Raw genomic sequence first — 46,810 nt, 5'->3', positions numbered from 1 at the left:
AGACTCAGGACAATAAGGCCTTGATGAACACTTTACTTTAACCAAATAGCCTCCTCGATAGTCGGGGCGGTTCAATTCCGTCGCAGATTTGCTGGTGATCGGCAACAAAATCATGATGCCAGATAAAGTCGATACAACCAAACAGCCTGTTGTTATTGTGAACCCGCTTCAGCGAGTGCTGATCGAAAAGACTGGCCACGACAACGGCTTCGAGTATGTACTGCCCGAGGTCAGCAATACCGCGATACTGGCTTCGGCCCGTCATCGAACCCAAGCAACGGTGACACCATTAGCCAGTGGCTTCGAGGTGCGATTCCAATCCCTTTCGTCTGCTTTGGTGCCAGAACTGTTTCGCAGCTTCGAGCCTTGGGCGGAAACCGATGGCGCATTCCGAGTAAGCACGCTGGTCGATCTGGCAGCTCTGCTGCGCCGTGCGGCCAACTTGTCGCAAGCCTTGCCGAATCAGGCTGTTCAGGATTACCAGACGGCCGTCGAGCAGGCATTGGCCGAACTGCCGGCTGGAAGCCGGGATACAGAAATCGAGCGCGTTGTACGACAGCGCGTAGGGCAGGATCGCTATCGCGATGCCCTACTGACCTACTGGGGCGGCGCTTGCGCGGTGACTAGCGTCGCCGTTACCGAGGCGCTACGCGCCAGCCATGCCAAACGCTGGGCTGAATGCGCCAACGATGCCGAACGGCTGGATGCCTTCAACGGCTTTCTGCTGGTGGCCAATCTCGATGCGTTGTTCGACCGTTTTCTGATCAGCTTCGACGACACCGGGCATCTGCTGACCAGCCCCCGCCTGTCCCCGAGCGATCTGTGCGGGCTTGGCATTCAACCCGGCATGAAGCTACGCTGGCTCACCAACGGGCACCGGCGTTATTTGCAATGGCACCGCGAACGTTTTCTACACGGCAGCTGATTGGAGGAAGGAACATGGCCAAAGCCGAAGCAAGCGTTGAAAAGTTGGTATTCATGATCAAGCGTGGCAAGCTACGCTTGCCGGAAATATAGTGCCAGTATACATCCTGACTAGTTGGCTACTTGACTGATAATCCATCTGCCACTAATAAATGCCTTCCATCCCATCGGCAACTCATCGAAGTTCAATCCGTGAGGGTCGGTCTTTCGCGCGAAAAACAGCCGATTGCATCGTTGGCCACGTGGTGCGAGTTGCACGCTCTATGATCTGCTCGATACGCTGCTCAACCCCTTCATCACTTTTGAATCGCAAGATGCAGCATTGACGACCAGCAAGCCAATCCTCGTGGCGCACACGGTTGCATCTCGGCAGTTTTCCCTTGTCATATTGGGCGGCCCACGCCAGGAATGCAGGATTTGCATCGCCGAAGAGGACAATTTCCTGCGCCTCTATCCGCTGAAGCCTCAAGTTCAAAGATAGTGAAAGGAATATCACTAAATCAAACGAATCTTCCAGTTCCACACCCCAACTACAAACCGAGTCGGAAACGACAGTTCCATCGAATTGCTTCAGGTAGACAAGGAGTGTCTACAGGAGAAGGCCGGTGTCGAACTTCTCCTGAAATGGCGGAGTGGTGGGCTTCCAATAGAAGTCATCCGCGTCGGCGAAGACAAAGCCGAGCTGGGTGGCAAGAGCCCGCCCCAAGGTTGTGGTTCCGGAACCAGGAGCACCCACTATATTGATTCGTCGATATGAAAAGCCAGTCATTTTTTGTCCAAGACAGAGGAAGTACAGTCAAAGATACCGTTTACGGACAATAGGCATGAAGATATCAACTGGTCTATGCTCTCTGGTGTACCTCACAAATCATTCATTCATACCAAGCTCATCCTCTGAACCGGGTATCCGACAGATCTGACCAGAAATCCTCCACAATTTTCGCTACGGCTGTTTTGACTTCTGCCAGTGGACGGCTGCCATCCACCACCCGAATTCTTTGCGGGAATTGTCCGGCACGTTGCAGATAAGCTTGCCGTACCCGCTCGAAAAACAGATTGGATTCCATTTCAAAGCGATCGGCAATTCTGGTGGACCGCAGCCGTTCACGGCCCACTATGACCGGCACGTCGAAGTACACTGTCAGATCGGGAGAAAACCCTGCCTGCACCCACTGTTCCAGATTCTCCAGTTTACTTTGTGCTACTCCCCTGCCCCCGCCCTGGTAGGCAAAACTGGCATCCGTAAAACGATCGGAAATCACCCAAGCACCGCGATTCAGTGCGGGTAATATCACTTTGTCCAGATGCTCCCGTCGGGCAGCGAACATCAGTAAAGCCTCGGTTTCAGGATGCATCGCCTGACGATGATCCAACAGCAACTGCCGTAATGCTTCGCCCAGCGTTGTACCACCCGGCTCACGTGTCACGACTACCTCCAGCCCTTTGTCCTGCAGGAAACGCTCCAACCATGCCAGATGCGTACTTTTTCCCGCTCCGTCAATCCCTTCAACAGTAATAAATTTTCCGCGCTGCAAGATAATCGCTCTATTAAAATGGTTTACAAAATTCCCGATCAAAAAATCGGCATCTCATACTGCCATTACCAACCAGGATGTCCATGCTAATCGATGCGGAAGGCCGCCTTGTCCCGGCTCGCTACATACCCTCGCCCAACTGCGACGAGCGGCCAGACCGGAACGACATCAGCCTGCTGGTGATCCATGCCATCAGCCTGCCGCCGGAAGAATTTAGTAGCGATAGTGTCATCGAACTTTTCACCAACCAGCTCGATCCACAAGCACATCCGTATTATCAGGGATTGCAGGATTTGAAAGTCTCCAGTCATTTTTTCATTCGTCGTAATGGAGAAATCATCCAGTTCGTCCCCTGTACTCTGCGTGCCTGGCACGCCGGCATATCCGACTGGCAGGGCCGGCCCTGCTGTAACGATTTCTCGATCGGCATCGAACTGGAAGGCAGCGACAATCAGCCATTCGAGCTCATGCAATATAGCCGGTTGATAGAGCTCACCCTCGCAATCCAGGCAGCTTACCCTGTCAGTGATATCGTTGGCCATGCCGATATTGCGCCACAAAGAAAAACCGATCCTGGCCCTTATTTCAACTGGCAAAGTTATCGCCAGGCACTTGGAAAAATCGATAACAGATGATATGGGACTAAATAACAATCAGTATGAGCGATTCTTTCCTTGATAGTCTGTCAGCAATCCTACTGCGATAATAATAATTCCCATGACAATGTAGAAATTTCGGGCAATAACCTCCTCAGTAAAGCCAAGGATAAAAGGAACGGCAATTAATACAGGCCCAACAACGCGTTCGATCCAACCTTGCAGCGTAAAAGGGATGATCCTGATGGTGCTAACAGGGAATCCGGAAGACAATGTAACCGCAAGATGAACGAAGGCTAATCCATAAGCAAGTATGGCAGGCACTTGGCTTAAATTCAGCAGTACAGGCGCCAGTAAAAATATAATCACTGTCAGAAAATCTAAATATCCATGGGCACGAGGCGAAATTATTTTCATTCGATGACTCCTTGTTGAGTAGTTGATAACACCAGCACTTTATAGGGTGTTATCAACTGAGTCTGTTCGCTGGAAAACATCCGTTGACTCAGGGATAGTTCCAAGCCTATCGGGGATCGATCAACAACAGCGCTGTATCGTTAACACAAATATGTTCCCGGGTATAGTCGAGTATGCCCTGATTTCTGAATTGGTTCATGATAGTACTAACAACAGGGCGACTTGCGCCAACCAGATCTGCCAGTTCTTGTTGAGTAAGAGAAATTTCCAATGCATAACCATGTGTGCACCTTATTCCAAATAATTTAGCAAGCTCCAAAAGCACTACGATGAGCCGTTGTTCAATTGATTGAGTGAGAATGGCACGCAACTTACGTTCTATCAGCTGTTTACGGGTATATACCGACTCAAGAATCTGCCATGATAAATTGGGTTGTGAGGTAATTAATTTTTTGAAGTCGCTGTATTCAAGACGATAAAAATCTACCTTTCCAAGCGCCTGTGCATTTTCTTCCATTACTTGGTTAGTGAAGTCACCTGGTAAATAACCGATGATATCGCCCGTCTTTAACAGGGCCAGCGTTAATTCATTTCCCTGTTTAGTGAGATGGGAAAGTTTAACTATCCCATTTTTTATCCAAAAAAAACTTGAGCAACAATCGCCTTGTCGATAGAGAAAAGCTTTGTCAGGAAGGCTGGCCAGTTGAATAGAAGGGTATTCTTTTTTGCATGTTTCCCGGGTACCGCTGAGAAATAGGTTCATAATTTTTCATATCCTTTTTCAGAAGAAATACTTATTGTTATCCATCTATTGATCCTCCTTCCCTTGCCTAATTTGCCACTGGTATTGGCATTGCTTTCCTCGAACTGATGCTCGTTCAGTCTTATTTGTCTCACAGTGCAAACCAATCTATTAATCGGAGAGATTCTTGTACTCCACGAATACGTCAAACAACCGATCCGGCTACCAACACCATTCCGCCACGCGCAAATCGTGAACGGTGCAGTGACAAGCATCATGAGAATGATAGAATCCGAGACTGTTTTCAGTAAAAGGAACATACATCATAAAATGATCGGCATTCTGATCATCAGTCATGAACAGTTGGGAGCTAGTCTGATTGACTGCATCGTCCATATTCTGGGTGAGCGCCCCCCGCTGCTGATCAATCATATCGTTTCCCCCACTGCAGGCCCGGATAGCGAACCGGTCAAACTACAAGCGACTCTCAAACAACTGGATCAAGGCAATGGTGTTCTAATCCTGACAGATATTTTTGGCGCGACACCGGCCAATATTGCCCGCAAGCTGATCCGGAGCGGGCAAATCGAATGCCTGTCCGGACTGAATCTGCCCATGTTGCTGCGCGCCGTGCAATATCGGCATCAGCCCCTGCCGCAGTTGATCGACAAAGTCCTGGCCGGTAGCCGGGAAAGTATTATCCAGATATTCCCGGAAAACTAATGCAAACTGAATCATTGACCATCCTTAATAAGCTGGGTCTGCATGCACGTGCCTCGGCCAAACTGACACAACTGGCCGGAAAATTTGAAAGTGAGGTCTGGCTTACGCGTAATGGCCGTCGGGTGAATGCTAAAAGTATCATGGGTGTCATGACTCTCGCCGCAAGCATGGGCACAGTTATCGAACTGGAAACTTCCGGCCCCGATGAAGTTCAAGCTATGAAAGCATTGAAAGCCCTGATCAACGATTACTTCGGGGAAGATGAATGAGTTTCATCCTTTATGGCACGGGCGTATCCGACGGCATTGCAATCGGACATGCTCATCTGGCCTCGTCCGCAACATTGAGTGTTCCTCATTATCTGTTGCCGAAAAACCAGATCGACACTGAACTGATACGGTTGCGTAATGCATTTACTATTGTACGGCTGGAGCTGGAAACGCTGAAAACTTCTGCTGCACAGGTATCCGGCCTGGCCGAATTCAATGCTTTCCTGGAACTGCACCAGATGATTCTGGACGATCCAACGCTCTCCCATGCAGCTTTGGAAACGGTTGAACAGGCACAATGCAACGCGGAATGGGCTATTACGCAGCAGATGGAAGTATTGGTCGCTCGCTTCGAAGAAATAGAGGATGCCTACCTGCGCGAGCGTAAAACCGATGTTACGCAGGTAGTCGAGCGAGTATTGAAAGTACTGCTCGGGCATCCAGGATACACTCCACCACCATCAAAACATGACGGCTCCAGTATTCTGGTGGCGTACGACCTGAGCCCGGCCGATGTCATGCAATACAAGCAGCATCAATTTTCTGCCTTTCTGACGGATATGGGCGGGCCAACTTCGCATACTGCCATCGTTGCACGCAGCCTCAACATTCCTTCGGTCGTAGCCATGCAGCACGCCCAGCAACTCATTTACGAAAACGACAATCTGATTGTGGACGGCAACCAGGGTATCGTCATCGTCAATCCGGACAAATACATTCTCGCCGAATACCGCTTGAAGCAAAGCCAGCTCGAACTGGAAAGACGCAAACTCTGGCGTATCCGCTCAGTGAAAGCAGTCACGCTGGATGGCACGGCAGTGGATTTGCTCGCCAACATCGAATTGCCGCAGGAAGTCGAACAGGCACGGGAATGTGGCGCCATGGGAATTGGCCTGTTCCGCAGTGAATTCCTATTTCTCAACCGGGATGATCTGCCAAATGAAGAAGAACAGTTCGAAGCCTATTCCACGGTTGTGAAGGGTATGCACGGGCAGCCGGTCGTGATCCGCACTTTTGATCTGGGTGCGGACAAGAATCTGCGCAGCGCCTACCGCACGGCACCCAATCCGGCTCTCGGATTGCGCGCGATCCGCCTGAGCCTGGCCGAACCGGGCATGTTTCTGGTGCAATTGCGTGCGATTCTGCGCGCTTCTGTTCTGGGCAAAACCCGGATCCTGATCCCGATGTTGTGCAGCAGCCGGGAAGTCGACCAGACGCTGCAAATAATCGAATTTGCCAAGCAGAGCCTGCGCGATGAAAACAAGCCTTTCGACGAAAACGTCAGGATAGGTTGCATGGTAGAAATTCCGGCAACGGCACTGAGCCTTGAATTGTTCATGCGCAAGCTGGATTTTTTATCCATTGGTACCAATGATCTCATCCAGTACACGCTCGCAATCGACCGGACCGACGAGACCGTGGCTCATCTGTTCGATCCGCTGCACCCGGCTATCATCCGTCTGCTGGCTCAGATCATTCAGAATGCAGGGAAAGCCGGTATCCCGGTTTCCATCTGCGGAGAAATGGCGGGAGATTCAGAATATACCCGTCTGCTGCTTGGAATGGGATTACGACAGTTTTCCATGTATCCCGCACAACTACTGACCGTGAAACGTGAAATTCTCGGCAGCCATCTGCCCGAAATATCCCGTCTGATACAGAAAATCCTCAAGGCAGATGAGCCGGAAAAAATCAGCGACCTGATGCAGAAACTCAACAGCTGATTCACCGGCCTCCTGACACATCAGGAATAATGTATTTCAAGTAGTACAATTGGATACAATGCGCATTCATTCTTCACATCGACAGTTGGCTTTACTATTTCCAGATGTCCACACAAGATTCTGACTCGATCGGCATCGTATCGGCACGACGCGCCCATTTCGATACCCCGCTCAGCCTGAGCAGCGGGGCTATACTGGACAGCTACGAGCTCGTCTATGAAACTTACGGGGAGCTGAACGCAGATCGATCCAATGCAGTGCTGGTCTGCCATGCTTTATCCGGCAACCACCATGTTGCCGGTGTCTATGCAGACAATCCCAAAAATACCGGTTGGTGGAACAATATGATTGGTCCAGGCAAACCAATCGATACCCGAAAATTCTTCGTCATCGGCATCAATAACCTCGGTGGCTGCCATGGCTCCACTGGCCCCGTCAGCATTAACGACAAGACTGGTAAACGCTTCGGCCCTGATTTTCCGCTGGTAACAACGGGCGACTGGGCAAAAACCTATGTACGTTTCGCCGATCAGTTTGGCATCGATCATTTCGCCGCGGTCATTGGCGGGAGCCTGGGGGGAATGTCAGCCATGCAACTGGCGCTCGATGCGCCGGAAAGAGTGCGTCATGCCGTAGTGATTGCGGCATCAGCCAAACTGACAGCACAAAACATCGCTTTCAATGATGTTGCGCGTCAGGCGATTCTGACTGACCCTGATTTTCACGATGGCGACTATTATTCCCATGGCACCCACCCGCGCAGAGGTTTACGCCTTGCCCGCATGCTTGGCCATATCACCTACCTTTCGGACGATTCCATGGCCAGCAAATTTGGTCGTGAACTGCGTAATGGCTCGCTTGCATTCAATTACGACGTGGAATTCCAGATTGAATCCTACCTGCACTACCAGGGCGACAAATTTGCTGATCTATTCGATGCAAACACTTATCTGCTGATGACGAAGGCACTGGATTATTTCGACCCGGCCCAAGATTATGATGGCAACCCGAGTGCAGCCTTTGCACGAGCAAAAGCGGACTTTCTAGTAATTTCCTTTACTTCCGACTGGCGCTTCTCTCCGGAACGTTCGCGTGATATTGTCAAGGCACTGCTCGACAACAAACTGAATGTCAGTTACGCGGAGATTCCCTCTTCTTACGGACATGATTCCTTTCTCATGCAGGATGACTACTATCACCAGTTGATACGTGCCTATATGAACAATATTGCTCTTTAGCCGAATACCGGCTGATGGAACCTGAACACATGATGACAACTGAAATCAGCAGATCAGCACTGACATTGCGACCGGACTTTGCCACCATCGCGGCCTGGATCAGGCCGGGCTCCAGTGTACTCGACCTGGGCTGTGGTGATGGCACATTGCTGTACTATCTCAAGGATAAACTCGACATACGCGGCTATGGCGTGGAAATCGATGCCCACAACATACTGGCCTGCATGAAAAACGGTATCAACGTGATCCAGAACGACCTCGAGGCTGGTTTGTCCGGGTTTGAAGATGAATCCTTCGATTACGTCATTCTGTCCCAGACATTGCAGGCCATGAAAAATACGGAATACATCATTCGGGAAATATTACGCGTAGGCAAGGAAGGTATCGTTTCCTTTCCCAATTTCGGTTACTGGAAAAACCGTATACAGGTTGCCAGCGGGCACATGCCCGTCTCACCAACTCTGCCTTACCAGTGGTATGACACCCCGAACGTACACCTCTGCACCCTGCACGATTTTGAGCAGTTATGTCAGCAGCATCGGATCAACATTCTGGAAAGACGGGTAATGAACAATGACAGAAAGGTTACATTCCTCCCCAATCTTTTCGGTATCCTGGCGTTTTATCGCTTCAGCCACACAGCGTAACCGGCAACTCAAATTGATGCGATGGATCAGGCAAGATGAGATGTACGACTTGCCAGCCATTTCTTAAGGGATATTTGACTTTCGCCCGAAGGCCTGCCCGCTAATAATCCCTCTACGCTAATATCTTCGTCCAGATCTTCCCAGTGTATTCCATATCCTTTCCCAATCAAACGCCAATTGTTTTGTTCTGATTGAGACGCATAAATCAGTCGGGGATACCACGCCAGCGGGACAGAGATCGTTCGCCCATCTCTCAAGTCAACACTCAAGGTATCCTCAGTGATCATAACGTTTTCAGCTATTGGGACTTCAATTTCAATCGTGGAAGTATGCATTCCAGGCCTCTCTTAACCGTGTTTGATATTCGCCCACAACTTTCTGAATACGGATAATCTCTTTTCGAGAAAAACCACCACTGCTCTGCAAGCGCACCGGATCAAGCCAAAATTTAGCCACTTTGTCTTCTCGTTCGATATGGGTATGTGGCGGCTCATCCCGATCACTGGCAAAAAAGAAAAAGCGATAAGGTCCGACTCGTAAAACAGTTGGCATTTATTTCTTACGTGCATTGTAAAAATATCCTGACACACAGGGATACCAAGTCTGATCAACAACCAGTTACGCGTTCCAGTTCAGCAAAGCGCAAAATACGCGGCCAATCCTAGCCGTAATAGATATCGTATCACCGCTCACAATGAGGAGTACTCAGCACGGTATTCCTATATTAACAATACAGCACGTTCACGAACTCAGAGGAAAATTTATTTGATTTGCCCACGGTTCTATTTTCTCAAATTAAAACCTTTAAAAAATCCGCAGCAATTCAGATGGCAGGAAAATGTGGCTTTGGGGCAATCTGTCACAATGATTTATTGAACATCCTTAGAAATGGGTTGCGTTTAATCAGGCCTCTAAAAATAGAAAAACATCTCTTCCAGACAACCAATGCTGCTCCCTGAAGCAAATAATATTGTTCAGAAAGCAGCTTAGTTTGCTTATTGCAAGCAACTGTTTCTATCGCTAATACTTGAATAGATCAGAAATCAGGCAGCCCGGCGACGCACGGCACCCATCCCAACCAGCGCCAAACCTATCAGCGCCAGTGATGCAGGTTCCGGTACTTCAAGCGGATTACCGGTAATTGAAGTGTAATAACCTACTGTATGATTATCCGATTCATAACCACCGCCAGTTGGATTCTCGGAAAATACTATTTTGTCGAATCCCAAACCGCTCTGATCGTAAAAATTCAGGAATACATAAGGCTCATTCTTATTCTCCCCAGTAACAGGGTTACCGCAATAAGGGTTGGCTGCATTTGGACAACCGCCAGTAATTGTCAGCACATCTGTTGGATTAAAGCTGAACACCTCAATTTCATTCCTATAAAATTTTACCTGATTGCCCTGATCCAGCGCAGACAGCCAATAGCCGAAATAAGTGACTGGCACCGAATTATCATCTTCATCTTTTGCCGAAAGGTTCAGCGTGTAGCCATTCGTGGTAAAAGTTACCGCGTAGTTACCCGTATTGCCCGCCCCACCCCATAGATCAGCCTTATAAATATCCACCCCTGCATAACTACCCGTTATCGTTATCGGATCACTGGCTGTCCCAAAATCAGTTCCAAAACTTTGATTATTAGCAGCAGTACGTAAATCAAAGTTTTCCACACCTTTGTAATCAAAAGAAGTTGTTGTATTGACTACACCAGGTGCTTCGTAAGTAACAAGAAAAGCAGCATGTGCCGAACCCGCAATCATGGCGGACGCAACGGCAGACAAAACGGTCTTACGCAATGAAAACATCAGAATCTCCCTGATAAAAAAAGGATAGTTACGCCCCATCCCTGAAATTGTAAAAACATGTCCCCCACAGGATGTCAGAAGAACCTGGAATAACCGTTTCTCTACTTCAATCCGATCAACAGGTAGGGTCGCAGTATCACGACACCTGATCGTGACAAGGATATACAGGCAATATATATGCCACACATTTTTTAATTTAAAATCAGAGAGATGCAATAAGAAATTTTACGATCTTTATAGATCGTAAAATCCGCCGACAATCTTTCTCTTATCCAAAAAAGCGGGATTCAGGAAAACTGCTTTGATAATGAATATCGAGCTAAAACAAGCTCAACAAAAGGCAACAGCAAAATCCCCTCTCTCATTGCTTGACACGGATATGGGCGCCGATGAAGTCAGGAAAGTTCTGGCACAAAAGGACAGCACTGGAACAGTGCCGGTGTACCCGCAATCTATGCGGGTCTCTCACTGGAAATTGCTGCTATGGAGAAGCTGGTACATACAAGTTCGATTCTTCCACTGAACCTTGTGGTCGTCAGTCAGAATGACCTTGCCTGATGACAATAATCTCTACGAAATTCCGCTACTTGATGCTTTACCAGATGACTGGAGCACCCTTCCAGGATCACCAACTGCAGTAGCGTATGGCAATTCCTTCATACACAAGGGAAAACATCTTGGCCTGATCGTGCCCTCGGCAATAATTCCAGAAGCCAGGATTTGACGGCCGATACTTTTGACAGCGTTCGCTTACTGATAAAACATAACTTGGCTACCAAAAAACTTGAAATTCACAACGAGCAGCTGACTACACGAAACTAATAGACTTGACGTTCTGGATGTGGGAAGCATTACTTTACCACCCTCCCCTTTCTTAAGAATCAGGAAAACAACCCGATAACAAATTTTGTTAGCAATTTTTTATAAAAGATATACACCGTTTTCGGTGTCTACTTTGCGTTAGCCGTTATGAATAAACCTGACGAGACTCTGTACCAAACTATTGCCAAACAGTCCGAGCAACTCGACTACCGGAACAAGCTCCGCTTGGCGCAGCTTCTGATTCAATCGGCCCGAAAAGAAGAGGAAGAGACCTATCCGCAGGAGCGCGTTGATACTCCTACAAAAAAGCCAACCGACCCGGAGACCATCGGATATGTAGCAGAGCGCATTGTCAAGCTGCGCCCTGGCCGTAAATCAGGCGTACTCAATGCAATCAGCGCTATGTTCCAATTTCAGGGCGGGGTCTCAGACCAAGACAAGGAGACCATCATCAAAGAACTTACCCGGCGCAAGGTATTCGCCATTGACGCAAACAGCCGTGTCACATACACATAAAGGTTAACAATTCATTCAAACCGACGCCGCCGAACAAAACTGACTTATGGAGGGATATATGGGTGATGATGCGGAGTACTACATGGAACAGCAAGAGCTTGAGGAGCGCGAGCGAGAGATGCAGCGCCAAGCCCGCATAGACGAGGATGCTCGCCGGAACCGTAAGTGGGAGAAGGCTGCTGCCGGCGCGACGAGGATTCCACCTAAGCCGAAAAAGCGCTGACCCTCGCTAGTGCAACCAACAATTCATTCAAGCCGACGCCGCTTCGCGGCTTAATTCAGGTAGATTCTTTCCCAAAACGCGTCATTAAAAGTTACTGATCACGCTGTTTCTTACTTTCTCTACAAATCATTTTTTACTGATCCAGCAAGGTCAATTCGCCCTACTCTCCACACTAACAGCAATACCGGTACGCCCAATAAAGCGGTGCCAGTAAAGAATGCGGCGTAGCCGTAGGCATCAACAAATTCTCCACTGAAGCCGGCAATAAATTTTGGCAGTAGCAGCATGATAGAACTGAACAACGCGTACTGGGTGGCAGAATAAGCAGCGTGCGTTAATCCTGAAAGGTAGGCAACAAAGGCAGAGGAAGCAATGCCCGCTGCCAGGTTATCGGCTGAAATCGTAAAGACCAGCCCGCCGACATCATGCCCTCTGCCCGCCAGCCATACAAACAGCAGATTGGTCGCGGCTGATAATACTGCTCCCAGAAACAAGGTACGGATGACGCCGATGCGGGCAACCAGCACACCGCCCATGGCTGCGCCCAGTATGGTCATGATCACACCATACACTTTGGAGATGGTGGCTACTTCATCTTTGGTGTAACCCATGTCCACATAAAACGGATTGCTCATGATGCCCATGACGACATCTGAAATCCGGTATATGGCAATCAATGCCAAAATCAGCAGGGCGTGATAACCGTAGCGCATGATGAAATCACGAAATGGCGCGATCACTGCACTATCCAGCCAGGCAAGCAATCGGGCTGATGCTGTCGCTTCTCGTGATCCACTGTTAACCGTCAATTGTGCAACGGGCACTTCGGGTTCACGAATAATCAACGTGGTCATCATCCCGATCAGCATACAGCCCGCCATGATGATATAGGCTATCTCCCAGGAAGCAGCACTGTATTCATCAGGTGATGCATCCAGTGCAGCGGCAATCCACAATACCCCTGCCGAAGCCAGAATCATCGCCAGCCGGTAACCCGCCTGATAGGTTGCGGCCATTGCCCCTTGCAGCCGCAAGGCAACCGCTTCGATCCGGTAAGCATCCAGTGCGATATCCTGCGTGGCGGAAGCAAATGCCACGATGAGTGCGAACACTGTCATGCGCACCAGATCTTCCGCTGGATCAGTACGGGCCATGCCGATCAATGCCATGCTAATGGCCAGTTGTGACAGCAATAGCCAGGCACGGCGGCGCCCCAGCCAGCGGGTCAGCAGTGGCAATGGCATCCGATCAACCAATGGCGCCCATGCCCATTTGAAACCATAGGCCAGGCCCACCCAGCTCAGATGGCCGATGGTTGCCCGGTCGATACCCGCTTCACGCAGCCAGAATGATAAAGTACCGAGTACCAGCAGCATGGGCAGCCCAGCAGAAAACCCCAGCAGCAGCATGCCCAGCACTCTCGGATGGGTATAGATACGCAGTGCATGTAGCCAGCCGACGCATGCGTCTGATTTCATAGAGTGAAATCGTAGTCGATGGTCAGTGGAGCATGATCGGAAAAGCGCTCAGCCTTGTAAATCGAGACACCGCTTACTGTATCTGCCAACCCTGGTGTTGCAATCTGGTAATCGATCCGCCAGCCTACGTTCTTCGCCCATGCCTGGCCACGATTGGACCACCAGGTATATTGATCCGGTTCCAGGTTGATCTTGCGAAACACATCTACCAGCTTCAATTCATCGAACACAACAGACAGCCAGGCGCGCTCTTCCGGCAGGAACCCTGAATTTTTCTGATTGGAACGCCAGTTCTTGAGGTCGATTTCCTTATGCGCGATATTCCAGTCTCCGCACAACAGCACCTCGCGACCACACTCTGCCAGTGACTGCAACAGCGGAAAAAAATGTTCCATGAAGAAAAATTTTGCCGCCTGGCGATGTTCTCCGCTCGAACCGGAAGGAAGGTAAATTGAAATGATAGTCAAATTGCCGAAATCCGCTCTCAGGAAACGCCCTTCCATATCTATTTCAGGAATGCCGGTCCCCTCTATGATCTGATCAGGAGGATGGCGAGTATAGAGCCCAACTCCGCTGTAGCCTTTTTTTTCCGCACAGTGGAAATAACTGCTGTAGCCAGCCGGGCATATCACACCATTGATATCACACTGTTGTGCCTTCAATTCCTGCACACAGATCACATCCGCCTCCTGTCGAGGCAGCCAGTCGAAAAGCCCTTTGCCGGCTGCCGAACGCAGACCGTTCACATTCAAAGTGATAATTCTCATACAAATCGTAATTAGTGCGCGCCTAATGCAGGAAGACCAGGCTTGCAATAGACGCGCCCCGGGTAGCCTGGTACACGGCGTGTGTTCGGAATGACATCACCACTGCGGATACACTGTATGGTTGCTTTATCCAGATTAGCGAAATATTCATTTTCTCCCGGCTGGAATGATGCAGGAAGAACCGCCTCACGGATGACGCGGCAGGTTTCCGGCTCATTCTCAGGAATCGGATCATCCGTATGGGGTGGCAGCCGGCAAAGCTGGCAGGGATTACCCGGGCAAAAACAACCTTTGCACTTCGCTGCCGCTACATTATTAGTACCAGTTGGCTGATTGGCTGATGATGTCACGGGCAAAGCCATCAGCATTAGAAACATTGAACATACCATCCATTTCAACCACATCCGTTCATCTCCTTTAAATCAACAAACAAATCCAAATCTTCCAAAATTCAGGCAACGGCAAAAACGACCTTTCAGCGTTGGGGGGATTGCTTCAATGTCATCTCGCGCAAACAGTATTTTCGTCACCGCAGACAACTCATACCGTTTATCCCGGTATTTCCGGAATAATCTGCCGCAGCAACTGAAACAAAGCACGAAAACTATGGGGAGGTTTACCGGCCAGTTTTTCTTTTTCGATATTACGCAACAAGGTACGTAACTGGCGCACATCCGTGTGCGGATAGGTTTGCACGAATTCAGTCACTGCTGTTTCATCACTGATGAGGTGATCGCGCCACCGCTCCAGTTGATGCAGCCACGCGGTATGACGCAGACCGGTATGCTGCCATGCATCCAGCTTTTCCTGAACAGGTAGCGGATCAACTGTACGCATCAATTTACCGATGAATTGCAGTTGCCGTCGGCGTGCACCATGGCTGGTTATTTTACGGGCTTCCAGCAATGCTTCTGCCAGTTTCTCGGGCAAATCCAGTTCTGCGATGCGGGCAGGTTCAAGTTCCACCAGCCGCTCACCCAATGCCTGCAAGGCATGCATTTCCTGCTTGAGGCGGGTTTTGCTGGGCCGGGATTCAGATTCGGGATCAGACTGAGAAACAGTTTGCGGATGATCGGACACAGTCACTCGTATCGGGAACAGTCAATAAACTGTTATCATAACCTGCTTTGCAAAACAGGGCGTGCTGAACAACATAATCGTGCTGCAGGATTGGTTTCACGGCCTCCCTCTGCCACTCGACAGCCCGAACTTGCAAGCAACCGCTCCTGTTTAATTTCGCTTTTGGCTGAATCAGCACCAGGCTCACGTCGATCTGAAAGGAAAGCGGAATCTGTTTCGATGCACTGATAAACCATCTCCTCCCCAATTTATATGGACAACTCGAATCCTCACCCCGAACAACCGCAATCCTTTTCCTATTCCGTTGAGACTCTGCAACAAATCGCAGACGATGTATTAGCGCTCGCCCGCAAAGGAGGGGCTGATGCCTGTGAGATGAATGTCTCGGAAGGATCCGGCCAGAACATCACTGTACGCCAGAAAGAAATCGAAACCATCGAATACACACGCGACAAGGGATTATCCGTTACCGTCCATATCGGACACAAGCGAGGGAATGCCAGCAGTTCGGATTTTTCTCCACAGGCGATACGCGAAACCGTTGCTGCCGCACTATCGATTGCCCGATACACGGCAGATGATATTTACGCCGGGCTGGCTGACCAGGATTTACTGGCGGCTTCCTTCCCGGATCTCGATCTTTACCACCCGTGGTCGCTGCCTGTCGAAGAAGCCATCGAACTGGCACGCCAGTGTGAGGCCGCTGCCCTGGCGACTGACAAACGTATCACCAATTCCGAAGGCGCCAGCGTATCGGTCGGTGCCTCACACTTCGTTTACGCCAATTCGCTCGGATTCCGCGCCGGTTATCCACTGTCACGCCACAGCATCAGTTGCGCGATCATCGCCGGCGAGCAGAACAATATGCAACGTGATTACTGGTACAGCGTTGCACGCGCAGCGGATGATCTCGAAGCCATCGAAGAAATCGGCAGAAAAGCCGGTATGCGCAGCCTGGCGCGCCTTGATGCCAGTAAAATCGCAACCTGTGAAGTGCCGGTACTGTTCGAATCGACCATCGCCTCCAGCCTGATCGGCTATTTCGTCCAGGCAATCAGTGGCGGCAGCCTTTACCGAAAATCTTCCTTCCTGCTGGACAGTATTGGCAAACAGGTATTTCCGGCAACCATTCAGATCAGTGAGTTACCGCATCTGCAAAAAGGTCTGGCAAGTTGTGCGTTTGATGATGAAGGTGTCGCGACTCATCCGCGCAAAGTGGTGGAAAACGGTGTCGTACAGGGCTATTTTCTGGGCAGTTACACGGCGCGCAAACTCGGTATGCGTTCCACCGGCAATGCTGGCGGCAACCATAACCTGATCGTAGAAAATGATGTTTCGTTATCTTTCGATGTTCTGTTGAAAAAAATGAACAAAGGCTTGCTGGTTACCGAACTGCTGGGTCATGGCGTCAACCTCGTCACTGGAGATTATTCCCAGGGAGCAGCCGGGTTCTGGGTGGAAAATGGTGAAATCACCCACCCTGTGGAAGAAATCACTATCGCCGGCAACCTGAAAGATATGTTGTCCGGTATCGTTGCCGTCGGCAATGATGTCATCGTACGTGGCTCACGCCAATGTGGTTCATTACTGATCGAACGCATGACCATCGCCGGCCATTGATCCGGGCACACCGACGAAGCAGATCATTCCTCATTTGATCACCAGCCTGTAACGCTTACCCGGTCAAACAAGGTTTTCATGACAAATACGCGCAACGAAAATCTCGGCTATGTGTACGGGCTGATCGCCGTTACTGCATTTGCCCTCACACTCCCGGCCATGCGGGCGGCACTGAGTGCGCTCGATCCCGTTTTCGTGGCGCTTGGCCGGGGAGCGGGTGCTGCCGTGCTGGCAGCCGTTTTTCTATGGTTCACCCGCCAGCGTTTACCGACACGTGAAGAAGCCAAAGGCTTGATCATTGTTGCAGCAGGGGCCGTGATCGGTTTTCCGCTGCTGGCTGCCTGGGCAATGCTGTATGTGGATGCTTCGCACGGCGGTGTCGTCCTCGGTATTCTTCCATTGGCTACTGCGGTGGCAGCAGCCCTGTTTTCCAGTGAACGTCCCTCCATGAAATTCTGGCTGTTTGCGCTGATAGGTGCAGGGCTGGTCGTCGGCTATTCGCTCAGTCGGGCGGGTGGAACACTCCACCCGGCTGATCTTGCGCTGTTCGGTTCCATTGTGTGTGCCGGTGTCAGTTATGCAGAAGGAGCAAGGCTGTCCAGATCACTGGGCGGGCCTCAGGTCATTTCGTGGGCGTTGATTTTTTCTTTTCCCGTCCTGATCGTTCCCGCCATTCATTACGCACCGACATCGCTGAATCTGCCGCTCGAATCCTGGCTGGGATTCATTTATCTCACGGTCATCAGCCAGTACCTCGGCTTCTTTCCGTGGTATCACGGACTTGCTCTCGGCGGTATCGCAAAGGTAGGGCAAACCCAGTTGCTGCAACCGTTTCTGACCATCATTGCCTCCGTATTGCTACTGGGAGAACACGCAGATCTCATGACCTGGCTGGTGGCCACTCTCGTGGTTGTAGTCGTTGCCGTCGGCAAGCATGCTCAGGTGAAACACAATGATCCCGAGTCAACCATGGCAGATACCAGCCCCCACAGCTGACGACTTCCTCCATCATTTTCTGCGCTTGAATCTTTGCTTCTGATCGGGCTGCTGATTACGGGATCAGCCCGGCCACACGACTCAGGTTTCAGGTTTTATTTTTTCTCTTTCGCTCGTGCCAGTGCAAGGGCCAGCGCACCGGCAGGTTCAGATTTCCCTGTTCTGGACGTAGTCTGTGGTGAACGGGAACCTCGCCGAGATTGTCGGTCATCCGGTCTGGCTTTTCGTGTTTCCGGCTGGCTGATTGTTTCAGGAATGTCGTCGATTCGCATAGTCAGGCTGATACGTTGGCGTACCGCATCCACCGTCAGTACCCTGACCTTGACGACTTGCCCCGGTTTGACGATCTGATGGGGATCTTTGATGAATTTGTTCGCCAGTGCAGAAACATGCACCAGACCATCCTGATGCACGCCAATATCGATAAATGCACCGAAAGCGGCTACATTGGTCACGACACCTTCGAGAATCATCCCGGGTTGCAAATCGGTGATTGATTCGATCCCTTCCTGAAAAACGGCTGTTTTGAATTCCGGACGCGGATCACGGCCAGGTTTTTCCAGCTCGGTCAGAATATCGCGCACGGTTGGCAAACCAAAGGTTTCATCGGTAAATTCTTCGGCAGAAAGCCCTTTGAGTGTGCCCGGCTGGCCCATCACCTGCCCGATTCCCTTCTTCAGGCGCGCCAGGATACGTTCGACCACCGGATAGGCTTCCGGGTGAACGGCGGAACGATCCAGTGGGTTATCACCATCGTTGATGCGCAGGAAACCGGCAGCCTGTTCGAATGTTTTTTCACCCACACGTGGCACCTTGAGTAGCCTTTGCCGGTTTGAAAACGGGCCATGGGTATCACGATAGCTGACGATGTTCTGCGCAAGTACACGATTGAGACCCGAAACCTGAGCCAGCAGCGGAGCGGATGCAGTGTTGACATCCACACCGACCGCATTGACGCAGTCTTCCACCGTGGCATCGAGTGATCGTGCCAGAGTACGCTGATTCACATCATGCTGATACTGGCCGACGCCAATCGATTTGGGTTCGATCTTGACCAGTTCTGCCAGGGGATCCTGCAAGCGTCTGGCAATGGAAACAGCACCGCGCAGACTCACATCCAGATCTGAAAATTCTGCCGCAGCCAATGCAGATGCTGAATAGACCGAGGCACCTGCCTCGCTGACAACGATTTTGGTCAGCTTCGATTCGGGGGACTGTTCCGCAACCAGCCGGACAACTTCGGTAGCCAGTTTGTCGGTTTCCCGGCTTGCTGTCCCGTTGCCAATCGAAATCAGTTCAACGCCATGCCGGCGCACCAGTTGTACGATGATTGCCAGCGAACCCTGCCAGTCATTCCGTGGTTGATGCGGGTAAATCGTCGCAGTTTCCAGCAATTTTCCGGTAGCATCGACTACAGCCACTTTGCAGCCGGTACGGTAACCCGGATCGAGCCCGAGCACGGCCTTGGAGCCTGCCGGAGCTGCCAGCAGCAATTCACGCAGATTCCGGCTGAAAATCCTGATCGCCTCCGCTTCTGCCGCTTCACGCACCTGCAACAACAGTTCGGTCATGAGATGCAGATGTACTTTGACACGCCAGGCCCACTGGCAGACATCCCCAAGCCATTTGTCCGCTTTCCGATCACAGTTTTCAATCCCGAAATGTGTTGCAATCATGGCGACGCAGGGATGTGGAATACTTTCCCGGGCTGTTTCGTCCAGATCCAGATCGATTCTGAGCACGCCCAGCGCACGGCCGCGAAACAATGCCAGTGCACGGTGTGATGGAATCAACCGTACCGGCTCGGTATAAGCGTAATAGTCACGGAATTTTTCTTCCTCTGCCTTTTCCTGACCGGCAACGACTATCGAAGTCACCACCCCTTCCTGCCAGAGCTTGCTACGCAGTACAGCGAGCAAATCCGCTGTCTCCGCAAAGCGTTCCGCCAGAATATCGCGTGCACCTTCAAGCGCTGTTTTCGTATCGAGAACATTGATCGCTTCCACCCCCTCAGCAGCCGGCACTACCTTGATATATTTTGCAGCTTCCTGCTCAGGATCGAATGTCGGATCTGCCAGAAGCGCATCCGCCAGCGGTTCCAGTCCGGCTTCACGTGCGATTTGTGCTCGGGTGCGGCGCTTCGGCCTGTAAGGCAAATAAATATCTTCCAGAAGCTGCCTGGTAGCAGCCTGATCGATGGCATGACGCAGTTCATCGGTGAGTTTACCCTGCTCCTCGATCGAAGCCAAAATAACTTGCCGCCGTGCTTCCAGTTCACGCAGATAAGCCAATCGCTCTTCCAGCAAACGCAGTTGTGTATCGTCCAGGTTACCGGTCGCTTCTTTACGATATCGTGCAATAAAGGGTACGGTTGCACCTTCATCTAGCAGCGTTACCGCCGCGCTGATCTGCCGCGGTGCGACACCAAGTTCTTCGGCGATGGTGGCGATGATTTTTTTCTGCGTTGGCTCTGAAACAGCAGATGGGGCTGTAGAAGTCATGAAGTTCGTGAAAAAGAGAAAATCGAGAGAAAGAACCAGATATCAATGAGAAAATTCTGAGATTTCTTACACCTTAGTCAATCTGGTGTAGTTGTGCCCAGATCTTCAGATGAATATACCGCCATAAATGAATCGCAATATATCGTGTCTGCCCGCAAATTTCATCATCCGGGCAAAGGCGCATATTCTAATTAATATATTATCCGAATGGCAGGAAAGTAAGCCCGTAATCCGGCATTTCCCTGCATTTTCCCGGTAAATATAAACAGATATTTCATTCCAATTCTAAATCAAAACTTACTTTGTCGGCTTCCCCTTGCCGTATTATTCATACTATCTGCGGCTCGCCTTCTCGTCATTTTTGATTTGGAAATAGAATCAGCAGCCTGTTGATGGAGGAAAACAACCTGACAGTCATAATCGACAAAGTCTTGTCAGATCAGGATGACAGTTTCATCAGGACCAGACCGCTGATGATCAGGGCGGCTGCCAGAAGCCGCAAGGGAGTCACTGATTCTCCCAACACAAAGATGCCTACCATAAATGCGCCTATTGCTCCAATCCCGGTCCAGATCGTATAGGCTGTGCCGAGCGGAAGTATTTTCATCGAGAGTGAAAGCAGCACAAAACTGGCAATTACACCCGCAATGGTAATGATGGAATAGACCGGGTTGGTGAAGCCATTCGAGAGTTTCATCGTGAAAGCCCAGCCCACTTCAAGCAAGCCCGCAAAAATCAGCATCATCCAAGCCATATCGTCCTCATTGAAAGATATCAGGTCGTCCCGATATATATTGTCCCGAAGATGAGGTCGTCCTCAACCATGGAATGAATGAAGTACCAGCAGCAGGCACAGCATCCTCATGAATATAGCATAGAGAATGACCTTTCTCGACTATAAACCCAACTGCTGCACTACGTGTGCGAAGAACAACATATCCAACGATGCCGAGGCCGTGCGCTTCGCAAATGCGACGTTGGCCTCCTATTTTCAACTTCTTTTCTACACGGATGTGCCCGTTTCACAGCGTACACGTTGATATACGGGCATAGGCACTTGTATTGACACACTTCCCGATTCTCCATACATCCAAGCTGTACCATTTCACTCGATATACCGTCAATTTGGCTGAAATACCCGGTAATCTGGCAGCAAATGAGGTCGTTTCGTAATTGCCGCTTCCACAGCGTTACGGTGTAATAACTCCACAACGGTGCAATCAAATTGAATCCCTTTCAGAGCTTCCAAGTTAGCCAACCGTTGTAAATACACTTCGCTCAACCTAAGGAAACGGAGGTCAAAATGAAATCCTATGAATATCGCGCTGCTGCCGTACAGACACTTGCAGAAGTAGGTAATGTCGATGCGAATCTCGAAATATGTGCGCACTATGTCAAGCAAGCCGCACTGCAGGATGTTCGTGTAATTGTTTTTCCCGAGTGTATGAATGCGGGTTATCTATACGATTCCATTCCACATGCGCGTCAAGTAGCCGAGTCGGTCGCCGGAAAATTTGTCAGCGGCCTCGCGAAGCTGGCACGCAAGTACGATGTTTACATCGCCAGCGGCATGATCGAATGGGATCCAAAAGCAGAAAAAGTCTTCAATACCGGTATTCTCCTCGATCGAAAGGGTGAACTGGTTGTCCATTATCACAAGCAGTTCTTGACTACTCATGATCAAAACTGGTTCAAATTTGGTGAACGCGGCTTTCCGGTAGTCGATACTGAACTCGGCCATGTCGGCCTCATGATTTGTTTCGATGGCCGTATTCCTGAGATTCCACGGTGTACTGCGCTGGGTGGAGCGCAAGTCATCCTGGACATGGCTAATTTTTTCCTTATCGATCAGGCCGACATGTGGCGCCCCGCTCGGGCACTTGAAAATGGGGTATGGATCTGTGCTGCTACAAAGGCAGGCCAGGAGCGCTCGATTTACTATCCCGGCGGAAGCATGATCGTCGATCCCAACGGTAATCTCCAAGCGAAAGTCGCTTGGGGCACGCACGGAATGGCAGTCAGCGAGATCGATCCCACGCTTGCTGACAACAAACGCTATATTCTAAATGCCGATAAGTTTGCAGATCGCCGCCCTGATACCTACACAGTGCTGACGCGGCCCTACGAGGAAACAGCGGTATCTAAGACAAGCATGGAGCCAATCATCCCGGGCGAGATGACATTCAACATGGCCGCAGCACAGACCCATGTCTCCGAATCGCAGCCCACGACGCTTGACCGCGTGGTCGAACAGGTCAGTCATGGCGCTCGCTTTGGCGTCGAACTGATGGTTTTGCCAGAATATGTCGCTTCGCCGAATTGGCGGATCGATGAGACAGAGGCCAAGCGGCTGGCATCTATCAACAACGAACTGCTCGAGAAATTCGGCGATGTTTGCAAGACCAGCAAATGCGCGATCCTGGTTCCGAACGTCGAAGAAGTGGATGGCAAGCTCTATCCCACTTCGTTCCTCATCGGACCGGAAGGTAACGTGCTAATGTCCTATCGGAAGGTTCACCTTTTCAGTGACGAACGTGCGTGGGCGACAGCTGGCTCCGAATATCCAGTTGTGGATACGCCGTACGGACGTATCGGCATCATGATGGGCTATGATGGCATGTTCCCAGAGGCTGCACGTTGCCTGGGCACCAATGGTGCCGATGTGATCCTGTGGCCAGCTCGCCTGCAGGACAGGAAGGAGCGCACACTGATTGCAGTGCCACGCGCCGTCGATAATCGCTGTGCTGTCATCCTTGCCAACCGTGTCGATGCGCCGTTCTGGGGCGGAAGCATGCTCGCACTGCCGGCGCAGTTCCCCGTGTGGGATGTCGACGTAGCCACGCCGTACTATCCGGATATGCACAAGATCATCCTGGAAGTTATCGAAATCGCCAGTGCACGCCAGAAGAACATGATGGCCAATGTGCATATGTTCGCCAAGCGCCAGCCCTGGACTTATAATGCGCTAGTGGAAAAGTAAATATTAACGAGCATTGCTGCCGGGCAGGCTTGGAGAATCACTGACCCGTGAGTCTGTCCGGCCTAACGAATACTATCGATCTAAAAGTCTGATTGATCACTGAAGGAATCGAACGATGCGGATAGCCTTGCTCGCTCCACCGGGTGTACAGTCGCTTGATATTGTTGGACCGGCAGAAATCTTTTGGGAAGCCGGACGACGGCTTGGTAACCCGTCCGCTTACGAAGTACAGGTCATCGGAACTACGATCGGGCCTATCGCTGGAACGGGAAACCTCCGTTTCATGCCTGACCGCACGATATATGATCCGGATGAACTGGTCGACACGCTGCTCGTCGCTGGTGACCCTTCCTTCGAGGAGGTCACGGCAGAGACGATAGTCTGGTTGCGGCGGCGTGTGCCGAAGGCTCGTCGCTACGGGTCGATCTGTACGGGTGTTTTCTTGCTGGCGAAGGCCGGCCTTCTCAATGGGCGAAAGGTTACGACACATTGGGAATGTGCTGACAAGCTTCAAACCGAATATCCAGAGCTCATTGTAGAAGCAGACAAAATCTTCATCCAGGATGGCATGTTATATACTGCAGCCGGCGTAAGTGCGGGAATTGATCTCGCCCTTGCCCTGGTTGAAGAAGACTATGGGCGCGATCTTGCGCTGATCGTTGCACGTTATATGGTCGTGTTCCTGAAAAGACCCGGAGGACAGTCACAATTCAGTACACATCTGGTCGCACAGATGTCAAAGCGCACACCTATCCAACGCGCGCAGGAATATGTGTTACAGAATCTGTCATCACATCTCTCGGTAAAGGAAATGGCAAAGCAAGCGTGCATGAGCACCCGCAACTTTTCTCGCTTATTTCGCCATGAAACCGGTATGACATCTACTGATTTTGTCGAAACGGCCAGACTCGATGCAGCCAGGCGCCTGCTGGAAGATACGAAGATATCTCTACAACTGATTGCCTTCCGCTGCGGCTTTGGCACCACCGACCGGATGCGGAGAACATTCCTGCGAAACCTCGAAGTCAACCCCTTGGACTACCGCAAACGCTTTCAAAGTGCGCGGCATCCGACGTTATAACCCATTCTTCACAGACATGTGATACCGGAATACCGGCAAGATACAACCAGGTACGGTACATCCCGAACAAAGCAGGACTGAGAGGGTGCTACAATATTCGCCGTTGTAAAACTGAAAATAACGGGTAAAAAAAGCCTCTTTACAGGTTTATCAGTAAACGGAGTCAGAAACAATTCCCGGACTACCGGTACATGTTTGAGATAAATAAACAGGAGTTTTGACTATGGGATTTCTTGCCGGCCGGCAAATTCTGATTACGGGCCTGCTCAGTAACCGCTCTATCGCTTACGGTATTGCCAAAGCAATGCAACGTGAAGGAGCCAGATTGGCATTCACTTACCAGTCAGATGATTTACGCGAGCGCATCAGCAAATTAGCTGCAGAATTCAACAGTGACCTGCTGTTCCGCTGTGATGTCAGTCAGGATGAAGAAATCAACCGTTGCTTCAGCAAGCTGGCAGATCACTGGGATGGATTGGACGGAATCGTACACTCCATTGCCTTTGCGCCGCGCACAGCCTTGGCTGGCGATTATCTGGAAAGTGTCGATCGACAGGCTTTTCATATTGCGCACGACATCAGCTCATACAGCTTTGCTGCGCTGGCAAAAGCCGGACTGCCGCTGATGGAGGGAAGACCCGCTGCTCTGCTGACACTCAGCTATCTCGGTGCAATACGTGTGATGCCCAGCTACAATGTGATGGGACTGGCCAAGGCCAGCCTGGAGGCCAATGTTCGTTTTATGGCGTCGAGTCTTGGTAAACAGGGGATCAGGGTCAATGCAATTTCAGCCGGGCCAATCAAAACACTCGCCGCATCAGGAATCGGCAATTTTGGCAAACTACTGGGGTATTCCGAGAAAGTTTCGCCTCTGAAACGAAACGTAACTACTGCAGAAGTCGGCAATGTAGCGGCCTTTCTTTGCAGTGATCTGGCCAGCGGTATCACTGGTGAAATCACTTATGTGGATGCAGGATTCAATACTGTTGCATTTAATCTGGACGCAGACGAACAGTAATTTGAGAAAAGCGGGCAGTAATCCCTGACGGGTTACTGCCACTATCGCTGTCAATCGTTCTCTTCAAATGGTCTGATTGTTACTTCGTAACGCTGCCTGAGCCCCGCAATGTAAGCATTCAATTCCTCCTGACCGTATACTTGCTGTAACTGGTTGAGAAGAAGATTATATTGAGAAGATTCATTTTCGATATCAGGTCTTTTTACCTGATTGATCCGAATCAGATCGTATCCGCCCTTGCTGTTGGTCACGCCCGTATAAGCAGGAAGTTTCTCCACATCCGTCTGAAAGAGGGTATGCAGAATTTCTTCATTGTTTCCTTTCTTCTGGGCAAAAGAAACTTCTGACGATTCTCCCCATTCCAAAGATTCATCGGCCTCTCCCGCCTGTAACCCGGCGAGCTTCTGTTTACCCTCGTTTTTAGCTTTTTCCGATGCAAGTTGCTGCTTCAGAAGCGCAACGATCCTGTCTTTAACCAACCCGATGGATTGAGCACTGGCAGGGCGATGTTCAACTACTCTTGCAGCTACGAAAGTATCAGGTGCAACTTCGATGGATTCAGTATTGAAATGGTCACGAACAGCACTTTCCGAAAATATTGCCTGCAACATACGCTCATTGGTAATGACCGAGGGTTCTCCGGAATTGCGATCAATCCAGTCACTCTGCTGAACAGGCAGGTTAAACATCTGCGCTACCGGCTGCAGCGTATCATTCTGCTCATAAACGATATTGCTGAAATCTTCGGATAATTCACCAAACCTGTCTGCCACTTTCTGATGCTGCAAAAGCTGCCTGATCTGCTCCTTGACATCATCAAGGCCGACAACATCTGCACCCTTCACTTCAGTCAGCCGGATAATGTGAAAACCGAACGGTGTTTCTACCGGACCGCGTATCTCACCGGGTTGCATCTGGAATACTTCATCCTCAAACGGTTTGAGCATCAGACCACGCGCAAAAAAGCCAAGATCTCCCCCTTCCTTGGCTGAACCCGGATCTTCTGACAACTCTGCTGCCAGCTCCGGTAGTTTTTCCGGATCCTGTTTAACCTGTTCCAAAATCTGCTCTGCACGGGCTTTGATGGATGCTTTCTGTTCTGCCGTAGCATCCGCAGGAACACTCAGCAATATATGGCTAGCTCTCCGCTCTTCCGTCTGACCAAACTCATCCTGATGCTCATCATAGTATTTTCTGATTTCTTCATCAGAAATCTGTTCCTGCCGGGCTTGCTCATCCAGTGACAGCACAACATATTCCACTTTAACCCTTTCCGGCAGTGTGAAATCCTGAGAATGACTGTCATAGTACGACTGAATGGCGGCCTCATCCGGCTCAGCCTGGTCAATATACTGATCAGGACTGATCGTCACCCGGTTGATTTCATATGCTGTTGCACTCAGTGATGCCACCTTGCCTGCAACCGTTCTGGGCACGATGACACTTCCGGTGATACCTTCCACCAATTGCTGGCGCATGAGCTCACCTGCTACTCTTGCTTCAAACATTGCGGGTGACATTCCCTGGCGCTGTAGCAGATCACGATAACGCTGGTATGAGAACTTTTCATCTTCGTGAAAGAATGAGATGTTCTGAATCTCGGAGGTCAGGCGGGAATCCAGAACTGTCAATCCAATTCGCTCGGCTTCACGGCGTAACAGTCTCTCCTGAATCAGATTTTCCAGAACAGCCAAACGCATCTGTGGATTATCCAGCAGGCTCGCATCAAATTTTTCCCCTAACATATTACGCAGATTTTCCTGCTGATTACGTATCGCCTGCTCATATTCCTGACGGCTTATTTCCTCACCATCTACGACTGCAGCATAGCCCGCATCACCGGCGCTTCGATACGATTCTACTCCCCAGAACATGAAAGGCAGAACAGCAATCAGAAGTACGATCTGAACGACCGTCTTTTTTTTGTTTACGAAATCAAACACGATAACTATCCGAAAAAAAGAAAATCGGGAAAAACAGGAGGAGAAAAAGATGCCACATCGCCATGACTGGATTGTTAAAGGCGAAAACGATATGGCGGAGTGGACGGGACTCGAACCCGCGACCCCCGGCGTGACAGGCCGGTATTCTAACCAACTGAACTACCACTCCCAGTACTACACTCTCCGATTAAAGATCAGATCGAAATAACCCAGTGCATTAGGCATGCTGGTGGGTGCTGAGGGGATCGAACCCCCGACATTCGCCTTGTAAGGGCGACGCTCTACCAGCTGAGCTAAGCACCCGTCTCACTGATCCCAATCATTGAAGGAGCGTTAGTTTACAGCATCTTTTAGCGCTTTGCCAGCAGTGAATTTAGGCACTTTAGCTGCCTTGATTTTTATCTCTGCACCGGTACGCGGGTTACGTCCTGTACGTGCCGCCCGTTTTCCAACCTTGAAAGTTCCAAAACCTACCAGGGTGACACTGTCATTCTTGCCAAGAGCATCCTTGATGGCAGACAGTGCACCATCCAGCGCATTGCCTGCCTGAGCTTTGGTAAGATCGGCAGATTCGGCAATCGCATCGATGAGATCAGATTTATTCATAAAATTCCCCTTTGTTTTGCTTTGTTAGGTTGCAGGAAAACTCCACCTTTTGTACAGACAACTTCTGTAGACGCCCTTATATCAAGCCATTTTACAGCGGTCAAGTGTTTATCCGGAAATCAGCCTGATTTTTGATAAATTCCTGCCTGGCCCTGATCAGTCAGGCATTACCTCATAAATATGCACTTAGCCTGCTTCAGCCCCAGGTTCACGATCAAGCATATCCTTAATCGCCATCTCAACCGGAACCTGCTCATACAGAATGCTGTAAACCGCCTGGGTCACAGGCATGTCGATTTGCAACCTCTGCCCCAGTCCATACGCCTCTTGAACCGTATAGACGCCTTCGGTGACATGCCCTATTTCAGGCAGAATCTCCACCAGTTGCCGCCCGGCAGCAAGCATCATCCCAACCAGGCGATTTCTCGAAAGATTCCCGGTACAAGTCAGAATCAGGTCACCAATACCTGTCAGTCCGGTAAAGGTTTCCCGACACCCGCCAAGCGCCATGCCCAAGCGAGTGATTTCCGCCAATCCCCGAGTAATCAGCGCTGCTCGGGCATTATTGCCAAAAGCAATTCCATCAGAAATCCCGGCAGCAATCGCAATCACATTCTTGAGTGCTCCGCCGACCTCCACCCCGATTACATCGTTACCAGAGTAAACCCGCAGGCTTGCAGTACGAATCACACCAGCAACGTTTCTGGCAAAAATTTCATCGTGAGAAGCGAGCGTCAGTGCAACCGGAAGGCCCTTTGCCACTTCCTGGGCAAAGCTCGGGCCAGACAGCACACCACACATGATACCCGCCGGATAGACTTCCTCAACTACCTGACAGGGAAGTTTTGCGGAACCCGTTTCAAATCCTTTGCAAGCCAGAATAAGGGGCAATGACTGATTCAATGCCGCTATTTGCTGCAAGGTTGTGCGTAATCCTGCAACGGGTACAACGACAAAAATCAGTTCAGCCCGTTCCAGCGCCTCGCTCAACGCAGAAACAAGATGGATGGAATCTGGCAAAGGTTGCCCGGGCAAATAACGCTGGTTGGTGCGTAATTTTACCAGTTCAGCCAAATGTTCCACATTACGAGTCCATAATGTTACACAGTGACGCGCAGACAGACAAATTGCCAGCGCAGTTCCCCAAGCCCCTGCACCAACTACTGTGATATTCATATGCCCCAGATCTGGTCAGCTCCGATATAGCCAGTCTGGCCATCCCGATGTTTCACCTTCACCCATCCACCCGCAACGACCCCCAGTAATTCCAGCACTACATCCTGCTGAGCCTGAAAAATCAGTGGTGCAGTCGGATTGGGAGATTGATAAACACTGCCGACAGGTATTTTGACGATCACAAAACGCTTCGGGCTGAGATTCTTATCTTCCACCCAGGCAAGGTATCCGTGATAATCGCGCACTTTTACCCAGCCAACCACCTTCACTACTACTTCCAAGGGCAGACTCACACCTGCCACGTACAGTTTACCGGCATTGAGGGAAGGTGCATCGTACAGAACAACCGCAGGTTTCGCGATTGACAGAAACTCATTCCGGGCACTACTTTCCTGTGCAACCGCTTTACAGGAAAAAATCAGCAGAACGAGCAGCGAGAACAGCAGACCGGTCGGAATGCTCTCTCCTCCAAATAGCCGAAACTTCATGAATCAGTGCCTGGTTATCGTATCCGCAGGCTGATCAGGTTGTGATTCAGCCGTTTCCTGCTGTTTTTTCTGATGATAAATTGCTTCGAAATTAACCGGGTTGAGAATCACAGGCGGAAATCCGGCACGCGTCACTGTATCTGAAATCGTTTCACGTAAATAAGGAAACAGAATGTTCGGGCATAAAACACTCAGCACAGGCTCGACTTCATCTCCAGGAACATTGCCTATCCGAAAAATACCAGTCTGATGAGCTTCTACCAGAAACATGACCTGATCCTTTTCCTTCAATCGTGCCGTAACAGTAGCAGTTACAACCACCTCATGGATTTCTCCGTCCACGGCATTATGACTGGTAGCCAGTTGAAAATTGATCTCGGGTGCTTCTCGCTCCAGAAAGATACGAGGTGCGTGAGGAATTTCCAGTGATAAATCCTTGACGTAAATTTTTTCAATAATAAAAACGGGTTGTTGCTGTGATTCAGTCATGATGGGTTCCGGTTAAATACACTTGTCAAAAATTTGCCGGCTGCCAATATATCGGGAAGATTGACAACCAACGTTCAGCCAGCCAGCAATCCGCTCAGTTCACCCTGGCGGTCCAGTATTGCCAGATCATCGTACCCCCCGACATGCATCTGGCCGATATAAATCTGCGGGACGGTTCGCCGTCCGGTACGCTGCATCATCTCGGCACGCAACCCCGGTTGCAGATCCACTCTGATTTTCTCGATCTCCTCTACTCCCCTAGCACGCAGCAATTTCTCCGCCATGGTGCAATAAGGACAGTACCCGGACACATACATTACAATCTTGGGCATGTCATCCTTTCCTGCATCGTTGTCGTACGGATCACTTCTTCACCAACGGCAGATTCTCCCGCCGCCAGGTATCGATACCGCCATTCAGATTGAATACCTGCTTGAAACCATTCTTGCGCAGAACAGCTCCTGCCCGCCCAACACGCAATCCGGGGGTAAAGATGATAACGACAGGCTTATCCTTGAATTTTTCCAGCTCCTGCCAGCGATCTTCGATCTTCTCCGCCGGAATATGTTTGGCATTGGGGGGATGGCCGCCGGCATATTCACTGTCATCCCTGACATCCAGCACCAGTGCATCTTCGTAATTTATCAGCCGGATGGCTCGTTTCGGATCGATATCACGGACAGAATTACGCGCAACTACCGGCCACAGCAGCATACCGCCGCTCAGCATGGCCGCTATGATAAAAAAGATATTGTCTACCAGAAAAGTTGATTCCATACGATGTCATCCAGAGCCGGCAAAAACTGCTATTTTAGCAAAGTACTTGTGAAACTCCATTCCATTGTGATGAATATACTTGGCAATCAGGCAGTTTCTTACGGGATAGGTTACGATAATAGCTTTCAATCACACGAATCCTCGTTTATGCCAGTCAACATTCCTCCTCTATTGCCCGAACAACTGCTGCCGATTCCCGGCCTGTTACTAGGTACAGCAGAAGCCGGTATCAAACGACCTGACCGTAAAGATATACTCATCATTGCGCTGGCGGAAAATACACAGGTTGCAGGTGTCTTCACCAGGAATCGATTCTGTGCCGCGCCTGTCACTGTCGCCCGATCACATCTCACAGGTTCGCTGCCGATCCGCGCACTAGTGATCAATACCGGTAATGCCAATGCCGGCACCGGTCAGTCTGGCATCGATCATGCACACGCCACCTGTGCTTCACTGGCCGAGCTCATCGGCTGCCAGACACAACAGATCCTGCCTTTTTCCACAGGTGTCATCATGGAACCGCTGCCGGTAGAAAAACTCATCACTCATCTGCCGCAAGCCCTGGCAAATCTGGCACCAGGCAACTGGTTCGCCGGTGCACAGGCAATCATGACGACCGATATCGTGCCCAAAGGAGTTTCCCGTCAGATCCAGATAAGTGGCACAACAGTCACCATCACCGGAATTGCCAAAGGCTCGGGAATGATCCATCCGAACATGGCCACCATGCTCGGATATATCGCCACTGATGCGGCCGTGGCACAACCCCTGCTCAATGACCTGGTCCGTTACGCAGCGAATCGATCCTTCAACTGCATCACCGTAGACGGAGATACTTCTACCAACGATGCGCTGATCCTGATGGCCACCGGGCAAGCCGGCAATACACTGATTACTACATCAGCCGACCCCGCTTTCATCTCTCTGCAGGCCGCCATCACCGAAGTAGCCGCCCTGCTTGCACAAATGATTGTGCGTGACGGTGAAGGCGCCACCAAATTCATCACCGTTCAGGTGGAAGGTGGTAAAACCCGGGAAGAATGCACTAAAGTTGCTTACGCCATTGCTCACTCTCCGCTGATTAAAACTGCCTGCTTTGCATCTGACCCTAATCTGGGAAGAATTCTGGCAGCTATCGGCTATGCCGGTATTGAAGATCTGGATGTCAACCTGATCCAGCTTTACCTGGGCAATATTCTGGTTGCCGAACACGGAGGCCGTGCCGCCAGCTATTGTGAAGAAGACGGTCAGCGCATCATGCAGGCATCGGAAATCACCATACAAGTGAAGCTCAACCGGGGAGATGCATCCACTACGGTATGGACCTGCGATCTCTCCTACGATTACGTCAAAATCAACGCCGATTACCGCAGCTAAACCCGCCATGAACAATTCTGAATTGATTTTCCAACGACTCGACCTACTGCTGGCCCGTATCGAGGATACGCTTCCCGTCCGACCACAGCATGCCGACCCCAATGAACATATCGCCTTGCGCTGGCGCAAACATGGCGATACCGGTTATCTGCAAGCGATAAACCATCCGCACGCGATTACGCTGGATGAGCTGCTGAACATCGAAGAGCAAAAACAGACACTTGACCGCAATACCCTGCAATTCGTTTCAGGGCTTCCAGCCAATAATGTATTGCTGACCGGCGCACGCGGCACTGGCAAATCCTCTCTGATAAAAGCTTTGCTGAATCGCTATGCCGACCGGGGCTTGCGGATGATCGAAGTGGATAAGCTGGGGCTCACCGATCTGCCCGATATCATTGAATTCATCGGCCAGCGCCCGGAACGCTTCATTCTATATTGCGATGACCTGTCATTCGAAGCCGATGAACCGGGTTACAAAGCACTGAAAGTCGTTCTCGACGGCTCCATCTCCACCGCATCCGACAACGTACTGATCTACGCCACTTCCAACCGTCGTCATCTGATACCGGAATTCATGCATGAAAATCTAGGAGCTCGGCATGTGGATGGTGAAATTCACCCCGGAGAAACCACTGAGGAAAAAATTTCCCTGTCGGAACGTTTTGGCCTGTGGCTGTCTTTCTATCCATTCGACCAGGAACAATATCTGGAAATCGTCCGTCACTGGCTTTCGCAACATGGCATCAGCAGGCTGTCCGGCCCGGCTCGGCAGGAAGCACTTCGCTGGGCGCTGGCACGAGGCTCCCGTAACGGGCGGGTTGCCCGCCAATTCGCCCGGGACTGGGCAGGCCAGCAAAAACTGGCAAAAACCGAACCGGTCAAAACTGATAAGAAATAGCATGGCCAACCCATCGCAGGTCGAAGTTGCCGCTGCCGTTCTCATTCGCCCGGATAACAGTTTTCTGCTTGCCTGCCGGCCAGATGGAAAACCTTACGCCGGTTATTGGGAATTTCCAGGTGGGAAGATCGAAGCAGACGAATCCCCGCTTCAGGCGCTGACACGTGAACTGGATGAAGAACTCGGCATCACCGTTCGCCAGGCCACTCCCTGGCTGACACGGACATTCAGCTATCCACATGCCACTGTACGGCTCCGGTTCTACCGGGTGACTGACTGGCACGGCGAACTCACCCCCCGTGAACGACAACAGTTCGCCTGGCAGACAGCTGAAAACATTACCGTTTCCCCGTTGCTTCCAGCCAACACGCCCATTCTGCGCAGCCTGGCATTACCTTCAATTTATGCCGTTACCCGTACAGTTGAAACAGACATAGAAGCATCACTGTTATCCATCGGGCAAACTCTCGGCAGCGGCGTGAAACTGCTGCAAATCCGCCAGAAAGCAATGTCGCACGACCAGCTGGAACATTTCAGCAGGACTGCACTGCAACTGGCCCAAAGTTATCAGGCTACCGTACTGATCAATGAAAATATACCGCTTGCGCAGGCGCTTCAAGCAGATGGCGTTCATCTGACCGCTGCTCAGTTGCGATCCCTGCACTCCCGCCCTACTGTCAATTGGTGTGGCGCTTCTTGTCACAACGAACAGGAGCTTCAGCGCGCGAAACAATTGGAAGTCGACTTCGTTACCCTGAGTCCCGTGCAACCTACCCTCAGTCATCCTGGAGCACCTTCATTGGGATGGGAAAAATTTGCTGCACTCATCCGGGATTACCCGTTGCCAGTTTATGCGCTGGGCGGGTTGCTGCCAGCTGATCTGGAAACTGCCCAGGGACACGGCGCCCATGGCATCGCCATGATGCGCAGCATCTGATTTCTGTTTTGCAGCATTACCGGGCTATCAAACCAGGTAAGTATCTACCCCGCTCAGCAATAAATCGTACTGAGCTTCGACAATCTCTTTGATAACCAGCGCAGGAACACCCGTCACCACATTGTTTTCAACTGCCAGCCAGCCTACTGCATCTTCCGGACCCAAACTGACCACATACCCCAGATCACGATGCAGATAAGGTTCGAGCACTTTGAGTACACCGGAATGGCGCAAAATATTGCGGGCAGCCAGTTTTCCTTTGCGTACCGCCGACTGGGCAGTCATCGTATTAGATCCCAATGATGAATAAACCGAACAATCCCCGGCGGCAAATATATTTCCCAATGGCTTACCATCCACCATTACCTGACCGAATGCATTGGCCTTGATCAGATTGTCCTGCCTGTTACCGGTGAACACTAATGAAAGAATAGAAGGTAATTCGAAATTCCGCCCGCTGGTTTTATCCTCCAGCGAGATTGTGTCAGCACGTTGTTCCAGAAAACATACTCCCGGATAAAATTCGATATCCAGCTCCAGCATACGCATTTCGACATAACGGGCAAATCCTTGCGGATATTGCTGCAGTACTCGTTCATTATCATCCACCAGTTGCAGGCTATGATTGACCCGGCGACGACGCAGGTAACCCGCCAGTTCGAATAAAAACTGAATACCGGTCGCCCCGCCGCCCACAACGGAAATACAGGACGGTGCAGTATTTCGAGCGGTATTTCGTATTGCCAGAAATCTATCCAGCAGATCCGCACCGGAAACCGTGAAGAAATTTTCCAGACGAAATACATTTTCCGCGTCCGCCGCACTATGCTCATCTGTCTCATTTCGGGTGGACGGTCTCGCACCTGATGCCACCAGCAGATAATCGAATGGTACCTGCTGATCATCCACCTTCAGGTAGCGATCATGCTGCCACTGGCACAACATTGATTCATCTACTGCCAACGTGCTGCGAATATAACGACACCTGAAACGCTGCTCCAGTAATGCATACGGCACCAAAAAATCAGACAACGGATAACGGAAGGTTTCATGGAGATGAGTAATCTTGAGATGATCGATCCCCGGATCGATCAGCGTGATCTCCGCATCCGGGCTGTATCGGTGCAGCGTGATCAGCGCCGCGATCCCGGCATAACCACCACCAATAATTACGATTTTGGGCCGCGTACTTCTCGGTATATATAATGGCAGAAAAGCCATTCATTTCCTCCCTTCCACACGTTGATCAGCAGAAACGAGCGTAGCATGGATGTATCCACCGGTCACGCGTTCCGTACCTGTCCCGAAAAGCATACCGCCAGCGGACTCACGTATAATTGGCAGTCGCCGCCTCATTTCATTTTCAACCACCTACAAGCCGGAACATTCATGCATATCCACATTCTTGGAATCTGCGGCACCTTCATGGGCGGGCTGGCAGTATTGGCACGTGCTGCCGGCCACACCGTCACCGGCTGCGATGCCAATGTCTATCCGCCGATGAGCACGCAGCTTCGTAACCAGCACATTGAGCTGATTGAAGGTTATGATGCCGATCAGATCAAGCTGAAGCCGGATCTGTTCGTCATCGGCAATGTCGTCTCGCGCGGGAATCCGCTGATGGAAGCGATCCTCGATGCTCATCTGCCCTACCTGTCCGGCCCGCAATGGCTGGCACAGCATCTGCTGCACAACCGATGGGTATTGGCAGTTGCGGGCACGCACGGCAAAACCACTACCAGTTCAATGCTCGCCTGGATCCTGGAATACGCTGGCCTCTCCCCTGGATTTCTGATCGGTGGTGTTCCGGAGAATTTCGGTCTGTCTGCCCGCCTGGGGATCATCGAAGCAGAGCAGACACTTTCTCCTTTCTTTGTCATCGAGGCAGACGAATACGACACTGCCTTTTTTGACAAACGCTCCAAGTTCATACACTACCAGCCCAGAACGGTCGTACTCAACAACCTTGAATACGATCATGCAGATATTTTCCCGGATCTGGCCACGATCGAACGCCAGTTTCATCATCTTGTCCGCATCGTTCCCCGCAATGGACTGCTCGTCGTCAACGGGCAGGATACTGCATTACAGCGGGTATTGGACCAAGGTTGCTGGACACCGGTAGAACAATTCGGCGGGAACGGTGACTGGCAGATCATTAGGGAGCACGATCAAAGGCTGTCAGTCCATTTTCAGAAAATATCACAGGGAATACTGCACTGGGAGCTGCTGGGGGAACATAACCGCATGAATGCCCTGGCTGCCCTGGCTGCAGCCCGGCATGCCGGCGTACCGGCGCAACTCGGTATCGAAGCTTTATCCCATTTCAAAAACGTGAAACGGCGTATGGAATTGCGCGGTGTCGTCAACGATATTCACATTTACGATGATTTCGCGCACCACCCTACCGCCATCCGCACGACACTGGCCGGATTGCGCGCCAAAGTCGGCCCGGCACGCATCATCGCCGTACTGGAGCCACGTTCCAACACCATGAAACTCGGCGTCTGGCAGAATGATCTCGCAGCCAGCCTGGATCAAGCCGACCGGATTTTTTGCTATGCCCATCAGACTGGCTGGAATATCGATTCGGCCCTCGCTTCTCTCGACGATAAAGTCGAAATACATCATGACCTGGCCACTATGATCAGCACCATTACAGCCACTGCACACCCCGGAGATCATATCCTGATCATGAGCAACGGCAGCTTTAGCAGCCTGCACGACAAATTACTCGATATGCTCCGCATCTGATCCGGCATATCTTTCGGAACGCGTTGTCACTATCACCTGCAAAAAAACACCCCACCGAAACTCCAGCGGGGTGTAAAGGCTTCGTCACAAAATCTTTACTGCATGGGCATTGACTTTGCCCGAAGCGAGAAGAGAGAAATACTCATTACTACTGAGAAAAACAAACTACGATTACAACAACTGCCTACCAACCATCTACTTCAAAAAATAACCAGGCTGTCTTAGAACCCGATTCCGAGATAACCGCCAACCGTAAATCCGTTGATATTAACTCCATCGATTTTACCACCCGCAAGCTGATATCTGGCATCAGCCCCAATGTAAATTGCTTTCCAGATGTTGTAATCAGCACCTGCCCCGAACATGACACTCGGCTGCAGCACTGTAATGGATTCAGATGGTGGGCTGATGACATGCAAAGCCAGCCCGGCCGGGATGATCCACGGTCTGAACCGATTTCCTTCCAGGAACCTGATTTTCGGTGCTGCAGTCAGTGTAAATTGGCTGACTGTCACTTTACGTGGATTAAGTGTCCCACCTGCCAACTGAGTTGGGTTGTTAGCCAATGCACTTCCCAAAACACTGTTACTGAACTGTTTGTATTCAAACATCAATTCGGCAAATACACTGGTCCCTGGCAGAAAACCCCAGACATCATCGGTCAAATTGAAATCAAAACCAGCCCCGATATACCAGGCATCTTTTCCAGCCTGATCCTGCGCCCCGACAGGAGCAACATCACTCTGGATGGAAACACCATTCCGAGTATGGTTGCTATGTGCAAAACCACCCCGGAAAAACACCATGTGTTTACCGCTCTCTCTCACACTTTTTTGTGCTCTGGCAGAAGCAACCGATTGCTCGTTTTCCCGGATTTTCTGTTCATTCCTCACGGTATCTGTCTTGACCCTGTCCAGCTCACTCCGGATAGACTGCAGTTGCTCTTCCAGCAATTTGATTTGTGCTTCCAGAGCCTGTGTCGATGTACTGTCAGCAAGCACCTGAGGTGCGCTCAACAATGTTGAAACACTCAACATGCCAGCTGCAACACTTAAAACTGCACGCTTTCCGACGACATAACGATTCACTCGCGCTTCTCCTTTTATTCATGTATTTGAATATGCTGTACGGCAAATACTAAATAATTAACGGCGCGGATACTTTGATCTAAGTCAAAATAAAGCTGTTTTCCGCTATTTCTTTCAGTAAATACCCGCGAGTCTTTACCTCCCTGTTTGATTCACGTTTTTTACCACTCAGGAACATCATTCCCTACCGGTTGTCGTTAATAAAACCGGTCAAATACGACATAAAATATGGCAGGCCGCTGGTACATTTACCGATGGATGTTAGATAATTGCCGGCGAGCCATTCTGACTCACAGCAAAAAACCTGTTTTCTACTTTCTGCCCCGAGATATTATTTCGGCCATGATCCGTACACTCTATTCCGATACACCTTTCCCTCCGCTGGAACAGGCACTGATCGAACCCAATGGTCTGCTGGCTGCGGGCGGAGATCTGTCACCGGAACGCCTGATCTCCGCTTACCGCCAGGGAATCTTTCCCTGGTTCAATCCAGGGGAAATCATCCTGTGGTGGAGCCCGGATCCAAGAATGGTACTGTTTCCCCGAGAACTAAAAATTTCGCGCTCGCTGCACAAAACCTTGAAGAAAAACCACTATCAGATCCGCACAGACAGCGCCTTTACTGAAGTCATGCAAGCTTGTGCCGCGCCGCGTGAAAACCAGGCAGGTACGTGGATACATAAAGAAATGATCGCGGCTTACACCACGTTATATCAGATGGGAATAGCACACTCGATCGAAACCTGGATAGATGGCAAACTAGCGGGTGGACTATACGGTGTAGCCATTGGCAAGGCTTTTTTTGGTGAATCGATGTTTTCCCGAGCAACCGATGCATCTAAAATTGCACTGGTTCATCTGACCAGACAATTGGAAAGCTGGGGCTATGGTCTGATTGATTGCCAGATGAAAACTGTACATTTGATGTCGATGGGTGCACGGGAAATTCCAAGATCACAATTTTCCAAGCAACTGAATCAACTGGCTGCGCTGCCCAGCCAGAACAGAAAATGGCATTTCGACTTCGCCTATCCGGGATGATCGAGGCAATGACCATGGATTTTCAGATCACCAGGCGCTACCCCTGCAGTTATCTACCAGAGCAGCTTGCCCGCTCACGTATCGTGATCACTGACGATACCCCGTCAGACAACAATACCTATGCCCAACTGATTCGGCAAGGTTATCGTCGCAGCGGTAGCCTCATCTACCGTCCAGACTGCGATTACTGTCACGCCTGCATCCCCGTACGCATCCCGGTGGAGCTGTTCGATCCCAACCGAACCCAGCGCAGAGCCTGGAAACGACATCAGCACTTGCAGATCACTCGATATCTCCTGCATTTCGATCCTGCGCACTTTGATCTCTATCAGCGCTACCAGAAATCCCGTCACACGAACAGCAGTATGGATCAGGATGATGAAAACGGGCGCAAACAGTATTGTGATTTTCTACTGAAAAGTACGGTGGACTCCTTTCTGGTAACATTCCACGAGAATGAACGGCTGCGCATGGTCAGCATCATCGACCAGCTGCCGGATGGATTGTCATCGGTTTATACTTTTTTCGATCCGGATGTAGCCGGATCAAGCTACGGCACCTTCAACATCCTGTGGCAGGCGGCTCAATGCCGCGCTGACCGGCTGCCTTACCTTTATCTTGGCTACTGGATTGCAAACAGCCAGAAAATGAGCTACAAAGCCAATTTCCAGCCGCTGCAGTACCTGATCGACAACCAGTGGCAATACGGGGAAACCTGCACAACGAACCGATAAATATGATGTACAACCTGCTGCGCCCGCTACTGTTTCTGCTTGACCCTGAAATCGCCCATACCCTCACACTGGATGCACTCGGCCTGCTGAAAAAAACCAGCTTGCTGCCTGATCACACCATCAACTGCCTCCCCGTACGCGTAATGGGATTGGATTTTCCCAATCCGGTCGGGCTGGCAGCCGGCCTCGATAAGAATGGGACTTGCATCAGCGCCCTGGCCTCTCTGGGATTTGGCTTTATCGAAGTCGGGACTATCACGCCACGCTCGCAGGCCGGTAATCCGCGGCCACGACTATTTCGCATTCCGCAAGCTGAAGCGATCATCAACCGGATGGGGTTCAATAACGTTGGCGTGGATAAGCTGGTAGAAAATGTCCGGCAGTCCGGCTACCGCGGCATACTGGGCATCAATATCGGTAAAAATGCAGATACCCCTTTGCAGAATGCAGTTGACGACTACCTGATCTGTTTACGCAAGGTGTACATCCATGCCAGTTATGTCACTGTCAATATTTCCTCACCCAACACCTTGCAACTCAGACAACTGCAAAATGAAACTGAGCTGGAACATTTACTGGGCGCACTCAAGGTAGAGCAAACCCGTCTAAGCGATCTCCATGGCCGCTATATTCCGCTGGCCATCAAGATTGCCCCTGATCTGGAATCCGAACAAATTGCCGCAATTGCGTCATTGTTACTGAAGCACCGCATGGATGCAGTGATTGCAACCAACACCACGACCGCAAGAGAGGGTGTCGAACATTTACCACACGGCAATGAAAAGGGCGGATTAAGTGGTGCACCATTAACAGAACGCAGCACCACAGTCATCCGCCAGCTTGCCAGCCATCTCCAGGGCGCCATTCCCATCATCGGAGCGGGCGGCATTATGTCAGCCCGGGATGCGCAACTCAAAATCGAAGCAGGCGCCAATCTGATACAGATTTATTCCGGGCTAATTTACCGCGGCCCGGATCTGGTTACGGAAGCCGCCTCACTGCTTTGCTCCCGCACTGCCCATGCTGGATAAAAATTCGCTGATCGAGCAAATTGACACCGCCCTACCGCAAACCCAATGCGGGCAGTGTGGATTTGATGGATGTAAACCCTATGCGACAGCCATTGTTGAAGGCCATGCGGATATCGATCAGTGCCCGCCAGGCGGTGATGCTGGTGTGGCTCAAATTGCAGCGATTCTGAATATTGCTCCGAAACCACTGAACACGACTTACGGCCACCCCACACCGCCTGCCGTCGCTGTCATCGATGAATCTCAGTGCATTGGCTGCACATTCTGCCTGCGCGCCTGCCCGGTGGATGCCATCATTGGCGCAGCCAAGCATATGCATACCGTTCTGACCGAGTTATGTACCGGTTGCGAACGTTGTATCGCCCCCTGCCCGATGGATTGTATCAGCATGGTACCTGTACCTGGTCCAGCCACACCTGAAATCCAGCAGCAGATCGCTGACGGTGCACGGAAACGATATCACTTGAGACTGCTCAGGCTGACACGCAACCAACAGCAACGCACTAAAAAACCGGAGCAGAACCAACCGCAAGAAGCCCCAATCCCTACCGCACAACAGGCAACCGATGCGAAACAGGCAGCTATCCAGGCGGCTATGGAACGTGCACGAGCAGCACTTGCCCGCTCCAACATCCCGACAAGGACTAAATGAACACTACCAAACGCCGGGAGATATTCACCCGATTCAGGATAGCTAATCCCCACCCGACGACCGAACTCGAATACCACACCCCTTTTCAATTACTGATTGCCGTCATCCTCTCGGCACAAGCCACTGATAAAAGTGTCAACGTGGCCACACGAAAACTATTCCCGGTAGCAGATACCCCCGAAAAAATCCTGCAATTGGGAGAAACTGGCCTGAGCCCGTTCATTCAGCGCATCGGGTTGTTTCGCACTAAAACCAGGAATATTCTTGCCACCTGCCAGTTGTTGATCGAACAGTACAACAGCGAAGTCCCGCGCACCCGAATTGAGCTGGAGAAGCTGCCGGGGGTCGGTCGGAAAACCGCCAGCGTGATTCTGAATACCGCCTTTGGCGAACCCACCATTGCGGTGGATACGCATATTTTCCGCGTAGCCAATCGCACGGGCATCGCACCAGGTAAAAATGTTCTGGAAGTAGAGCGCAAACTGCTCAAGGTGGTGCCGGATGAATTTCGTCACGATGCCCATCACTGGCTGATCCTGCACGGGCGTTACATCTGCAAAGCCAGGAAACCTCTATGTCGGCAGTGCCTGATCGTGGATTTATGCGAATTCAAAGAAAAAAATCTGGAAGAAACTGCATCCTCACTTGATATGAAACAGTTGATATGAAGCGCGATGCTCTGATCCATTCTCTGCAAACCCGCATACCGGATCTACTGGCAATTTATGCTTTCAGCAGCCGTATTCAGGGCACAGCCAGGTCGGACAGCGATCTGGATCTGGCTGTACTGGTAGCGGGCTATGCTAATCCGTTGATTCTGTTCGAGGTCGCGAATGAACTGGCGGATGTGGCAGGTTATGCGGTTGATCTGCTCGACCTGCGAGCTGCCTCCACTGTGATGCAATACCAAATCATTACCACCGGTGAACGCTGGTGGGCGCTGGATGTGCAGGCAGCGTTATTCGAAGCATCTATCCTGAGTGAGAAAACTGCTTTCGATGAAGCACGTGCCGGGTTACTGGCCGATATTCGACGAAGAGGAACAGTTTATGGCCGATGATGTACTGATCAACAAGGCAGCAACGATTGAATGTTGTGTAGCACGGGCACGTGAGGAATACGCCACCAATCCAGCAGGATTTGCCACTGATTACACTCGCCAGGATGCGGCCATTCTCAATATTCAGCGGACCTGCGAAGCAACGTTGAACATAGGCCAGTATCTGATTCGCCGGGAAAAGCTGGGAATTCCACAAAGCACTCGCGATGTGTTTTCCTTACTGGCACATGGTGGCCGGATTGATATTGAATTGGCTGACAGTCTTAAACGCATGGTGAGCTTTCGGAATATCGCTGTGCATGATTACATTGCCCTGCAACTGCCTATTACCGTAAGAATCATCGAAAAGCATCTGGATGAATTTTTACAATACAGCCAAACTCTATTACTGCATGACGCAGCGTTAGATGGAAATTAAGTTGACTATATCCTAAAAATGGAGCATTCCACTGGTCTCGAGTAACACCATGACAGGCGGTATCAAGAAATAGCCATTATCAGTTGCAGGTTTCCAGAAAAATCATCGCAAGCTGCACAACGGAGCGAAACACCCGCCTATCTGGATTGCTTCACACCACAGATGTTAACAAAGCCAGCTGCTTTTACGAACAGCTTGCAGTAGTGAAGTATCAGTTTGTACACAGTTTTGTGAAGCGGAACAGCCTCATTGTCCTGATGCGGCTGAGGCAAAGATGAAGGAAGTTCTATTAACCAACCCAGGCTGGTACGGGTGAGAGGTTTTGTTGTAGCGTGACATAATTTTGTCGACATATTTTACAGTTTCAGGATAAGGTGGAATTCCGCGGTATTTCTCGACGGCTCCCTCACCAGCGTTGTAAGCAGCCGCCACCAGTGCCACATCCCCTTTGAAGAAGGCGAGCAACCATCTCAGATAGGCCATTCCACCCCTGATATTCTCTTCCGGATCAAAAACATCCCTGACCTGAAATCTTTCAGCAGTCGCAGGAATGAGCTGCATCAACCCCTGTGCATTTTTGGGAGAAACAGCCTGTGTATTAAAACCAGACTCAACCGCAATGACTGCAAGTACGAGACCCGGATCAATTTCATATTGTGGAGCCAGTTTCTCCACGAGCGCAGAAACAGACTGATCGACATAATATTTGCCAGGTGTGGTGTTTGCCCGAACATAAATATTTCTGCTCAGACAATTTGGTAGCTGTGTTTTCCGTTTATCTGGTACAGGCATGAACTGCAATAATTTTCGTGCATCTGCATGATTTCTGGCAGCAGCCATCTCGAACAATCTGGCAGCAATCCTATCGTTACGATCGACACCACGTCCGTTGGCATACATCCATCCCAGTGCATACTGCCCTTCGGCCGAACCCCGCCGAGCTGCCTGACAATATAGCTCCACCGCTTTCCCTCTGTCCTGCAACACACCTTCACCATGCTCATACTGCCGAGCCTGTGCTACCAGTATGTCGGAACCACCCTTAACGCCAGCGGACCGTATCGACTGAATATTCCCGCTACTATAGGCACCAACAGTATGTAACGCCAGAAAACTCAGCACAGTCCATTGCCATTTGAAGGGAATACGCATGTTTCTCTTCTGCTCGCGATAATTAAAGTATTGTTTTATTAGTAATTAATGGAGCAATAATCATGCCAAGATACTGAAATATTCCAGCTTCAGCGATAACTGCTTGCTTGCGGACAGAAATTTATCAAATATTTTCCGACAAACTCACAAAGACAAGCCGATCTTGCAGATAGTGTAAAAAATTCCGACAAATAGGGATCTGACGATACAACACTATTTCAGCAAATCGCCTCACAAAACCCCTATTCATTCTCAGGTTGTATACGATGCACGCGCACTCTGCCGATATTATGTTTATTGACCGAAACGATCTCAAAAATCAAGTCATCAACCGTAATCCGCTCCCCAGCTGCAGGAATATAGCCGAACTGCCAGAGCAGATAACCGCCAAGCGTGGAATAACGTTCAGCTTCATCCACCAGATCATGCTCCAGCAGATTGGATGCCTTGCGAATACTGATCCATCCATCCATCAGCCAGGTGCCGTCAGCCTGCTGCTCCGCCATTACTTTTTCTTCACCCGCATCCAGGAATTCACCGGCAATTGCTTCGAGAATATCCGCCGGGGTAACGATTCCCTCAACCGATCCATATTCATCCACGATCACTGCCAACTGTAACGGCTGGTTACGCAGCTGCTCCATCAGCTTGATCACCGGAACCCGTTCAAGCACCACGATTGGATGACGCAGTGATTTTTCCAGATTGATCTTTCCTTCTTCCAGCATGTCACGCAGTAAATCCTTGGCAAATGCAGCGCCCACAAACTCATCCACGTTATCGTGTGACAACAGAAAACGCGAGTGCCCACTATCAATTATTTTTGCCCTGATCATCTCACTGGTATCTCCCAGATCCAGCCAGTCGATATCGGTGCGTGGCGTCATGATGGACATGGCAGGACGCCCGGCCAGCGTCAGCACTCCTTCAATCATCTCCTTTTCTTCTCGAGCAAACAGGTCATTCTCGGCCACCTGCTGGGCGATCACTTCCGATGTCTCACCCAGCCCGACTTCACCACGACGCCCACCGAGCAACCGCAATACGGCTTCAGCAGTACGATCACGCAGATCCCCGGTCGTAATGAGCTTTTCCTTGTTATGTCTGGCAATCTGATTGAATGATTCGATCAGAATGGAAAAACTGATTGCGGCATAGAGATATCCTTTTGGCACATGAAAGTTGAAACCTTCGATCACGAGTGAAAAGCCGATCATCATCAGGAAACCCAGGCAGAGAATTACAACGGTAGGATGCCTGGAAATGAAGGCCATCAGTGGTCCGGAAGAAATCATCATGACAACGACTGCGATAATTACGGCAATCATCATCACCGAGAGATGCTCCACCATCCCCACCGCAGTAATCATACTATCAAGCGAAAAAACCGCATCCAGCACAATGATTTGCACAATCACCTGCCAGAAAACTGCATGTACGCTTTTACCTTCTTTTTGTCTATCCTGCCCCTCCAGTCGCTCGTGCAGCTCCATCGTTCCTTTGAAAAGCAGAAATATACCCCCAAATAGAAGGATGAGATTTCGCCAGGACAGCTCAACATCGAAAAGTGTCAGCAGCGGCGTGGTCAGCGTTATGACCCAGGAAATGGAAGCAAGTAAGATGAGGCGCATGACCAGCGCCAGAGAAAGACCAACGATGCGCGCTTTTCCGCGCTGATGTGGCGGCAGTTTATCTGCCAGAATTGCAATGAAAACCAGGTTATCGATCCCGAGTACGATTTCCAGAATAACCAGCGTTGCCAGCCCCGCCCATGCAGCGGGATCGACTACCCATTCAAAAAACACTTTTTCTGATACCTGAGAGAAATTGAAAGACTGTAATCAAGGATACGAAATATCCAAATCCGGACAAAAGGAAATTACACCGTGGATGAGTACAAACGATCAATATAGTACAAGTTTTTTCAGCCAAGCAAACGCTGAAAAGTGGGATGAAGGCCCCTGAGAGGTAGTTACCCCCGACTTCGCAAGTGATAAACAAAGTATATTTCACGCACTGAACTGATAATAAACAATATTTTCTGGTACGCAAGCGCACTTTGTAGCTATAAACGAAAGGTCGGATTGCTTTGATGTGCCACTTACAGAAAATAAGATACCCCTTCGCAAGCTGCATAAACGGCGCGGTAATCCAAAAATTTCTTATAGGTTTTGAAATTATCCTCTTGCATAAAATTATGCAAAAGTGCGTTCGCCAGCAATTCCCTAAAAGTATGACTGGGCAAAAACGTACTACAGAAACACTCTGTCTCCAAAAATAGACAAACAATACCCAATAAATACAAACGATTATTAGTATTTGTGATTTTTATCACAGATTACACGACAATTTTCCTCACCAAACTATAGAACAAATTATAACCAATTGATTAATATAAGTTATTATTTCTGGCACGAATTATGCTTTTATTAGAGAGTATTTTGGCATTCAATGTTATCTGTTTTTATCGATCCAGCTATT

At 50.4% G+C, this 46,810-nt stretch carries 51 protein-coding genes and 2 tRNA genes; 27 read left to right on the top strand and 26 right to left on the bottom strand.

Annotated elements, in window-relative coordinates:
* Positions 1-94: 94 nt before the first annotated feature.
* Complete coding sequence (locus tag ABUL11_RS02500; RefSeq protein WP_350282282.1) at positions 95-925, top strand: HNH endonuclease; 831 nt, start codon at positions 95-97, stop codon at positions 923-925.
* Positions 926-1,099: 174 nt separating this feature from the next.
* Here ABUL11_RS02500 and ABUL11_RS02495 read toward each other — a convergent pair whose 3' ends face one another.
* Both ABUL11_RS02495 and tmk read right to left on the bottom strand, forming a co-directional pair.
* Positions 1,100-1,447 carry a P-loop NTPase family protein gene (locus ABUL11_RS02495; protein ID WP_350282281.1) on the bottom strand — a complete coding sequence of 116 codons (348 nt, stop codon included), beginning with the start codon at positions 1,445-1,447 and terminating at the stop codon, positions 1,100-1,102.
* Between the two features lie 364 nt (positions 1,448-1,811).
* Positions 1,812-2,459, bottom strand: a complete 648-nt coding sequence (tmk, locus tag ABUL11_RS02490; protein ID WP_350282280.1) for a dTMP kinase — start codon at positions 2,457-2,459, stop codon at positions 1,812-1,814.
* 83 nt (positions 2,460-2,542) lie between these two features.
* Here tmk and ampD point away from each other — a divergent pair, with 83 nt between their 5' ends.
* Positions 2,543-3,094, top strand: a complete 552-nt coding sequence (ampD, locus tag ABUL11_RS02485) for a 1,6-anhydro-N-acetylmuramyl-L-alanine amidase AmpD (RefSeq protein ID WP_350282279.1) — start codon at positions 2,543-2,545, stop codon at positions 3,092-3,094.
* An 18-nt stretch (positions 3,095-3,112) separates the two neighbouring features.
* On the opposite strand, the gene ABUL11_RS02480 is transcribed toward ampD, so the two are convergent.
* Together ABUL11_RS02480 and ABUL11_RS02475 are read right to left on the bottom strand one after the other, a co-directional pair.
* The gene (locus ABUL11_RS02480) at positions 3,113-3,472 is read right to left on the bottom strand and encodes a hypothetical protein (RefSeq protein WP_350282278.1); all 360 of its coding nucleotides are present in this window, start codon (positions 3,470-3,472) and stop codon (positions 3,113-3,115) included.
* 106 nt (positions 3,473-3,578) lie between these two features.
* Entirely contained in the window at positions 3,579-4,235 is a 657-nt protein-coding gene (locus tag ABUL11_RS02475; RefSeq protein WP_350282277.1) for a Crp/Fnr family transcriptional regulator, read from the bottom strand.
* A 309-nt stretch (positions 4,236-4,544) separates the two neighbouring features.
* Between ABUL11_RS02475 and ABUL11_RS02470 the strand changes: the two genes are divergently transcribed.
* The 5 genes from ABUL11_RS02470 (at position 4,545) to metW (ending at position 8,815) form a co-directional block, all read left to right on the top strand.
* Positions 4,545-4,937, top strand: a complete 393-nt coding sequence (locus ABUL11_RS02470; RefSeq protein WP_350282276.1) for a PTS sugar transporter subunit IIA — start codon at positions 4,545-4,547, stop codon at positions 4,935-4,937.
* Positions 4,937-5,206 carry an HPr family phosphocarrier protein gene (locus ABUL11_RS02465; protein ID WP_350282275.1) on the top strand — a complete coding sequence of 90 codons (270 nt, stop codon included), beginning with the start codon at positions 4,937-4,939 and terminating at the stop codon, positions 5,204-5,206. Before ABUL11_RS02470 ends, ABUL11_RS02465 begins: the two co-directional genes overlap by 1 nt.
* Positions 5,203-6,930 carry a phosphoenolpyruvate--protein phosphotransferase gene (gene ptsP / locus ABUL11_RS02460; RefSeq protein ID WP_350282274.1) on the top strand — a complete coding sequence of 576 codons (1,728 nt, stop codon included), beginning with the start codon at positions 5,203-5,205 and terminating at the stop codon, positions 6,928-6,930. The genes ABUL11_RS02465 and ptsP overlap by 4 nt, the downstream gene beginning before the upstream one ends.
* 104 nt (positions 6,931-7,034) lie before the next feature.
* Entirely contained in the window at positions 7,035-8,168 is a 1,134-nt protein-coding gene (gene metX, locus ABUL11_RS02455; RefSeq protein ID WP_350282273.1) for a homoserine O-succinyltransferase MetX, read from the top strand.
* A 29-nt stretch (positions 8,169-8,197) separates the two neighbouring features.
* Entirely contained in the window at positions 8,198-8,815 is a 618-nt protein-coding gene (metW, locus tag ABUL11_RS02450; RefSeq protein ID WP_350282272.1) for a methionine biosynthesis protein MetW, read from the top strand.
* A 26-nt stretch (positions 8,816-8,841) separates the two neighbouring features.
* Here the strand turns inward: metW and ABUL11_RS02445 are convergent, their stop codons facing one another.
* From ABUL11_RS02445 to ABUL11_RS02435, 3 genes are all read right to left on the bottom strand, one after another.
* On the bottom strand, positions 8,842-9,150 hold the full coding sequence (locus tag ABUL11_RS02445; RefSeq protein ID WP_350282271.1) for a DUF2442 domain-containing protein: 309 nt from the start codon (positions 9,148-9,150) through the stop codon (positions 8,842-8,844).
* Complete coding sequence (locus tag ABUL11_RS02440) at positions 9,131-9,367, bottom strand: DUF4160 domain-containing protein (protein WP_350282270.1); 237 nt, start codon at positions 9,365-9,367, stop codon at positions 9,131-9,133. The genes ABUL11_RS02445 and ABUL11_RS02440 overlap by 20 nt, the downstream gene beginning before the upstream one ends.
* Before the next feature lie 491 nt (positions 9,368-9,858).
* The gene (locus tag ABUL11_RS02435; protein WP_350282269.1) at positions 9,859-10,623 is read right to left on the bottom strand and encodes an Npun_F0296 family exosortase-dependent surface protein; all 765 of its coding nucleotides are present in this window, start codon (positions 10,621-10,623) and stop codon (positions 9,859-9,861) included.
* A gap of 450 nt (positions 10,624-11,073) precedes the next feature.
* On the opposite strand from ABUL11_RS02435, the gene ABUL11_RS02430 reads away from it, so the two are divergent.
* The 4 genes from ABUL11_RS02430 (at position 11,074) to ABUL11_RS02415 (ending at position 12,184) form a co-directional block, all read left to right on the top strand.
* Entirely contained in the window at positions 11,074-11,181 is a 108-nt protein-coding gene (locus tag ABUL11_RS02430; RefSeq protein ID WP_350282285.1) for a hypothetical protein, read from the top strand.
* Positions 11,168-11,347: a hypothetical protein gene (locus ABUL11_RS02425; RefSeq protein ID WP_350282268.1), complete on the top strand. Its 180-nt coding sequence runs from the start codon at positions 11,168-11,170 to the stop codon at positions 11,345-11,347. Before ABUL11_RS02430 ends, ABUL11_RS02425 begins: the two co-directional genes overlap by 14 nt.
* 245 nt (positions 11,348-11,592) lie before the next feature.
* A complete protein-coding gene (locus ABUL11_RS02420; protein WP_350282267.1) occupies positions 11,593-11,961 on the top strand; it encodes a hypothetical protein in 369 nt (122 codons plus the stop codon).
* Between the two features lie 58 nt (positions 11,962-12,019).
* The gene (locus tag ABUL11_RS02415; RefSeq protein ID WP_350282266.1) at positions 12,020-12,184 is read left to right on the top strand and encodes a hypothetical protein; all 165 of its coding nucleotides are present in this window, start codon (positions 12,020-12,022) and stop codon (positions 12,182-12,184) included.
* A gap of 119 nt (positions 12,185-12,303) precedes the next feature.
* Here the strand turns inward: ABUL11_RS02415 and ABUL11_RS02410 are convergent, their stop codons facing one another.
* The 4 genes from ABUL11_RS02410 to yjgA all read right to left on the bottom strand — a co-directional run bounded on the left by ABUL11_RS02410 (position 12,304) and on the right by yjgA (position 15,515).
* A complete protein-coding gene (locus ABUL11_RS02410; protein WP_350282265.1) occupies positions 12,304-13,662 on the bottom strand; it encodes an AmpG family muropeptide MFS transporter in 1,359 nt (452 codons plus the stop codon).
* Positions 13,659-14,429, bottom strand: coding sequence for an exodeoxyribonuclease III (locus ABUL11_RS02405; protein WP_350282264.1), 771 nt, complete (start codon positions 14,427-14,429; stop codon positions 13,659-13,661). Before ABUL11_RS02405 ends, ABUL11_RS02410 begins: the two co-directional genes overlap by 4 nt.
* An 11-nt stretch (positions 14,430-14,440) precedes the next feature.
* The gene (locus ABUL11_RS02400) at positions 14,441-14,833 is read right to left on the bottom strand and encodes a hypothetical protein (protein ID WP_350282263.1); all 393 of its coding nucleotides are present in this window, start codon (positions 14,831-14,833) and stop codon (positions 14,441-14,443) included.
* Between the two features lie 145 nt (positions 14,834-14,978).
* Positions 14,979-15,515, bottom strand: coding sequence for a ribosome biogenesis factor YjgA (yjgA, locus tag ABUL11_RS02395; RefSeq protein WP_350282262.1), 537 nt, complete (start codon positions 15,513-15,515; stop codon positions 14,979-14,981).
* 246 nt (positions 15,516-15,761) lie between these two features.
* Here yjgA and pmbA point away from each other — a divergent pair, with 246 nt between their 5' ends.
* Both pmbA and ABUL11_RS02385 read left to right on the top strand, forming a co-directional pair.
* The gene (gene pmbA, locus ABUL11_RS02390; RefSeq protein WP_350282261.1) at positions 15,762-17,129 is read left to right on the top strand and encodes a metalloprotease PmbA; all 1,368 of its coding nucleotides are present in this window, start codon (positions 15,762-15,764) and stop codon (positions 17,127-17,129) included.
* Positions 17,130-17,207: 78 nt separating this feature from the next.
* Entirely contained in the window at positions 17,208-18,125 is a 918-nt protein-coding gene (locus ABUL11_RS02385) for a DMT family transporter (RefSeq protein WP_350282260.1), read from the top strand.
* A 95-nt stretch (positions 18,126-18,220) separates the two neighbouring features.
* Here the strand turns inward: ABUL11_RS02385 and ABUL11_RS02380 are convergent, their stop codons facing one another.
* The gene (locus tag ABUL11_RS02380; RefSeq protein WP_350282259.1) at positions 18,221-20,626 is read right to left on the bottom strand and encodes a Tex family protein; all 2,406 of its coding nucleotides are present in this window, start codon (positions 20,624-20,626) and stop codon (positions 18,221-18,223) included.
* A 439-nt stretch (positions 20,627-21,065) separates the two neighbouring features.
* The gene (locus ABUL11_RS02375) at positions 21,066-21,380 is read right to left on the bottom strand and encodes a DMT family transporter (protein WP_011112696.1); all 315 of its coding nucleotides are present in this window, start codon (positions 21,378-21,380) and stop codon (positions 21,066-21,068) included.
* Positions 21,381-21,929: 549 nt separating this feature from the next.
* Between ABUL11_RS02375 and ABUL11_RS02370 the strand changes: the two genes are divergently transcribed.
* The 3 genes from ABUL11_RS02370 to ABUL11_RS02360 all read left to right on the top strand — a co-directional run bounded on the left by ABUL11_RS02370 (position 21,930) and on the right by ABUL11_RS02360 (position 25,705).
* On the top strand, positions 21,930-23,606 hold the full coding sequence (locus ABUL11_RS02370) for a carbon-nitrogen hydrolase family protein (protein ID WP_350282258.1): 1,677 nt from the start codon (positions 21,930-21,932) through the stop codon (positions 23,604-23,606).
* A gap of 115 nt (positions 23,607-23,721) precedes the next feature.
* Positions 23,722-24,687, top strand: coding sequence for a GlxA family transcriptional regulator (locus ABUL11_RS02365; RefSeq protein WP_350282257.1), 966 nt, complete (start codon positions 23,722-23,724; stop codon positions 24,685-24,687).
* Positions 24,688-24,910: 223 nt separating this feature from the next.
* Positions 24,911-25,705, top strand: a complete 795-nt coding sequence (locus ABUL11_RS02360) for an enoyl-ACP reductase FabI (RefSeq protein ID WP_350282256.1) — start codon at positions 24,911-24,913, stop codon at positions 25,703-25,705.
* Between the two features lie 50 nt (positions 25,706-25,755).
* Here ABUL11_RS02360 and ABUL11_RS02355 read toward each other — a convergent pair whose 3' ends face one another.
* The 9 genes from ABUL11_RS02355 to ABUL11_RS02315 form a co-directional block, all read right to left on the bottom strand.
* Complete coding sequence (locus ABUL11_RS02355) at positions 25,756-27,648, bottom strand: SurA N-terminal domain-containing protein (RefSeq protein ID WP_350282255.1); 1,893 nt, start codon at positions 27,646-27,648, stop codon at positions 25,756-25,758.
* Positions 27,649-27,740: 92 nt separating this feature from the next.
* Positions 27,741-27,817: transfer RNA gene (locus ABUL11_RS02350), tRNA-Asp, on the bottom strand.
* A 58-nt stretch (positions 27,818-27,875) separates the two neighbouring features.
* Positions 27,876-27,951, bottom strand: a tRNA-Val gene (locus ABUL11_RS02345).
* 30 nt (positions 27,952-27,981) lie between these two features.
* Complete coding sequence (locus ABUL11_RS02340) at positions 27,982-28,254, bottom strand: HU family DNA-binding protein (protein ID WP_350282254.1); 273 nt, start codon at positions 28,252-28,254, stop codon at positions 27,982-27,984.
* 186 nt (positions 28,255-28,440) lie between these two features.
* Entirely contained in the window at positions 28,441-29,430 is a 990-nt protein-coding gene (locus ABUL11_RS02335; RefSeq protein WP_350282253.1) for an NAD(P)H-dependent glycerol-3-phosphate dehydrogenase, read from the bottom strand.
* Positions 29,427-29,918, bottom strand: coding sequence for an SH3 domain-containing protein (locus ABUL11_RS02330; RefSeq protein ID WP_350282252.1), 492 nt, complete (start codon positions 29,916-29,918; stop codon positions 29,427-29,429). Before ABUL11_RS02330 ends, ABUL11_RS02335 begins: the two co-directional genes overlap by 4 nt.
* Before the next feature lie 3 nt (positions 29,919-29,921).
* Positions 29,922-30,407 carry a protein-export chaperone SecB gene (secB, locus tag ABUL11_RS02325; protein ID WP_350282251.1) on the bottom strand — a complete coding sequence of 162 codons (486 nt, stop codon included), beginning with the start codon at positions 30,405-30,407 and terminating at the stop codon, positions 29,922-29,924.
* A 74-nt stretch (positions 30,408-30,481) separates the two neighbouring features.
* Positions 30,482-30,739, bottom strand: coding sequence for a glutaredoxin 3 (gene grxC / locus ABUL11_RS02320; protein WP_350282250.1), 258 nt, complete (start codon positions 30,737-30,739; stop codon positions 30,482-30,484).
* Positions 30,740-30,770: 31 nt separating this feature from the next.
* Positions 30,771-31,184: a rhodanese-like domain-containing protein gene (locus ABUL11_RS02315; RefSeq protein WP_041356851.1), complete on the bottom strand. Its 414-nt coding sequence runs from the start codon at positions 31,182-31,184 to the stop codon at positions 30,771-30,773.
* 147 nt (positions 31,185-31,331) lie between these two features.
* Between ABUL11_RS02315 and argJ the strand changes: the two genes are divergently transcribed.
* Genes argJ through ABUL11_RS02300 form a run of 3 tightly spaced genes read left to right on the top strand, consistent with a single transcriptional unit; the run spans position 31,332 to position 34,399 of the window.
* Positions 31,332-32,561, top strand: coding sequence for a bifunctional glutamate N-acetyltransferase/amino-acid acetyltransferase ArgJ (argJ, locus tag ABUL11_RS02310; protein ID WP_350282249.1), 1,230 nt, complete (start codon positions 31,332-31,334; stop codon positions 32,559-32,561).
* A gap of 7 nt (positions 32,562-32,568) precedes the next feature.
* Complete coding sequence (locus ABUL11_RS02305) at positions 32,569-33,462, top strand: ATP-binding protein (protein WP_350282248.1); 894 nt, start codon at positions 32,569-32,571, stop codon at positions 33,460-33,462.
* Between the two features lies 1 nt (position 33,463).
* Positions 33,464-34,399 (top strand): Nudix family hydrolase, encoded by a 936-nt coding sequence (locus tag ABUL11_RS02300; protein WP_350282247.1) that lies wholly within the window; start codon positions 33,464-33,466, stop codon positions 34,397-34,399.
* Positions 34,400-34,426: 27 nt separating this feature from the next.
* On the opposite strand, the gene ABUL11_RS02295 is transcribed toward ABUL11_RS02300, so the two are convergent.
* Positions 34,427-35,620, bottom strand: coding sequence for an NAD(P)/FAD-dependent oxidoreductase (locus ABUL11_RS02295; RefSeq protein ID WP_350282246.1), 1,194 nt, complete (start codon positions 35,618-35,620; stop codon positions 34,427-34,429).
* A gap of 168 nt (positions 35,621-35,788) precedes the next feature.
* Between ABUL11_RS02295 and mpl the strand changes: the two genes are divergently transcribed.
* Positions 35,789-37,153: a UDP-N-acetylmuramate:L-alanyl-gamma-D-glutamyl-meso-diaminopimelate ligase gene (gene mpl, locus ABUL11_RS02290; RefSeq protein ID WP_350282284.1), complete on the top strand. Its 1,365-nt coding sequence runs from the start codon at positions 35,789-35,791 to the stop codon at positions 37,151-37,153.
* 221 nt (positions 37,154-37,374) lie between these two features.
* On the opposite strand, the gene ABUL11_RS02285 is transcribed toward mpl, so the two are convergent.
* Positions 37,375-38,241: a porin family protein gene (locus ABUL11_RS02285; protein ID WP_350282245.1), complete on the bottom strand. Its 867-nt coding sequence runs from the start codon at positions 38,239-38,241 to the stop codon at positions 37,375-37,377.
* Positions 38,242-38,583: 342 nt separating this feature from the next.
* Between ABUL11_RS02285 and aat the strand changes: the two genes are divergently transcribed.
* The 7 genes from aat to hepT are packed head-to-tail and all read left to right on the top strand — an operon-like array spanning position 38,584 to position 43,177.
* The gene (gene aat, locus ABUL11_RS02280) at positions 38,584-39,282 is read left to right on the top strand and encodes a leucyl/phenylalanyl-tRNA--protein transferase (protein WP_350282244.1); all 699 of its coding nucleotides are present in this window, start codon (positions 38,584-38,586) and stop codon (positions 39,280-39,282) included.
* Entirely contained in the window at positions 39,252-40,016 is a 765-nt protein-coding gene (locus ABUL11_RS02275; RefSeq protein WP_350282243.1) for an arginyltransferase, read from the top strand. The genes aat and ABUL11_RS02275 overlap by 31 nt, the downstream gene beginning before the upstream one ends.
* Positions 40,017-40,018: 2 nt before the next feature.
* Positions 40,019-41,047 (top strand): quinone-dependent dihydroorotate dehydrogenase, encoded by a 1,029-nt coding sequence (locus ABUL11_RS02270; protein ID WP_350282242.1) that lies wholly within the window; start codon positions 40,019-40,021, stop codon positions 41,045-41,047.
* A complete protein-coding gene (locus ABUL11_RS02265) occupies positions 41,037-41,699 on the top strand; it encodes an RnfABCDGE type electron transport complex subunit B (RefSeq protein ID WP_350282241.1) in 663 nt (220 codons plus the stop codon). The genes ABUL11_RS02270 and ABUL11_RS02265 overlap by 11 nt, the downstream gene beginning before the upstream one ends.
* Positions 41,696-42,367 carry an endonuclease III gene (gene nth / locus ABUL11_RS02260; RefSeq protein ID WP_350282240.1) on the top strand — a complete coding sequence of 224 codons (672 nt, stop codon included), beginning with the start codon at positions 41,696-41,698 and terminating at the stop codon, positions 42,365-42,367. Before ABUL11_RS02265 ends, nth begins: the two co-directional genes overlap by 4 nt.
* Entirely contained in the window at positions 42,364-42,759 is a 396-nt protein-coding gene (gene mntA / locus ABUL11_RS02255; RefSeq protein WP_350282239.1) for a type VII toxin-antitoxin system MntA family adenylyltransferase antitoxin, read from the top strand. Before nth ends, mntA begins: the two co-directional genes overlap by 4 nt.
* A complete protein-coding gene (gene hepT, locus ABUL11_RS02250) occupies positions 42,749-43,177 on the top strand; it encodes a type VII toxin-antitoxin system HepT family RNase toxin (RefSeq protein WP_350282238.1) in 429 nt (142 codons plus the stop codon). The genes mntA and hepT overlap by 11 nt, the downstream gene beginning before the upstream one ends.
* A gap of 246 nt (positions 43,178-43,423) precedes the next feature.
* Here hepT and ABUL11_RS02245 read toward each other — a convergent pair whose 3' ends face one another.
* Complete coding sequence (locus tag ABUL11_RS02245) at positions 43,424-44,329, bottom strand: lytic transglycosylase domain-containing protein (protein ID WP_350282237.1); 906 nt, start codon at positions 44,327-44,329, stop codon at positions 43,424-43,426.
* Positions 44,330-44,571: 242 nt separating this feature from the next.
* Positions 44,572-46,134: a TerC family protein gene (locus ABUL11_RS02240; RefSeq protein WP_350282236.1), complete on the bottom strand. Its 1,563-nt coding sequence runs from the start codon at positions 46,132-46,134 to the stop codon at positions 44,572-44,574.
* Positions 46,135-46,810 lie beyond the last annotated feature (676 nt).

Origin of the sequence: Nitrosomonas sp., assembly GCF_040256045.1 — a bacterium.
Lineage (GTDB): Bacteria > Pseudomonadota > Gammaproteobacteria > Burkholderiales > Nitrosomonadaceae > Nitrosomonas.
Note: the sequence above shows the minus strand (reverse complement) of the source record. Positions and strands in the feature narration are given on the sequence as shown.

Bases quoted from the DNA above. Each gene is read 5' to 3' on its own strand.
- ABUL11_RS02375 (WP_011112696.1), bottom strand. From the start codon at position 21,380: ATGGCTTGGATGATGCTGATTTTTGCGGGCTTGCTTGAAGTGGGCTGG.
- ABUL11_RS02425 (WP_350282268.1), top strand. From the start codon at position 11,168: ATGACCTTGCCTGATGACAATAATCTCTACGAAATTCCGCTACTTGAT.
- ABUL11_RS02465 (WP_350282275.1), top strand. From the start codon at position 4,937: ATGCAAACTGAATCATTGACCATCCTTAATAAGCTGGGTCTGCATGCA.
- ABUL11_RS02305 (WP_350282248.1), top strand. From the start codon at position 32,569: ATGAACAATTCTGAATTGATTTTCCAACGACTCGACCTACTGCTGGCC.
- nth (WP_350282240.1), top strand. From the start codon at position 41,696: ATGAACACTACCAAACGCCGGGAGATATTCACCCGATTCAGGATAGCT.
- ABUL11_RS02410 (WP_350282265.1), bottom strand. From the start codon at position 13,662: ATGAAATCAGACGCATGCGTCGGCTGGCTACATGCACTGCGTATCTAT.
- mntA (WP_350282239.1), top strand. From the start codon at position 42,364: ATGAAGCGCGATGCTCTGATCCATTCTCTGCAAACCCGCATACCGGAT.
- secB (WP_350282251.1), bottom strand. From the start codon at position 30,407: ATGACTGAATCACAGCAACAACCCGTTTTTATTATTGAAAAAATTTAC.
- ABUL11_RS02385 (WP_350282260.1), top strand. From the start codon at position 17,208: ATGACAAATACGCGCAACGAAAATCTCGGCTATGTGTACGGGCTGATC.
- ABUL11_RS02295 (WP_350282246.1), bottom strand. From the start codon at position 35,620: ATGGCTTTTCTGCCATTATATATACCGAGAAGTACGCGGCCCAAAATC.
- ABUL11_RS02370 (WP_350282258.1), top strand. From the start codon at position 21,930: ATGAAATCCTATGAATATCGCGCTGCTGCCGTACAGACACTTGCAGAA.
- ABUL11_RS02420 (WP_350282267.1), top strand. From the start codon at position 11,593: ATGAATAAACCTGACGAGACTCTGTACCAAACTATTGCCAAACAGTCC.
- ABUL11_RS02270 (WP_350282242.1), top strand. From the start codon at position 40,019: ATGATGTACAACCTGCTGCGCCCGCTACTGTTTCTGCTTGACCCTGAA.
- ptsP (WP_350282274.1), top strand. From the start codon at position 5,203: ATGAGTTTCATCCTTTATGGCACGGGCGTATCCGACGGCATTGCAATC.
- ABUL11_RS02300 (WP_350282247.1), top strand. From the start codon at position 33,464: ATGGCCAACCCATCGCAGGTCGAAGTTGCCGCTGCCGTTCTCATTCGC.
- mpl (WP_350282284.1), top strand. From the start codon at position 35,789: ATGCATATCCACATTCTTGGAATCTGCGGCACCTTCATGGGCGGGCTG.
- metW (WP_350282272.1), top strand. From the start codon at position 8,198: ATGATGACAACTGAAATCAGCAGATCAGCACTGACATTGCGACCGGAC.
- ABUL11_RS02435 (WP_350282269.1), bottom strand. From the start codon at position 10,623: ATGTTTTCATTGCGTAAGACCGTTTTGTCTGCCGTTGCGTCCGCCATG.
- pmbA (WP_350282261.1), top strand. From the start codon at position 15,762: ATGGACAACTCGAATCCTCACCCCGAACAACCGCAATCCTTTTCCTAT.
- ABUL11_RS02405 (WP_350282264.1), bottom strand. From the start codon at position 14,429: ATGAGAATTATCACTTTGAATGTGAACGGTCTGCGTTCGGCAGCCGGC.
- ABUL11_RS02440 (WP_350282270.1), bottom strand. From the start codon at position 9,367: ATGCCAACTGTTTTACGAGTCGGACCTTATCGCTTTTTCTTTTTTGCC.
- ABUL11_RS02315 (WP_041356851.1), bottom strand. From the start codon at position 31,184: ATGGAATCAACTTTTCTGGTAGACAATATCTTTTTTATCATAGCGGCC.
- ABUL11_RS02415 (WP_350282266.1), top strand. From the start codon at position 12,020: ATGGGTGATGATGCGGAGTACTACATGGAACAGCAAGAGCTTGAGGAG.
- ABUL11_RS02400 (WP_350282263.1), bottom strand. From the start codon at position 14,833: ATGTGGTTGAAATGGATGGTATGTTCAATGTTTCTAATGCTGATGGCT.
- ABUL11_RS02470 (WP_350282276.1), top strand. From the start codon at position 4,545: ATGATCGGCATTCTGATCATCAGTCATGAACAGTTGGGAGCTAGTCTG.
- ABUL11_RS02445 (WP_350282271.1), bottom strand. From the start codon at position 9,150: ATGCATACTTCCACGATTGAAATTGAAGTCCCAATAGCTGAAAACGTT.
- hepT (WP_350282238.1), top strand. From the start codon at position 42,749: ATGGCCGATGATGTACTGATCAACAAGGCAGCAACGATTGAATGTTGT.
- ABUL11_RS02480 (WP_350282278.1), bottom strand. From the start codon at position 3,472: ATGAAAATAATTTCGCCTCGTGCCCATGGATATTTAGATTTTCTGACA.
- aat (WP_350282244.1), top strand. From the start codon at position 38,584: ATGATCCGTACACTCTATTCCGATACACCTTTCCCTCCGCTGGAACAG.
- ABUL11_RS02245 (WP_350282237.1), bottom strand. From the start codon at position 44,329: ATGCGTATTCCCTTCAAATGGCAATGGACTGTGCTGAGTTTTCTGGCG.
- ABUL11_RS02475 (WP_350282277.1), bottom strand. From the start codon at position 4,235: ATGAACCTATTTCTCAGCGGTACCCGGGAAACATGCAAAAAAGAATAC.
- ABUL11_RS02340 (WP_350282254.1), bottom strand. From the start codon at position 28,254: ATGAATAAATCTGATCTCATCGATGCGATTGCCGAATCTGCCGATCTT.
- ABUL11_RS02335 (WP_350282253.1), bottom strand. From the start codon at position 29,430: ATGAATATCACAGTAGTTGGTGCAGGGGCTTGGGGAACTGCGCTGGCA.
- ampD (WP_350282279.1), top strand. From the start codon at position 2,543: ATGCTAATCGATGCGGAAGGCCGCCTTGTCCCGGCTCGCTACATACCC.
- grxC (WP_350282250.1), bottom strand. From the start codon at position 30,739: ATGCCCAAGATTGTAATGTATGTGTCCGGGTACTGTCCTTATTGCACC.
- ABUL11_RS02330 (WP_350282252.1), bottom strand. From the start codon at position 29,918: ATGAAGTTTCGGCTATTTGGAGGAGAGAGCATTCCGACCGGTCTGCTG.
- ABUL11_RS02380 (WP_350282259.1), bottom strand. From the start codon at position 20,626: ATGACTTCTACAGCCCCATCTGCTGTTTCAGAGCCAACGCAGAAAAAA.
- ABUL11_RS02265 (WP_350282241.1), top strand. From the start codon at position 41,037: ATGCTGGATAAAAATTCGCTGATCGAGCAAATTGACACCGCCCTACCG.
- metX (WP_350282273.1), top strand. From the start codon at position 7,035: ATGTCCACACAAGATTCTGACTCGATCGGCATCGTATCGGCACGACGC.
- argJ (WP_350282249.1), top strand. From the start codon at position 31,332: ATGCCAGTCAACATTCCTCCTCTATTGCCCGAACAACTGCTGCCGATT.
- ABUL11_RS02360 (WP_350282256.1), top strand. From the start codon at position 24,911: ATGGGATTTCTTGCCGGCCGGCAAATTCTGATTACGGGCCTGCTCAGT.
- ABUL11_RS02365 (WP_350282257.1), top strand. From the start codon at position 23,722: ATGCGGATAGCCTTGCTCGCTCCACCGGGTGTACAGTCGCTTGATATT.
- ABUL11_RS02275 (WP_350282243.1), top strand. From the start codon at position 39,252: ATGGCATTTCGACTTCGCCTATCCGGGATGATCGAGGCAATGACCATG.